The sequence below is a fragment of the Caproiciproducens galactitolivorans genome, from assembly GCF_004768785.1.
GTDB lineage: Bacteria > Bacillota > Clostridia > Oscillospirales > Acutalibacteraceae > Caproiciproducens > Caproiciproducens galactitolivorans.
This window is the reverse complement of record NZ_SRMQ01000002.1, coordinates 56,397-114,067: the sequence shown is the minus strand read 5'-3', so window position 1 is coordinate 114,067 and position 57,671 is coordinate 56,397. Positions and strand designations below refer to the sequence as shown.

General features: G+C 45.7%; 50 protein-coding genes and 4 pseudogenes (2 of these 54 cut by a window edge). 24 read left to right on the top strand and 30 right to left on the bottom strand.

Annotated elements, in window-relative coordinates:
* A protein-coding gene (locus CAGA_RS03095; protein ID WP_135657622.1) for an EpsG family protein crosses the window boundary here: on the top strand, positions 1-27 show its end. The gene continues 1,170 nt to the left of window position 1, outside the view; the window shows 27 of its 1,197 coding nt (coding positions 1,171-1,197); the start codon falls outside the window, past its left edge; the stop codon is at positions 25-27.
* Between the two features lie 86 nt (positions 28-113).
* On the opposite strand, the gene CAGA_RS03090 is transcribed toward CAGA_RS03095, so the two are convergent.
* The 6 genes from CAGA_RS03090 to CAGA_RS03065 form a co-directional block, all read right to left on the bottom strand.
* Entirely contained in the window at positions 114-371 is a 258-nt protein-coding gene (locus CAGA_RS03090) for an HPr family phosphocarrier protein (protein ID WP_135657620.1), read from the bottom strand.
* A gap of 13 nt (positions 372-384) precedes the next feature.
* Positions 385-663 carry an HPr family phosphocarrier protein gene (locus tag CAGA_RS03085; RefSeq protein WP_135657618.1) on the bottom strand — a complete coding sequence of 93 codons (279 nt, stop codon included), beginning with the start codon at positions 661-663 and terminating at the stop codon, positions 385-387.
* A 57-nt stretch (positions 664-720) separates the two neighbouring features.
* Complete coding sequence (locus CAGA_RS03080; protein WP_135657616.1) at positions 721-1,194, bottom strand: PTS sugar transporter subunit IIA; 474 nt, start codon at positions 1,192-1,194, stop codon at positions 721-723.
* A 167-nt stretch (positions 1,195-1,361) separates the two neighbouring features.
* Complete coding sequence (locus tag CAGA_RS03075; RefSeq protein WP_135657614.1) at positions 1,362-2,879, bottom strand: PTS transporter subunit EIIC; 1,518 nt, start codon at positions 2,877-2,879, stop codon at positions 1,362-1,364.
* Between the two features lie 13 nt (positions 2,880-2,892).
* Entirely contained in the window at positions 2,893-3,561 is a 669-nt protein-coding gene (locus CAGA_RS03070; RefSeq protein WP_135657612.1) for an N-acetylmannosamine-6-phosphate 2-epimerase, read from the bottom strand.
* 153 nt (positions 3,562-3,714) lie between these two features.
* A complete protein-coding gene (locus CAGA_RS03065; RefSeq protein ID WP_167875141.1) occupies positions 3,715-4,560 on the bottom strand; it encodes a PRD domain-containing protein in 846 nt (281 codons plus the stop codon).
* Positions 4,561-4,857: 297 nt separating this feature from the next.
* On the opposite strand from CAGA_RS03065, the gene CAGA_RS03060 reads away from it, so the two are divergent.
* The 6 genes from CAGA_RS03060 to CAGA_RS03035 all read left to right on the top strand — a co-directional run bounded on the left by CAGA_RS03060 (position 4,858) and on the right by CAGA_RS03035 (position 12,523).
* The gene (locus CAGA_RS03060) at positions 4,858-6,060 is read left to right on the top strand and encodes an ROK family protein (RefSeq protein ID WP_135657603.1); all 1,203 of its coding nucleotides are present in this window, start codon (positions 4,858-4,860) and stop codon (positions 6,058-6,060) included.
* A 214-nt stretch (positions 6,061-6,274) separates the two neighbouring features.
* A complete protein-coding gene (locus CAGA_RS03055) occupies positions 6,275-7,390 on the top strand; it encodes a substrate-binding domain-containing protein (RefSeq protein ID WP_167875140.1) in 1,116 nt (371 codons plus the stop codon).
* A gap of 76 nt (positions 7,391-7,466) precedes the next feature.
* Positions 7,467-8,957 (top strand): sugar ABC transporter ATP-binding protein, encoded by a 1,491-nt coding sequence (locus CAGA_RS03050; protein ID WP_135657599.1) that lies wholly within the window; start codon positions 7,467-7,469, stop codon positions 8,955-8,957.
* A gap of 3 nt (positions 8,958-8,960) precedes the next feature.
* Entirely contained in the window at positions 8,961-9,932 is a 972-nt protein-coding gene (locus CAGA_RS03045; RefSeq protein WP_135657597.1) for an ABC transporter permease, read from the top strand.
* A 27-nt stretch (positions 9,933-9,959) separates the two neighbouring features.
* The gene (gene xylB, locus CAGA_RS03040; RefSeq protein WP_135657595.1) at positions 9,960-11,456 is read left to right on the top strand and encodes a xylulokinase; all 1,497 of its coding nucleotides are present in this window, start codon (positions 9,960-9,962) and stop codon (positions 11,454-11,456) included.
* Positions 11,457-11,473: 17 nt separating this feature from the next.
* Positions 11,474-12,523: an NAD(P)-dependent alcohol dehydrogenase gene (locus tag CAGA_RS03035; protein ID WP_135657592.1), complete on the top strand. Its 1,050-nt coding sequence runs from the start codon at positions 11,474-11,476 to the stop codon at positions 12,521-12,523.
* A gap of 76 nt (positions 12,524-12,599) precedes the next feature.
* On the opposite strand, the gene CAGA_RS03030 is transcribed toward CAGA_RS03035, so the two are convergent.
* The 3 genes from CAGA_RS03030 to CAGA_RS03020 all read right to left on the bottom strand — a co-directional run bounded on the left by CAGA_RS03030 (position 12,600) and on the right by CAGA_RS03020 (position 17,886).
* Positions 12,600-15,263: a translation factor GTPase family protein gene (locus tag CAGA_RS03030; protein WP_135657590.1), complete on the bottom strand. Its 2,664-nt coding sequence runs from the start codon at positions 15,261-15,263 to the stop codon at positions 12,600-12,602.
* Between the two features lie 148 nt (positions 15,264-15,411).
* Entirely contained in the window at positions 15,412-17,571 is a 2,160-nt protein-coding gene (feoB, locus tag CAGA_RS03025; RefSeq protein WP_135657588.1) for a ferrous iron transport protein B, read from the bottom strand.
* Between the two features lie 78 nt (positions 17,572-17,649).
* Entirely contained in the window at positions 17,650-17,886 is a 237-nt protein-coding gene (locus CAGA_RS03020; RefSeq protein ID WP_135657586.1) for a FeoA family protein, read from the bottom strand.
* Between the two features lie 471 nt (positions 17,887-18,357).
* On the opposite strand from CAGA_RS03020, the gene CAGA_RS12950 reads away from it, so the two are divergent.
* From CAGA_RS12950 to CAGA_RS03000, 5 genes are all read left to right on the top strand, one after another.
* Positions 18,358-18,795 carry a transposase gene (locus CAGA_RS12950; RefSeq protein ID WP_135657584.1) on the top strand — a complete coding sequence of 146 codons (438 nt, stop codon included), beginning with the start codon at positions 18,358-18,360 and terminating at the stop codon, positions 18,793-18,795.
* The gene (locus CAGA_RS12590) at positions 18,785-18,955 is read left to right on the top strand and encodes a hypothetical protein (RefSeq protein WP_167875139.1); all 171 of its coding nucleotides are present in this window, start codon (positions 18,785-18,787) and stop codon (positions 18,953-18,955) included. The genes CAGA_RS12950 and CAGA_RS12590 overlap by 11 nt, the downstream gene beginning before the upstream one ends.
* 192 nt (positions 18,956-19,147) lie before the next feature.
* A complete protein-coding gene (locus CAGA_RS03010; protein ID WP_330566953.1) occupies positions 19,148-19,555 on the top strand; it encodes a DUF134 domain-containing protein in 408 nt (135 codons plus the stop codon).
* On the top strand, positions 19,552-20,388 hold the full coding sequence (locus CAGA_RS03005; RefSeq protein ID WP_135657582.1) for an Mrp/NBP35 family ATP-binding protein: 837 nt from the start codon (positions 19,552-19,554) through the stop codon (positions 20,386-20,388). Before CAGA_RS03010 ends, CAGA_RS03005 begins: the two co-directional genes overlap by 4 nt.
* Position 20,389: 1 nt before the next feature.
* Positions 20,390-20,785, top strand: a complete 396-nt coding sequence (locus tag CAGA_RS03000; RefSeq protein ID WP_135657580.1) for a NifB/NifX family molybdenum-iron cluster-binding protein — start codon at positions 20,390-20,392, stop codon at positions 20,783-20,785.
* 613 nt (positions 20,786-21,398) lie between these two features.
* Here the strand turns inward: CAGA_RS03000 and CAGA_RS02995 are convergent.
* The 4 genes and pseudogenes from CAGA_RS02995 to CAGA_RS02980 all read right to left on the bottom strand — a co-directional run bounded on the left by CAGA_RS02995 (position 21,399) and on the right by CAGA_RS02980 (position 27,896).
* Positions 21,399-22,640: pseudogene (locus CAGA_RS02995) on the bottom strand (IS256 family transposase).
* 89 nt (positions 22,641-22,729) lie between these two features.
* Positions 22,730-24,805, bottom strand: coding sequence for a site-specific DNA-methyltransferase (locus CAGA_RS02990; protein ID WP_135657578.1), 2,076 nt, complete (start codon positions 24,803-24,805; stop codon positions 22,730-22,732).
* The gene (locus CAGA_RS02985; RefSeq protein ID WP_279221992.1) at positions 24,806-27,598 is read right to left on the bottom strand and encodes a DEAD/DEAH box helicase family protein; all 2,793 of its coding nucleotides are present in this window, start codon (positions 27,596-27,598) and stop codon (positions 24,806-24,808) included.
* A 127-nt stretch (positions 27,599-27,725) separates the two neighbouring features.
* Entirely contained in the window at positions 27,726-27,896 is a 171-nt protein-coding gene (locus CAGA_RS02980) for a helix-turn-helix domain-containing protein (RefSeq protein WP_135657574.1), read from the bottom strand.
* 359 nt (positions 27,897-28,255) lie between these two features.
* Between CAGA_RS02980 and CAGA_RS02975 the strand changes: the two genes are divergently transcribed.
* Positions 28,256-28,537 (top strand): transposase, encoded by a 282-nt coding sequence (locus CAGA_RS02975; protein ID WP_135657572.1) that lies wholly within the window; start codon positions 28,256-28,258, stop codon positions 28,535-28,537.
* 258 nt (positions 28,538-28,795) lie between these two features.
* On the opposite strand, the gene CAGA_RS02970 is transcribed toward CAGA_RS02975, so the two are convergent.
* From CAGA_RS02970 to CAGA_RS02930, 10 genes are all read right to left on the bottom strand, one after another.
* Positions 28,796-29,704: a GIY-YIG nuclease family protein gene (locus CAGA_RS02970; protein ID WP_135657570.1), complete on the bottom strand. Its 909-nt coding sequence runs from the start codon at positions 29,702-29,704 to the stop codon at positions 28,796-28,798.
* Between the two features lie 35 nt (positions 29,705-29,739).
* Positions 29,740-30,642 (bottom strand): hypothetical protein, encoded by a 903-nt coding sequence (locus CAGA_RS12750; protein ID WP_207669539.1) that lies wholly within the window; start codon positions 30,640-30,642, stop codon positions 29,740-29,742.
* Between the two features lie 53 nt (positions 30,643-30,695).
* Positions 30,696-32,351 (bottom strand): DEAD/DEAH box helicase, encoded by a 1,656-nt coding sequence (locus CAGA_RS12745; protein ID WP_207669538.1) that lies wholly within the window; start codon positions 32,349-32,351, stop codon positions 30,696-30,698.
* 13 nt (positions 32,352-32,364) lie between these two features.
* Positions 32,365-32,826 carry a Hachiman antiphage defense system protein HamA gene (locus CAGA_RS02960; protein WP_135657569.1) on the bottom strand — a complete coding sequence of 154 codons (462 nt, stop codon included), beginning with the start codon at positions 32,824-32,826 and terminating at the stop codon, positions 32,365-32,367.
* A gap of 67 nt (positions 32,827-32,893) precedes the next feature.
* On the bottom strand, positions 32,894-33,208 hold the full coding sequence (locus CAGA_RS02955) for a hypothetical protein (RefSeq protein ID WP_135657567.1): 315 nt from the start codon (positions 33,206-33,208) through the stop codon (positions 32,894-32,896).
* A gap of 79 nt (positions 33,209-33,287) precedes the next feature.
* Entirely contained in the window at positions 33,288-36,260 is a 2,973-nt protein-coding gene (locus tag CAGA_RS02950; RefSeq protein ID WP_135657565.1) for a type I restriction endonuclease subunit R, read from the bottom strand.
* Between the two features lie 3 nt (positions 36,261-36,263).
* On the bottom strand, positions 36,264-37,622 hold the full coding sequence (locus tag CAGA_RS02945) for a restriction endonuclease subunit S (RefSeq protein WP_135657563.1): 1,359 nt from the start codon (positions 37,620-37,622) through the stop codon (positions 36,264-36,266).
* Positions 37,619-39,628 (bottom strand): type I restriction-modification system subunit M, encoded by a 2,010-nt coding sequence (locus CAGA_RS02940; protein WP_135657562.1) that lies wholly within the window; start codon positions 39,626-39,628, stop codon positions 37,619-37,621. Before CAGA_RS02940 ends, CAGA_RS02945 begins: the two co-directional genes overlap by 4 nt.
* A gap of 95 nt (positions 39,629-39,723) precedes the next feature.
* On the bottom strand, positions 39,724-39,924 hold the full coding sequence (locus tag CAGA_RS02935; RefSeq protein WP_135657560.1) for a helix-turn-helix domain-containing protein: 201 nt from the start codon (positions 39,922-39,924) through the stop codon (positions 39,724-39,726).
* 23 nt (positions 39,925-39,947) lie between these two features.
* The gene (locus CAGA_RS02930) at positions 39,948-40,775 is read right to left on the bottom strand and encodes an NBR1-Ig-like domain-containing protein (RefSeq protein ID WP_135657558.1); all 828 of its coding nucleotides are present in this window, start codon (positions 40,773-40,775) and stop codon (positions 39,948-39,950) included.
* Positions 40,776-41,220: 445 nt separating this feature from the next.
* Here CAGA_RS02930 and CAGA_RS02925 point away from each other — a divergent pair, with 445 nt between their 5' ends.
* From CAGA_RS02925 to CAGA_RS02885, 9 genes and pseudogenes are all read left to right on the top strand, one after another.
* Positions 41,221-41,670 carry an RNA polymerase sigma factor gene (locus CAGA_RS02925; RefSeq protein ID WP_135657556.1) on the top strand — a complete coding sequence of 150 codons (450 nt, stop codon included), beginning with the start codon at positions 41,221-41,223 and terminating at the stop codon, positions 41,668-41,670.
* Positions 41,671-41,996: 326 nt separating this feature from the next.
* Positions 41,997-42,428, top strand: a pseudogene (locus CAGA_RS02920) (DUF2800 domain-containing protein); the annotation flags it as partial.
* 13 nt (positions 42,429-42,441) lie between these two features.
* Complete coding sequence (locus CAGA_RS02915; protein WP_135657554.1) at positions 42,442-43,017, top strand: DUF2815 family protein; 576 nt, start codon at positions 42,442-42,444, stop codon at positions 43,015-43,017.
* Between the two features lie 14 nt (positions 43,018-43,031).
* Positions 43,032-43,247, top strand: coding sequence for a hypothetical protein (locus CAGA_RS02910; RefSeq protein ID WP_135657553.1), 216 nt, complete (start codon positions 43,032-43,034; stop codon positions 43,245-43,247).
* A gap of 66 nt (positions 43,248-43,313) precedes the next feature.
* Positions 43,314-43,764, top strand: a pseudogene (locus CAGA_RS02905) (hypothetical protein); the annotation flags it as partial.
* Between the two features lie 84 nt (positions 43,765-43,848).
* The gene (locus CAGA_RS02900; protein ID WP_330566952.1) at positions 43,849-44,169 is read left to right on the top strand and encodes a recombinase; all 321 of its coding nucleotides are present in this window, start codon (positions 43,849-43,851) and stop codon (positions 44,167-44,169) included.
* Positions 44,156-44,557, top strand: a pseudogene (locus CAGA_RS02895) (recombinase family protein); the annotation flags it as partial. The gene CAGA_RS02900 and the pseudogene CAGA_RS02895, both read left to right, overlap by 14 nt.
* A 248-nt stretch (positions 44,558-44,805) precedes the next feature.
* Positions 44,806-46,740, top strand: coding sequence for an HsdM family class I SAM-dependent methyltransferase (locus tag CAGA_RS02890; protein ID WP_135657549.1), 1,935 nt, complete (start codon positions 44,806-44,808; stop codon positions 46,738-46,740).
* Positions 46,740-47,795: a restriction endonuclease subunit S gene (locus CAGA_RS02885; RefSeq protein WP_135657547.1), complete on the top strand. Its 1,056-nt coding sequence runs from the start codon at positions 46,740-46,742 to the stop codon at positions 47,793-47,795. Before CAGA_RS02890 ends, CAGA_RS02885 begins: the two co-directional genes overlap by 1 nt.
* On the opposite strand, the gene CAGA_RS02880 is transcribed toward CAGA_RS02885, so the two are convergent.
* From CAGA_RS02880 to CAGA_RS02850, 6 genes are all read right to left on the bottom strand, one after another.
* Positions 47,796-48,113 (bottom strand): phage head closure protein, encoded by a 318-nt coding sequence (locus CAGA_RS02880; RefSeq protein ID WP_167875138.1) that lies wholly within the window; start codon positions 48,111-48,113, stop codon positions 47,796-47,798.
* Positions 48,114-48,126: 13 nt separating this feature from the next.
* Entirely contained in the window at positions 48,127-48,471 is a 345-nt protein-coding gene (locus tag CAGA_RS02875) for a terminase TerL endonuclease subunit (protein ID WP_279221991.1), read from the bottom strand.
* 45 nt (positions 48,472-48,516) lie between these two features.
* Positions 48,517-49,661, bottom strand: a protein-coding gene (locus CAGA_RS02870) for an IS3 family transposase (RefSeq protein WP_135657541.1) whose coding sequence is annotated in 2 segments (ribosomal slippage) — positions 48,517-49,421 and positions 49,421-49,661 — 1,146 coding nt in all. Because the reading frame shifts where the segments join, the coding sequence is not laid out codon by codon here.
* Between the two features lie 688 nt (positions 49,662-50,349).
* Entirely contained in the window at positions 50,350-51,516 is a 1,167-nt protein-coding gene (rlmD, locus tag CAGA_RS02860; protein WP_243112923.1) for a 23S rRNA (uracil(1939)-C(5))-methyltransferase RlmD, read from the bottom strand.
* Positions 51,517-51,578: 62 nt separating this feature from the next.
* A complete protein-coding gene (locus CAGA_RS02855; protein ID WP_243112933.1) occupies positions 51,579-52,898 on the bottom strand; it encodes a sensor histidine kinase in 1,320 nt (439 codons plus the stop codon).
* Complete coding sequence (locus tag CAGA_RS02850; protein ID WP_135657535.1) at positions 52,898-53,611, bottom strand: LytR/AlgR family response regulator transcription factor; 714 nt, start codon at positions 53,609-53,611, stop codon at positions 52,898-52,900. Before CAGA_RS02850 ends, CAGA_RS02855 begins: the two co-directional genes overlap by 1 nt.
* A gap of 291 nt (positions 53,612-53,902) precedes the next feature.
* Between CAGA_RS02850 and CAGA_RS02845 the strand changes: the two genes are divergently transcribed.
* Positions 53,903-55,345, top strand: coding sequence for an APC family permease (locus CAGA_RS02845; protein ID WP_407932299.1), 1,443 nt, complete (start codon positions 53,903-53,905; stop codon positions 55,343-55,345).
* 49 nt (positions 55,346-55,394) lie between these two features.
* Positions 55,395-56,639, top strand: coding sequence for a metal-dependent hydrolase family protein (locus tag CAGA_RS02840; protein ID WP_135657531.1), 1,245 nt, complete (start codon positions 55,395-55,397; stop codon positions 56,637-56,639).
* A gap of 109 nt (positions 56,640-56,748) precedes the next feature.
* Here the strand turns inward: CAGA_RS02840 and CAGA_RS02835 are convergent, their stop codons facing one another.
* A protein-coding gene (locus CAGA_RS02835; RefSeq protein WP_135657529.1) for a TolC family protein crosses the window boundary here: on the bottom strand, positions 56,749-57,671 show its 3' portion. The gene runs 100 nt beyond the window's last position; the window shows 923 of its 1,023 coding nt (coding positions 101-1,023); its start codon lies beyond the right edge, outside the window — the gene reads right to left on this strand; the stop codon is at positions 56,749-56,751.

The window sequence follows — 57,671 nt, the reverse complement described above, 5'->3', positions numbered from 1 at the left end:
TATGTAACATTTTTAACGAAGAAATAAACCGTACAAACAATTACAGCCCCGGCTCATACGAGCCGGGGCTGTTCACTTTAAGGGAATTGCGTATATCGTGTTACATCCGTCGATTAAAAATTTTCTTCGCAAAACGATTTCAGCTTGGCGCAGTCCGCTTCCTCATCCGGGCCTTCAATTTGGAATGCAATTTCATCCCGGACGGCAACGCCAAGGGCCATAACGGAAAACAGGCGCTTTGCATCTGCGGATTTTTCGCCCTTTACTATTCGGATATCCGAGCTGCAGGCTTTGGCGCACTGCGTCAAAAGGCCTGCCGGGCGGGCGTGAAGCCCGTTTTCATCTTTCACGGTATAGAAAAACTGCTGCATAAAAATCTCCTGTCTAAAAACTTCTTTCCCCTGAGGATGCCTCATCAAAGCCTTGGATTGCTTTTTCGATTTCTTTTTCAATCTTTTCGCTGTTTTTTCCGCAGGCGATCACGTTCACAAAATCCCCGTATTCTGCTTCCAACGCCATTACTGCGAAAATATTTTTTGCGTTACAGCGTTCATGTCCCTTTTCCAAAAATACTTCTCCGGGGTACGCTTGTGCAATACTGGTAACCAGGCCCGCCGGCCTTGCATGCAAGCCGTTTCGATCCGTAATCTTAACCCGTATCATTCCGTTCCCCTCCCAGCTTTTTTATTCTTGAAGATCGAGAAATAGGAATCTATCACCCTACTTTAGCTTCACTTTCATAATGGTGCCTGAAGAATCGGTTGTTCCTTTTACAATCTTCAAGGATGCCACCTTTTCCATATTTGTAATCACAACCGGGGTTATGCTTTCCTTTTTCTGCTCACACAGATAGGATAAATCCACTTCCATAACGGGTTCCCCCATTTTCACAGGCATGCCTTCCTCTTTCAGCCTTTTAAAACCGGTTCCCTTCAGTTTGACGGTATCCAAACCGATATGGACCAATATTTCAAGGCCGTCGTCACTCAGAATGCAAAAAGCATGGTTGGTATCGATAATCTGAATAATTTTTCCGTTGCAAGGCGAACAAATCCGATTTCCCTGCGGAATAACGGCACAGCCGTCCCCAAGTGTTTTTCCCGAAAAGACCGGGTCATTCACTTCATTAAGGTCCACGACTTTTCCGTTTACCGGCGACCCGATCAGAACTTGTTTATTGAATAAATGTAACATTGTGATATCCTCCATTATTGTCAACCCAACGTAATGGGATCGTTGGTAAATTCAAAAAGCCGCCCGGCTTTTCGCAGCGCATTAGAAACAACTGACGAAGTGAGAGGGGGATTTCAGCGTGGATTTGATTCACGCTGAAAAGGATCCCGTGCATGCCGAAATTGCTCTTATGAGTCTATACCCAAAATGTCCACAATATAATTTTTCAAGATAACCGCTTTTGTTCCGAACACGGCCTGAATCCCGTCCCCGATTACCAAAACATCGGTTGCGCCAAGCTCTTTCAGCTTTTCCTTATCCACTTTTTCAATGTCTTTTACGGACACGCGCAGGCGTGTAATGCAGGCGTCCACTTCTTCCATATTTTCTTTTCCGCCAAAAGCTGCGATTACGTCCATTGCCTTATCATGAATCGAGGTCTTTGTGGAAGCGACCGCATTGGAAACGGATACCGAAGCGGCTCCTTCATCCTCATCGGAACGGCCGGGCGTCATAATATTGAACTTCGTGATAAAGAAACGGAAGCTGAAGTAATACAGCAGCGCCCAGAAGATACCCACGATCACAACCGACACCCAGTTTGTTCTTCCGTTCCCCTGCAGGATTCCAAACAGGGTGAAATCAATAAAGCCTCCGGAGAATGTGTTGCCAATACGGACATTAAGCAAGTCGGCAACCAGAAAGGAAAGGCCATCCAGGAAAGAATGGAACACATAGAGCAGCGGGCTTACGAACAGGAACATGTATTCAATCGGCTCCGTAATTCCGGTAATAAAGGAAGTCAACGCAACGCCGAGGAACAGCCCGCCGTACTTCTTCCTTCTTTCCTTCGGAACGCAGTGGTACATTGCAAGGCAGGAAGCCGGCAAGCCGAACATCATCGTGTCGAAACGGCCCGCAAAGAAACGGGTTCCGTGGGTAAACAGACCCACATGGGTGGGGTCCGCAAGCTGTGCGAAGAAAATCTTCTGCGCGCCCGCAATGGTTTGCCCCGCGACCACTTCCGTGCCGCCCAGTTGCGTATACCAAAACATCGGGTAAATCATATGATGCAAACCGACCGCGCCGCAAAGCCGCATTAAAAAGCCGTAAAGGAATGTACCGAAAACGCCCATAGAGGCGATACCCTGCCCCGCATTTGTAAGCAGGTTCTGAATCGGCGGCCAGATCGCGTAAAACAGCATTCCGATAAAAATCGCCGCGAAGGAGGTAATGATCGGCACAAACCTGGAACCGCCGAAAAATCCCAGAACAGCCGGCAGTTCAATGTTGTGGTATTTATTGTGCAGCGTAACGGCAACCGCCCCTACGACCAGCGCGCCGATTACGCCCGTGTCGATCGCGTTGCCCTTCGGGTTCAGAATCGTCAGCATAACCGATATGGTCGCCGTCATAACCAGATAGCCCACAAGGCCGGCCAAAGCCGCCGTGCCCTTGTCGCTTTTCGCAAGGCCGATGCATAGGCCAATACACAAAAGCAGCGCCAGATTGCCGAATATGGCGCTTCCCGCGCTGTTCATAATTTGAAAGATTGCCTGCGCAACGGGATTGTTCAAAAACGGATACGCCGCGATGGTTGCAGGGTTGCTGAAAGCGCTTCCTATACCAAGGAGCAGGCCCGCCGCCGGTAAAATAGCAATGGGCAGCATAAAAGATTTTCCTATTTTCTGCAATTGTTTAAACATGAATACGCCTCCCTTATCGATTTAATACTTCGGTAAACTTCGCTGTAATATTTTGCGGACGGGTAATCGCTCCGCCGACTACCGCGGAATAAGCCCCGGCTTCAAACACAGCCTTTAAATCCTGGGGTGTATTGATTTTCCCCTCCGCGATCAGCGGGACATGCAAAACAGAGCTTAATTTCCTGATAAGCTCCAGATTCGGTCCCGGCAGATTTTCCGAATAGGGCGTATAGCCGCACAATGTGGTGGATACACAGTCGAAGCCCAATTTTTCCGCATGCAGAACTTCTTCATAGGTAGAGCAGTCTGCCATTGCCAGCCTGCCGTTGTCGTGAATGAGCTTCAGAAGGTCCTCTATTTTCTCCCCGTTCGGCCTGTCACGCAGCGTAGCGTCCAGCGCAATCATTTCGCTGCCGGTTGCGAGGAGTTCTTCCACTTCTTTTCTTGTCGGCGTAATATAAATTTCAGAATCCTTGTAATTTCTCTTCACAATGCCGATCACCGGAAGCCCGGTTACTTTGATAATTTCGTCAATGTCCTCTTTGCTTTGCGCCCGTATTCCTGCGGCGCCTCCCTGCTTTGCCGCGAGCGCCATCCTGCCCATAATAAACGAGCTGTGAAGCGGTTCGTCCTCAAGCGCCTGGCAGGATACGATCAGTTTTCCTTTTACTTTCTCAAGCATATTAGCCCTCCTTTATTTTAATCAAGCTCCCCTTTTAATCACCGATAACCGCTCACTTCTTTCTGTATTAATTGGAATAAAAAAGGCATAAACCCATACATTTCTGTAAAGTTTATGCCTGATTCAACAGTAACATAAAAGGAAATTCAGTTTTCATTGCCCCGTAGTTCTGCATATGCGGTCTATGTGAATGGCCAGATAGCCCAGTTCCCCGTCCGGCAGGGTAAAGCCGGCTTCCTTTTTTACAAGCTCCCCCACCTGTTTTGCCAAAGCATAGGACTTTTTCAGGCTCTTTTTAATCGTGGGAAGAAGCGGGTTGTCAACCGGAATCTTTTTTTCGACACGATCCAGACTGGAACGGAAATGGCTGATCAGCCGGATATAGGTAAGATTTTTTTCAAACTGTAACCCCAGGCTTTCTTCAAGCGAAGTAACCATCATTTTCACAATCCTGGTTTTATTAAAGGAATCGGATGCTTTTATATTCAGCTTTGCCGCGTCAAGGTGCAAGGCAATAAAGGCAACCTCGTCGTCGTTGATTTCGATCCCCATCTGTTCCTTGATCAGATCCTTTGCCGCAAGCCCGACCCGAAACTCTTCCGGATACAGATTCTTAATTTCATAGACAAACGGGTTCTGAATCTCAATACCTTTTTTTATCCGTTCGATTGCGAACCCAATATGGTCGGTTAAAACAATCAGCAAATTTTCGTTTAACCGACCCATCCTTTTCTCCGCCAGCAAAGTGATTTCGGAACAAAGCCCGATCAGTTTATCGTCCAAATTCTCAATAAGAGTGAGATAATCGTTCTTCCCTTTTGTATCATAAGCAAGGAAAGATTTTTCAATCTGTTCGGAATCGATCTCAACTTCCATATCGGGTTTCCGTTTAAAACCCAGCCCCTTCCCGATCAGAACCAACTGGGTATCCTTTGATTTCCTGCGGACAAGAATCACATTGTTATTCATCACACGTAAAATACGATATACTTCCGTCATCCTGCCACCACCCCACCATAAACAAAAAAGCATTAACACGGACAAAGAAAATCCGGTTAATGCCTGACGAATCAGTAACACACCTATTATCATATTGCTTTTCGTTTACATATATAAGTTAGCATATTTCTACATTGATGTCAATAACATTTTAAAATTTCTGTGCGGATTGAACACTTATTAAGCCGGTAATATTTATGAGAAACGAAAATCTTTTGTTGACAAGGAATGCATAATATATATAATTAAACTAAGATATTAATTAATTCAATTTATTATATTAGGTTTGGTGAAACAATGAAAAAGAGAAACAAAGGGATCAACCAAGATACCATCCAAGGATTTAACCGGTCGCTTATTATCAGTTTGCTTCGCAAACAAGGCATGTGCTCCCGGGTCCAGTTGGCGAACACAACGGGTTTAAAGCAGGCCACCGTTACGAATATCATTAACGATTTTATCAAATGGGGCTTTGTAAAAGAGGTCGGTTTCCTAAACGGAAGCAAAGGGCGACGCTCCATCGGGATTGCTATTAATACGGACACCTTCCGCGTAATCGGCGTACGGATTGCCCGCAAATACTATTCCGTCGGCCTGTTTGACTTAACAGGGAAAATGCATCAACTGCAACGGGTGGAAACCAATTTGGAAGAGCAGCCGAAGGATATTTTTTCAAATATTAAAAATATGATACAAGAATTCCTGAATCAGAACCGATCCTATACTATTCTTTCTATCGGCGTTGCCATTCCCGGCCCGTTCATTCAAAAAGAGGGGCGCATCGGACTGATGACGGAAGCCGAGGGCTGGAAGCATATTTTAATTAAAAAAGAGCTGGAAGAGCTTTATCATATACCAGTTATATTGGAACACGACGCGAACGCGGGCGTTTACACACAGCAATGGCATTCAAAGGAAGCGTCTGAATGTGAAGTGCTGATCTATGTCGCGGTAGGGCAGGGAATCGGCGCCGGCATTATGATCGATGGCGAGGTAATGAAGGGTTCGCTGGGAACCGCGGGAGAAATCGGTCATACCTGTATTAATTTCAACGGTTTAAAATGCTCCTGCGGTAACACCGGGTGCCTTGAAAAATACTGCTCCTCTATTGCGTTTACAAACGCCGTTAATGAGGCAACAAAGAAAAAATATACTTTTGAACAGATAAAGGAATTGACGAAACAGGGCGACCCCCTCTGCCTGCAGAAGTTTACCGAGGCGTGCGAGTACCTGGGGATCGGCATTGTAAACATCGTCAATAACTTTAACCCAGATATGATTATTTTGGGCGATGAAATGGCACATATCAACCCCAGCCTGATGTACAATACCGTCTGCGAAACCGTGAAAAGCCGGGTAATCCCCGAAGTATGGGAAAATCTTAAAATTGGATTCAGCAACATTAAGAACGATTCCATTCTGCATGGCGCCGCGATTGTTGCGATTAATGAGGTGTTTGAAAACCCCGCCCGTTTTATCGAAGAAAATATTCATCCTTAACGGATTTGCAAAAAACAGATCAATTCTTTAAAGGACCTCTGCACAGCACAGAGGTCCTTATTTTGCTTAAAATCGTATTATTCATCCATTATCAATAAAAATTTTAAGGATTTTCACTTTTCTATTGACATTTAAACACCGGGTGTTATAATAAAACCATAAAATTGATTAATTCATTTAATTGATTTAATCGAAAATGCAGGAGGAGAATTACATGAAAAAACTTTTAGCAGCTATTTTAACAGTCATCATGGCTGGAAGTATGGTAACCGGCTGCGCAAGCAGTTCAACCGCCTCGTCATCCGGGGGCGCTTCCGCACAGCCCACGGCCACATCCCACGCTTCCGGTAAGAAAACGTTCAAGATCGGATTTGCTCAGAAGACGTTGGAAAATGAGTTCCAGACAGCGCTTGCGAATGGCCTTGTAGAAGCAGGCAAAGCAAAGGGATTTGAAGTAACCGTACTCGACGCAAAAAACAAGATTGAAAACGAACAGAAAAACATGGAAACGTTCATCTCCCAGCACTATGACTTGATTTTCATCAATGTTGTTGATACCCAAGCTGCAACCTTAAGCATTGAGGAAGCAACCAACGCGGGCATACCGGTCATTGGAATCGACAGCCATGTTGATAAATCCGCCCCGGTTGTCACGAGCATTTCTGCCCCAGATCGCGCAAACGGAAGAGTTGTCGGTCTGTACGGCGCAAAGCAATACGACAAAGCGACCAAAATTTCTGCAGCCCTATTAAGCGGCAACAAAGGCAACCCCGGCGGGCAGGACAGAAGAGTCGGCCTGTTCTGCGGTTTCCTGGAAGGCCGTATCGGCTGCACAGAGGAAGAAGCATGGAAGCTTGCCGAAGCATTTGAACAGCAATTAACCGACAAGGGCAAAGCTTTCAACGAGAAGGCAAATTTTGAAGTTGTTGCACAGGGCTGGGGCAACTGGACAACCGACGAAGGCCTTCCGGCTATGGAAGATATCCTTGTTGCAAACCCGAACATCAACTGCACGATCGGTGAGAATGACAGCATGCTGATCGGTGCGAAAAAGGCCATTGAAAACGCGGGCAAGCTGAACCAAATTAAGATTTTCGCGGCTGCAGACGGTATGAAGGGTGCACTTGAACTGATTAAGCAGGACAGCGCCTACAAGGCCACCGGCCTGAACAGCCCGACCCTGGTTGCGAAAAAGGGAATTGAAGTCGCAGCGAAACTCTTAGTGGAAGGCGCGGATAAGAAATCCTTTGGCGCTACCGTAAACACCGATCCTGTTTGCATTAACAAAGACAATGTCGGCACCTTCTATGATCCGAATGCTATTTTCTAATCGAATGAATTTTATTGAGTCCACATGTTCTGTCCTGCCCAATTTGGGCAGGACAGTTTGAAAGAGAGGCATAGGAATGGGCAGCGAATATCTGGTCGAGATGGAGAATATTTCAAAGCGTTTCAGCGGAGTAAAGGCTTTGGATAATATGAATTTCAAATTGGGGAAAGGAGAAATTCATGCCCTGATTGGTGAAAACGGCGCGGGAAAATCCACGCTGATGAACATTCTGGCGGGCGCTTTCCCAAGCGATGAAGGCACGATTAAAATTGACGGCAAGATTCGGAAAATCTCCTCTCCGAAAGTCAGCAGGGAACTGGGAATCTCCGTTATCCATCAGGAACTCATGCTGGCTCCGCATCTGACCGTTGCGGAAAACATCTTTATAGACAGGCTCTCTTCCAAGGGAGGAGTTATCAACTGGAAAAAGCTAAAGCAGGACGCAAAGGATATCCTGACCAAGTTGGGCTTCGGTGACATCGACCCGAACGCACGCATTATGGATTTATCCGTAGCGTACCAACAGGTGGTTGAGATCTGCAAATCCTTATCAAGAAATGTAAAAATTTTGGTTCTGGATGAACCGACGGCTGTCCTGACCTTTAATGAAATCCAAAAGCTTTTTGTATTATTAAGGAATATACGGGATCAGGGCATGGGGGTTATTTACATCTCCCACAGGCTGGAGGAAATTTTTGAGCTGTGCGATAAAATCACGGTTATGAAAGACGGCTGTTACATAGGCGATTACGACACAAAAAACATCAGCAAAGACGAGCTGATTGAAAAAATGGTCGGACGGGAATTAACCACGCTTTTCCCCAAGCGCAACGCGGAAATCGGCGATATTGTGCTTGAGGTAAAAAATCTGAACGCCGGCAGAATGGTAAAAAACATCTCTTTTAATATAAGGAAAGGTGAAGTGGTAGGCTTCAGCGGACTTGTCGGCGCCGGAAGAACGGAAACCATGCGCGCAATTTTTGGTGCGGATAAAATAGACAGCGGAACCATTACTTACTTTGGAAAAGAAGTGGTATTCAAGAGTCCCTATGAGGCGGTAAAAAACGGAATCGGCTTTTTGCCGGAAGACCGCAAGCAACAGGGGATCCTGCTTGATATGCCAATTAGAAATAACGTAACCCTGACAGCATTGAAAAAAGTAACAAAGGCCTCTGTTATCCGTCAAAAAGCGGATAAAGGCCTTGCGGAAAGCATTTTGAAGGAAGTCAGCGCAAAGTACCATGCCCTGAGCGACAAGGTTTCCAGCCTGAGCGGCGGGAACCAGCAAAAGGTGGCTTTGTCCAAATGGCTTGCCGCAGATTGCAAGCTCATGATTCTTGACGAGCCCACCAGGGGCGTGGACGTGGGCGCAAAGTCGGAAATCTATAAAATCATCAACGATCTGGCCGAATCCGGTATCGCGGTTATTATGATTTCTTCCGAAATGGAGGAAATTCTCAACATGAGCGACCGGGTCTATGTCATGCGTCGGGGCAGCATCACCGGGGAGCTTCCGAAAGAAGATCTCCAGGACGTCAATATCATGAAATTATGTGTGGGGGAATAAGAAATGAAAACCGATGCAAAAAAATACAGCAATTCCATTACGGAATTTATCAAGAAATATAATACCTATTTAATGCTTGCGGTCTGCCTGATTATCTGCATGGTGATATCGCCTGATTTCCTCACTCTCACGAACCTTTTCAATATCAGCAGACAATACGCGGCGCTTACCGTGGTGAGCATGGGCATGCTGCTTGTGATTGCAACCGGAGGAATTGATTTGTCGGTCGGTTCCTATCTCGCCTGCGGAAGCGTTCTGGTGGCGATTTTCATTAACTCCGGCCTTGGGTTGATCCCGGCGATTTTACTGGATGTCGCGCTGGGGCTGGTCTGCGGAACGCTTTCCGGCGTTTTGGTTGCCAAATTCAAAATGCCGGCTTTCATCGTAACCATGGCGATGATGACGATTATCCGGGGTGCTGCGTTTATTCTTTCAAACGGCTCCCCCATCCGCACCCCCTCCAACACCATCAGCCAGCTTGGGCAGAATACCGTCGCCCATATTATCCCGCTGCTTCTTGTATTGGCGCTGGTTGTCGTAGCCATTTTTGCTTTCGTTATTAACCGCACCTCCTTCGGGCGGATTGTTTTGGCAACCGGCAGCAATGAAAACTGTGTGCGCCTTTCCGGTATACGTGTGAATTACTACTTAATCGCTGTTTACGCGATTTCCGGCCTGTGTGCTACGCTCGGCGGCGTAATGGCCGCTTCCAGAACCGGTATCGGCACCCCGCTTTATGGCGAAGGCCTTGAGCTAGACGCCATCGCCGCCTGTGTCATCGGTGGCGCCAGCCTTTCCGGCGGTACGGGCTCTGCGGTGAAAACCGTAGTCGGTGTTCTGGTTCTTGCCTTAATCGGAAATATTATGAACCTCCTCTCCGTCCCGTCTTATCCGCAGGATGTTATTAAAGGCCTGATTATCATTGCATCCGTGCTTCTTCAGATCTTTACATCTTCAAAAAAGGAAACAGCTTAAAACAACCCATCATTAAAGGAGAAAACCATGAAGACAATTCTAGGAATCGATCTGGGGACCTCCAGTATAAAGGCCATGCTGCTGGATATCGATAACGGAGTACTCGACGTGGCTGCGCAAAGCTATACGGTAAGCATACCCCATGCAAATTACGCCGAACAGGCCCCCGAAATGTGGTGGGACGCTGCGGTAACCATATTTAAAAAGCTGAAAGAACAGCACGGTGAAGCGTTTGATTCCATTGCTGCGGTCGGCTTTTCCGGACAAATGCACGGGCTGGTGATAACCGACGAACACGGGATCCCGCTTCGGCCGGCTATCATTTGGTTGGATCAGCGCTCGGAAAAGCAGCTAGAGGAAATGAACCAAAAACTAAGGCTGGAGGAAATGGCACAGATTTTCCATAACCGCGCATTTACCGGTTTTGCTTTTCCCTCTTTGCTCTGGGTGAAAGAGAATGAGCCCGACATTTTCCGGAAAACCTATAAACTACTGCATCCCAAGGATTATATCCGGCTGAAAATGACCGGGAATTTCGGAACGGATACGTCGGACGCGTCCGCCTCACTTGCCTTTGACGTTGGCAAAAGGGACTGGGCATGGGATATCCTCAAGCGCTTCGAACTTCCGGAATCTATTTTCCCAGCGTGCCATGAGGCGACGGAAATTGCCGGATATATTACGGAAGAATGCGCGAAGGAAACCGGGCTTCGGGCGGGTATCCCCGTTATTTACGGTTCCGGCGACCAGCCGGCGCAGAGCATTGGAAATGGCGCGGTCCGGGAGGGCCTGATCATTTCCAACATTGGAACTGGCGGGCAGATTTCCACCTACTCGAAAAAGGACGTATATGATTCCGGGCTGCGCACACACACCTTCTGCCATTCCATTGACAAGGCCTACACGGTTTACGGAGCAGCTCTGTGCAGCGGTATGTCCCTAAACTGGCTGAAAAACAAAGTGCTGCACATAAAGGATTACAAGCTGATGAGCAATATGGCAGGAGAAATTGATTCCGGCAGCGACGGGCTAATTTATCTCCCCTATCTATCCGGTGAACGAACACCGCATATGAATCCGAAAGCCCGGGGAATGTTTTTCGGCCTGCAACTCCGCCACGATAACCGGCACATAATCCGCTCTGTTATGGAGGGAGTCGCTTTCAGCCTAAAAGACTCTCTGCAAATCTTTGACGAAATCGGAATCAAGGGCAACCGTATCATTGCTTCGGGAGGCGGAGCCTCCAGCGATGTGTGGCTTCAGATACAGGCGGATATTTTTGAAAAGGAAGTCCATGTAAGCTGCGTAAAGGAGCAGGCTTGTCTTGGCGCATGCATTATGGCCGGGGCAGGAACCGGCATCTTCGGCAGCATACAGGAAGCCTGCAACCGGTATATTACATTCGATAGCAAGGTCTATTATCCCAATATGAGCAAAATGGTTAAATACCGAACTTCCTACGAAATATATCAGGAATTATACAGCAGAACAAAGGATTTATTTGAAGCGGAAGTCGGAAAATAAATAATGGAGGTATCAATATGGAAGGGAAAATGAAAGTTGCAGTCATGAACGGGGTCGGAAAAATGGGCTTCGTCGAAAGAGACATCCCTGTTCCGAAGGACAACGAAGTACTGATAAAGCTGGAATATGTCGGCGTATGCGGCTCGGACCTTCATTTTTATGAAATGGGCTGTATCGGTGACATCAAGGTAAATCCCCCGTTTGTGCTGGGGCATGAGCCGGGAGGCGTTGTTGTAGAAGTCGGCAAGGATGTTACCCATTTGAAGGTCGGGGACCGTGTGGCGCTGGAACCCGGAAAAACCTGCGGCCACTGTGAATTTTGCAAATCCGGCCGGTACAATCTCTGCCCCGATGTGGAATTCTTCGCCACCCCGCCGTTTGACGGCGTATTTCAGGAGTATGTCGCACACGAAGCGGAACTGTGCTTTAAGCTGCCGGAGAACGTAAGCACGATGGAAGGAGCGCTGATCGAGCCGTTGGCCGTTGGATTTCATGCCGCGCGGCAGGGCGGCGCCCACATGGGCCAGACCGCCGTGGTACTCGGTTCCGGATGTATCGGTCTGGTTTCCATGATGGCGCTAAAAGCGCTGGGCGTATCTAGGGTTTACGTTTCGGACGTTATGCAAAAACGTCTGGACAAGGCGATGGAGCTAGGCGCAACGGGCGTGATCAACGCCGCCAAAGAGGATACCGTAAAAAAAGTGCTGGAATTGACCGGCGGCAAGGGCGCCGATGTAATTATTGAGACCGCGGGCACGGAAACCACTTCGCAACAGGCTGTTTTCATGGCGAAAAAAGGTGCGAATGTTGTTCTGGTAGGATACGGAAAAACAGGCTATATCAATATGCCGATGAGCCTTGCTCTTGACAAGGAACTGACCTTTAAGACCGTTTTCCGCTATCGCAACATTTATCCCATGGCAATTGAAGCGGTTGCAAGCGGTAAAATAAATTTGAACGGAATCGTAACCAATATCTTTGATTTTGACGACATTCAGAACGCAATGGATTCAAGCGTGAAGGACAAAGCAAATATTGTAAAATCTGTCATCCGGATCGCGAAATAAAGAAAGCAACAATCTTCTCATAAATCCCTTAAAACAGGCCCCGGAATTCCGAAATTGGAATTTCGGGGCCTGCATTTTATTCTTTCCCACGCTTGAGGCCCGTCCCCTGCGTATTTGCCTTCGGAAGGTTAAACGGCTGTTTTTGCCCTTCCCAACGGTTTGCGGCCAGAATCCGCAAAATCTGCCCTTGGGTGCGTTCAATCTCCGCGCGAAAAGCCTTTGCGGAAAGGCGCAGGGCGCCATGCCCCAAAATAATGAGCTGCTCCGCGCTGTCCGAGGTGGCCACCGTAACGCGGTGCTTATTCCCAATCTCATAGGTAACCTTTTCAATGTACGCGTCCGCCGTTTCCGCTTCCCTTGTAAATACAACATGAATATTGTTGTAGCGGACGACTTTCCCCGTATTATGCGGGACTTTATAAGCGTCAAAAACCAAAATCACATTGCACTTTTTAAAACCCTGATAGTTGCTGAGAATGTCCATCAGAAGATTGCGGGCAGTATCCAAACTGTCCCGGGCCACCTGGCTCAATTCCTCCCATGCAAAAATGATGTTATAACCGTCCACTAATAAATACTCATGGCTGGCAGCCCGGGATTGGGCGGCGTGCTCCTCCGATGGTTGCTCCATTTCCTGCCGCGGCTGCCGGTAAAAATGCCTCTCCTTCACCGGTCCGTACGTCTTTTCAAAGATGGCCTTCAGTTCCTTGTCCTGCTCCAGGGAACCGGTATAGGCCGGCGCGCGCCGCGTGGCGGACGGGGGTTTTTCCGGCTCCTCTTCCGCCGCTTCCGGCTTCAGGAAGCTTTCCACATGCATATGCTTGCGCACTTCATTCCATTTGACCACAACTCCGGCGCCATGGGAACAGAAAACGGAATCCGCCGGGTTTTCCGTGTCCCGCTCGCTGTCGTAGCCGATTGCCGCAATGACTTCTTCCGGATTATGGCAGGGCTCGTATCCTTTCAGCGTGAAGGAGAGCCTTCCCCGCCCCTTCGTATAGGAGGTAAGTTCCAAAGCGTAGCTCCGCATCTCCGCCACCGGGACGGAACCGGTCAGGACCACCTCGTTCCCGATGGTCTCCGGCTGGGCAACATTTCCCGACATCCGCAACAGGTCCGACATCGCCCGTCCCACATAATCAGCGGGAATTTCCAGCCGGAAGTCGTACCATGGCTCCAGCAGGATGCACTCGGCTGACATCAGCCCTTGCCGCACCGCGCGATAGGTCGCCTGCCGGAAATCGCCGCCCTCGGTGTGTTTTTCGTGCGCTTTCCCCGCCACAAGCGTAATCTTCATATCCGTAATCGGGGAACCGGTCAGCACGCCAAGGTGCGTCCGTTCCTGCAAATGGGTTAGGACAAGGCGCTGCCAGTTCCGGTCGAGCATGTCCTCGCTGCAAACGGTATCAAACTGAAGCCCGCTTCCCCGTTCGCCCGGTTCCATCAGAAGGTGAACCTCCGCATAGTGGCGGAGCGGCTCAAAATGCCCCACCCCCTCCACCGGCGCCGCAATCGTTTCGCGGTAGACAATGTTTCCGGGGCCGAATTCCACCTCCAGGCCGAAGCGCTCTGAAATCAGCCGCTTCAAAATTTCAAGCTGCACCTCTCCCATAATCTGAAGATGGATTTCCCGCAGGTGCTCGTTCCAAAAAATACGGAGCTGGGGATCTTCTTCCGCAAGCTGGCTCAGCTTCAAAAGCGCGGCGTTCGTGTCGCATCCGTCGGGCAAAAGCACCTGATAGGTCAAAACCGATTCCAGTACCGGTTTTTCCGAAGCATATTCAATTCCCAGCCCCTCGCCCGAATACGTCCTGCTCAACCCGGTCACCGCGCAAACCGTACCGGAGGGAGCTTCGTCTGCGGTCACGTACTTCGCACCGGAATAAATGCGGATCTGGTCGACCTTCTCCTCCCAGACTTCCTCCTCCGGAAGGCCCTCCCGCCGGTTGGTCAGCAGCATTTTTACCTTCAGGCTTCCGCCGGTAATTTTCATATAGGTAAGCCGGTTCCCCTGCGGGTCACGTGCAATTTTAAAGACCTTCGCGCCAAACGCAGGCGGATAATCCGGACAGCGTGTGTAGCGTTCAAGCCCCTGCAGAAAAGCGTTCACCCCGTCGAGCTTCAGCGCGGAACCAAAATAGCAGGGAAACAGCCTGCGCCGCGCGATCAGGGAGGCAACCTCGTTGTCCGTCACCTCGCCCTGCTCCAAATAACCGGTCAGCACATCCTCGTCACACATGGCCACGTTTTCCCAAAAGGAATCCCCCGTCGCGCCGAAGTCCACACAGCCGTCATGGAATCTCTGTTTTAGATTTTCCAGCAAAGCGGCCCGGTCAGCGCCGGCTAAATCCATTTTATTGATAAACAGGAAAACCGGGATACCGTGCCGCCCCAGCAGTTTCCACAGCGTCAGAGTATGCCCCTGTATGCCCTCCGTTCCGCTGATGACCAGAATGGCGTAGTCCAGCACCTGCAGAGTCCGCTCCATTTCGCTGGAAAAGTCTACATGGCCCGGCGTGTCCAGCAGCGTGACTTCCATCTCCCCCAGCGTGAGCAGTGCCTGCTTGGAAAAAATCGTAATGCCCCGCTCGCGCTCCAGGGCATTGGTGTCCAGGAACGAATCCTGATGATCGACCCGCCCCAGCTTTTTCAGGCGCCCGCTCCGATAGAGCAGCCCTTCCGACAGGGTGGTTTTTCCCGCGTCCACGTGGGCTAATATCCCAACAACCAGCTTTTTCATACTTTTTCCACCAAATAACAAATTCATTTGCCGGTTTTACCCGGCAGATTTAATATACCATGATCCGGCGGAGGACGCAATCGCGCGCATCCACTTCATCCGTACCGAAAGCACAAAAACTTGCGCATAAACAGCCCGTTCCTCCGATTCAAGCTAACCCAAAAAACCGGGCGGTATTCGCCACGCAAAAACATACGACCAATCCGGTAACCGTAGGAAGCGCGAAGGCCAGCAAGGTCCATTTCATGCTCTGCGTTTCCTTTTTTATCGTCAGGCATGTTGTGCCGCAGGGCCAGTGCATCAAAGAAAACAGCATTACACAGACAGCCGTAAGCCAGGTCCACCCGTGGTCGATAAGCAGGGTGTGCAATTGCGCCAAGCTTTCATAATCCGTTAAAGCGCCGGTCGCCATATAGCTCATAATAATAATGGGAACCACAATTTCATTGGCGGGAAAACCCAGGATAAAAGCCATGAGGATATAGCCATCCAGCCCGATCAACCGCGCAAACGGATCAAGGAAATCCGCGCATAGCGCAAGAATGCTGGAATCACCCGCTTTCAGATTCGCCATCAGCCAGATAACCAGCCCGGCCGGCGCCGCAACCGCCGCCGCCCGGCGAAGGACAAAGAGCGTACGGTCAAAGATGGAGCGCACGATTACCTTTCCGATCTGCGGTTTGCGGTACGGCGGAAGCTCCAAATGGAAGGAGGACGGCAGCCCTTTCAGAATCGTCTTCGACAACAGTTTTGAAATGAGCAAAGTCATGACTACGCCCAAAACAATGACCATGGTCAACATCAGCGTTGAAACCAACGATTGAAAAGTACCTGCGGCCCCGCCCGCAAAAAACATGGTGATTACTGCGATGAGCGTTGGGAACCGCCCGTTACACGGAACAAAATTATTGGTAAGGATTGCGATTAGGCGCTCGCGGGGAGAATCAATAATCCGGCAGCCAATCACGCCGCAGGCGTTACACCCAAATCCCATACACATACTTAGTGACTGTTTGCCATGCGCGCACGCTTTCCGGAAAAAATTATCCAGATTGAAAGCAACGCGCGGTAAGTATCCCAAATCCTCCAGCAAGGTAAAAAGCGGAAAGAAAATAGCCATTGGCGGCAGCATAACGGAAACCACCCATGCCAGCGTCCGGTAGCAGCCGTCTATAAGCAGTCCCTTTACCCAAAGCGGTGCATTGGCCGCTGTGAAAATCTGGGACAACCGGTCTTCCACCCAAAACAGGCCATTTGCGATCAGCTCCGACGGATAATTCGCCCCTGTGATCGTCAGCCAGAATATGCCGCAAAGCAAGAGCAGCATAATCGGGATGCCCGTTAATTTTGAAGTAAGTATTTTATCAATTTTCCGGTCGCGGGCGGCATATTCCTGCCGTTCATAAACAACTGCGCTCCGGCCGATTTCTTCGCAGGTCTGTACGATTTTCGTAACGATTTTGTCCCGGAACATCTCGCGCGGGATCCCGCTTTCATCGAGCGATTCCCATGCCTTTTCCAGGCATTCCGTTATTTCCCGATTGGCGAGGATATCGTATTGAAGATGTTTTTTCAATGCGTTTAGAATGCCGGAATCCCCATCCAAAAGCTTTAAAGCCACCCAACGGCTGTTTAATTTCCCCTGCAAAGCCTTTTGCACGGCAGGTTCCAGAATGGAAACGGCCTTCTCAATTTCCTCGCCATAGGTGATAACAAGCGGATGCGGTTCGCTTTTTTGCGAAGTCAGGGCGGAAACCGCCTCCATTAAGCTGTTCAGCCCTTTCCCGCTCCGCGCGCTTGTGCCGACGACCGGTATCCCCAATTTCTCGGACACCACATCCAACCGGATTCTTATTTTCTTCCTTTTCGCCTCATCCAGCAAATTTACACAAAGTACGACATTTTTTGAAATCTCCATTGTTTGAAGCACCAGATTCAAATTGCGCTCCAGACAGGTTGCGTCCGCCACAACAACCGTTGCGTCCGGTTCCCCGAAGCAGATAAAATCGCGGGCGATCTCCTCTTCCTCCGAATTCGCCATTAAGGAATACGTCCCCGGTATGTCGACTAAAATATAATTTTTTCCGCCGTAATAATATTTTCCCTGCGCATTTGCAACTGTCTTGCCGGGCCAGTTCCCCGTGTGCTGGTTCAGGCCCGTCAACTGGTTAAATACCGTACTTTTCCCTACATTTGGGTTTCCTGCCAAAGCAATGACTCTATCTTCCTCGCTGTCCTTTTCAATTTGCAGAATTCCGTCGCAGCACTTCAGGACCCCCGTACCGGTCGAATCACCCGATAACCCCATGATCGCCACCTCAACTGTAAAATAAAATATAGAAGGAGGGCTTTTCAGCGTTTTCTTACTGAAACAGCCCTCTTTTATTTATGCGCTCACCATAATTTTTGACGAGACATCCGACCTTAACGCGATAACGGCGCCCCGTATCAGATAGGCGACCGGATTCCCGGACGGGCTGGTATATAGCGGTTCTATTTCTGTCCCGCTGATGACGCCAAGGTCGAGCATACGGCGCCTGAGCGCGCCGTTCGACCGTATCGATGTAACGCTCGCCCTTGTTCCAATGGGTAAGCGGTCTAATGATATTTCCTTGTTTTCCAAAAGAACGGCCTCCCTATTTGCCTTTATAAATCTTTCTTTAAGCTAAGATATGTTGTTTCTGCTAACATTGTTCCTTCTTTATAAGCGATTTTCGTCTCTTCCTTATTCGTAACACCTTTCGTCTTCCACTCTCGGCGGCGTTCACTACCGCCCCATTGAAAAACGGATGGAAAGTGGTGGTATTCGTTTTGAGGTGTGGATATGCCGCGAAAAGGATTGGCCAAAAAAGGGATCATAAAGGCTGCAATCGAACTGATTGAAAAAAAGGATGCTTAAACAAGCTGTTTTTTGACGCCATTAATCGGGTGATGGTGGCAACCGGCCACATGATGAGGGGTGGAACAATTGTTGACGCAACAATTATCAACGCTCCCAGTTCGACGAAGAATACAGAAAACGCTCGCGATCCGGAGATGCACCAAACGAAGAAAGGCAATGAATGGCAGTTCGGCATGAAATGTCACGCCGGGTTTGGATGCGGGCAGCGGGCTGGTTCACACCATTGAGGTAACGGCTGCAAATGTGCATGATGTGGTCGTTGCGCCGAAACTCATCCGGGATGATGATTTCGTTGTTTACGGCAATTCCGGATATCTCGGCATACAGAATCGACCGGAGATTCAGGAAAATGCGCATTTAGCCGCCATCGACTATCGTATCAACCACAGACCGCACAGTTTTCCACAGGTTTCTGACCATGCGCTGGACTGGGAGCGTATGATCGAACATCGCAAATCTTCTGTACGTTGCAAAGTGGAACATGATTTCCGCATTATCAAATGTCAGTTTGGGTATCAAAAGCCCCGGTACCGCAGATTGAAAAAGAATGAAAACCGGCTGTATGCCATGTTTGCCTGCGCCAATCTGTATGCTCTCGCACTAGCCGGGCGAAGTCTACGTGAAACCTGACAAGGGCATAGTGCGCCTTTTTGACGGGCGCACAAGAGAAAATGAAGTTGAAACGGCGGAAAAACACCATTTTTGGGGGAAATTCAGCAAACTTGGCTCAGACCTGAGTGAAATTGAAGATATTGGCCATTTATTCAGAGGTTCCTTAGGGAACCTCTGAATAACCAACATCTTCCGATATCTCAAAATTAAATCAGAGATTCCCTAACTTAACAATACGAAATTCTTTATCACAATGCACACCTCTTGCGGTATACATTTTAAACGTAAAAAAGTCTCTTAAAAATTTCAGCACAAACTTAAAACAATTATTGACATATGCCATAAACAGCAGTATTATTTATTATAGTTAATGGCATATGCCAATTATAGTTTTTTGCAGGGGATGATGATCATACCAAGACCTAAAAAATGTCGGCGTGTCTGCTGTATGCCCAGTAACCGAAACTTCGGCCCACTAGGAAACGGGAACACCGAAAGAAAGCTTGTCGTAATGACAGTGGATGAATTTGAAGCAATAAGGCTTATTGATTTGGAACAACTTAGTCAAGAAGAATGTGCCGAACGCATGAATGTCGCCCGGACGACTGCTCAAGCAATTTACAACAGCGCTCGTATGAAGTTAGCAGAAGTCCTTGTTAACGGTTTGGAATTATCTATCAATGGCGGTGATTATGTCCTCTGCGATGGAAAACACTCCAGCTGTGGATGTGGTCACTGTCATAAAAGAAGATGTCATTTGGGAGATGATGAAAAGTGAGTGAAGAATGCACACATGAATGCTCGACCTGCGGGAGCAGTTGCTCAGAAAGAACACAGGAACAAACGAATTTCAGGGAAAAACCTCATGAATTATCAAATATCAAGAAGGTTATTGGCGTTGTTAGCGGTAAGGGCGGAGTTGGAAAATCCCTTGTCACCTCTATGTTGGCAGTACTTACAAAGCGGAGCAATTATCAAACTGCCATACTTGATGCTGATATTACAGGCCCTTCTATCCCCAAGTCATTTGGGCTTCACGAAAAAGCCTCAGGTAGCGAACTTGGGTTATATCCAGTGAAAACAAAGACCGGCATATCCGTAATGTCCTTAAACCTTCTTACAGAGAATGAAACAGACCCTGTTATTTGGCGTGGACCTATTATCGCCGGAACAGTAAAGCAATTTTGGACAGATGTGATATGGGGTGATGTAGACTATATGTTCATAGATATGCCGCCCGGAACTGGCGATGTACCTCTAACTGTTTTCCAGTCTATCCCGGTGGACGGTCTCATTATTGTCGCTTCACCCCAGGAATTGGTAGGCATGATTGTTGAGAAGGCGGTAAATATGGCGCAGATGATGCATATTCCGGTACTTGCTCTGGTTGAGAATATGAGCTATGTAACCTGTCCGGACTGTGGTAAGGAGTACTACGTATTTGGTGAGAGCCATATTGATGCCATCGCCAAAAAATTCGGAATAAGTACAATTGCTAAGCTGCCCATTGACCCGAAACTGGCAGCTGCATGTGACTCGGGAATGATCGAGTTGTTCGACGGAAACTGGCTTAACAATATAATGAAACTATTAGAAAGCGAGGAAATGTAACATGAGAATAGCGGTAGCGTATGAAAACGGGCAGGTGTTCCAGCACTTCGGACACACCGAAAGATTTAAGGTCTATGATGTTGAAAACGGTAAGGTTTCAGTATCCACGACCGTCAACACAAATGGCAGCGGCCACGGCGCACTTGCTGATATTCTTAAAAAGATAGGTGTGGATACACTTATCTGCGGTGGTATTGGTGGAGGAGCAAAGAGAGCACTAGCTGAAGCTGGTATTGAACTCTACGGCGGGGTATCTGGCGATGCAGATAAAGCCGTTGAACAATTCCTTTCGGGAGAATTGGAATTTGATTCAGAAGCGACCTGCGACCATCACGGCGAACACAATGGAGACAACTGCGGCGAACAGGGATGCGGAGAGCATCATTGTGGAAACTAAAAAAGAATTCTATTAACAAAAAAAGAAGCTCGACTGAGGCAATTCTTGGTGAGCTTCTTTTTTATCTTCATAATCAAATATAAAAACTTCTCTTTCTAAAAACAAACTAATTTATGACAACATCCAACCTGACCACACAACCTCTAACCTGATCACTTAACTATCAAATATGGCCTTTATGGACTTATTCCCGTGAAGTGAAAATTTCTCGTTTTCGGCTTGTGGGTTTCATAACCAGATGTGCTAAAAGTATTGATTTATAAGGCTTTTTCACACACTCACTCTTTTGCCCTTGACATCAATACTACACACTCAACATGTGTCGGGGTAAAGGTGTGAGAACGGATGGGTATCTATTTTTTACAACTACAAATTATAATTCTCGTAAATACATTTATAGATTAATAAACATTATAGATACCCTCTACCGTTAAAATGGGAGTATCCCAAATTCTGTGTAAAGTTCAAACTCAGGTATAAAATGGAGCAAAAATAAGATGTGGCGGAAGCGGCTTCGTCCGATGCCGCCATATTTGCAATATAACAGCAGGCACAGAGGAAGTCAAGGGCGGCGAAGCCGTTTATTTATCCTTGACTTCCGGTGTGAATGATGTTAATCCGGCATCCGATCGGCGAAGAACACAGCTAGCTGTGCATGAATGATACACCAGTCCTGCCGCTTGCCAGTCCACTTTTTCGTGATGTCTACCATTGCCAGGTACAGCATTTTCAGCAGACTGTCATCCGTTGGGAAAACCGACTTTGCTTTTGTTACCTTGCGGAGCTGTCGGTTGAAGCCCTCAATGGCGTTCGTCGTGTAAATCAGTCGGCGTACTTCCTGATGGTACTTGAAATAGGTGCTGAGGTTCGGCCAGCTTTCCTTCCAGGAGGCGGAAATCTTCGGATACTTCTTGTCCCAGTGCTCGGAGAAAATGTTCAGTGCATCCAGAGCGGATGGCTCATCTATGGTGGTATAAACTGCCTTCAGGTCGGCCATCAGTGCTTTTAGGTCTTTGTAGGAGACATATTTTGTGGAGTTGCGAATTTGGTGAATCACACAGTTCTGAATTTCCGTTTTCGGAAATACTGCCTCAATGGCCTCAGAAAAACCGGACAGGTTATCCGTGCAGGCAATGAAGATATCCTCTACTCCGCGGTTGCGCAGGCTGTTGAGCACGGTGGTCTAGAATTTGGCGCTCTCGTTTTCGCCGACCCACCACATGCCCAGAACATCTTTATGCCCGTCCAGACTGACGCCGATGGCGATGTAAACAGCCTTCTTCACAATTTGCCCCTCGCTGCGAACGTGATAGTGGATGGCATCCAAAAAGACTACCGCATAGACGTTTTCCAGCGGGCGCTGCTGCCATTCCTTTGCAATGGGCAGGATCTTGTCCGTGATCCGGCTGACGGTGGTGTCGGAGACCTCTACGCCGTAGATATCCCGGATATGGGCTTCAATATCACCGGTAGTCATTCCTTTAGCGTACATGGACAGAATCTTTTCCTCAATGTCCTGGCTGACGCTGGTCTGGTTCTTTTTCAGGAGCTGTGGTTCGAACTGCCCGTCCCTGTCACGGGGCACGGCAACATCCACATTGCCGAAACTGGTTCGTAAGGTCTTGCTGCTGTGCCCGTTCCGGCTGTTTGACGTTTCTTTGTTCCTGTAATCATACTTGCTGTAGCCGAGTTTCTCGTCCAGTTCCGCGTCAAGGCCGTTTTCCATAAATTCGGCAATGGTTTCCTTGAACAGGTTCTGAATGTCTTCCATGCTGCTAATGTTGCTTGTTTGCAGCAATTCCCGAATCTTGGCACGGCGCTCGATCTCTTCCGGACTGCGGTCTTTCTTTGACATGTGTAAAACCTCCATTGTGGTGCTTCCATTTTACACCTTAATGAAGGTTTACACAAAGTTCGGGATGGTCTCGTTAAAATTGTCTCAGTTTACACTGACAATTCCCATATCGTTTCATCGCCGCAGATGTTGCGGATTTTAAGTCGCAGAGGTTTTTTCTCACACTTGATAGTCCCGTCCCAGAAGTCCTTTGTCTTGGTTCCATTGACTGTCACATAGCCAAGCTTGTCGATTTTAATCTCACTGTCACTGTGCCAAACGCCATCCTGATTAGTACAGTCAAGAGAGATGTACTCAATCAACTCAAGCCCTGTTTCGCTAATCAAAATAGGTGTAAATTTCTTCTTGCGAGGTTTAATGTCCTCATCATCTTCATTGTAATTATAGTCTTCCGAATCTGTTTCATCTGAAGCGCTTAATGTGTTTGCATAACCTTTTTGATTATACTCGTCTATTTTGCGACTGACCCTGTCGCTTTGAAAATTTGTTATTTCAACTTTATATTCTGGAATAAGCGATTCTTGCACTTTTGATACTTTAAATTCCGCGTAATCCTCAAAAACCGCGTCGTCCAATACATCTTTCAAGTCACGCAGCTCAATTTCAATATTAACGTCTTCATCATCTTCAATAAACTTTTGGATTTCCTCCAGATTATCAATATCCACATAATAAACAATTACTTTTTTGACGTTAGACGGAAGCTCGGGAATTGCTTCATGCATAATGCGAAACATCATCACCTTATCCAGCAGTTTCGAACTGCTGTCCATCAGGTTTGGCACATACACAGGCACCAGCCCCAGCTTGCTGTCGGATACGGCTCCTTCCCAAAAGCTGTCGAGACTATCTTCGTTTTTCAGTCCCGGTATCAGTTTTTTAAGATTATCCATGGTTTGCACCGGATTGCGGTAAAGAGATACTCCGTCCTTAATTTCATAAATATCAAATTCCGCTTTGTCTGCCGCAAGCCTGTCGCGCGTCACCTGAATGGAATTAATGCCGATATCGCAATGGATAAAACAGCGTCCAAGCTTGTTTGCGACCGCCGCTGTAACGCCGCTGCCGCCAAAAAAGTCGGCTACAAGCATACCTTCATTGGAAGAAGCTTTAATAATACGTTCGAGAAGAGCTTCTGGCTTTTGAGTAGCATAGTCTAATCTCTCTGCTGCAACCGGATTAATTACATAAATATCAGTCCATAAGTTCTGAATCGGGCTTCCTTCCCATTCATCAAGAAATTGTTTCCTTTGTATTCTTTGGTTTTTATCTTCTGGAAAATATAAGCGCCCCTCTTTTTCATATTGTTCCATTGTTTCTTTTGATAGGGACCAACCGTTTGCAGGAGGTTTATAACCTTTATACTCGTAGATCAAAGACGGGCTGTATGATGGGCTGATAATGGGGCTTAATCTATATCGCCTTCCATTTTCATCCACATACTTAAATCTTTTCAAGTATTCCTCTTGCCCCTCTTTACTTAATGGAGGGTTAAAATAATACTCATTACTTTTTGTGTAGAAAAATACGGAATCCGTTACTACTCCGTATTGCCTTGTTTGGCCTAAATTCCCCTGTTTTCGCTTCCATATTATTTCAGTTCTAAAATTATCCTCTCCAAAAATTTCATCTAATAAAACTTTAACGTAGTGCCCTATATGATAATCCAAATGCACATATATGGAAGCCGTTTCGCTCATTACTCTTTTAATTGCCATCAGGTTTTCATACATCCAATTGAGATACTTTTCCTTATCCCAAACGTCTCCGTACATTTTTTCTTCAAAAGCTTTTAGTTCTTCTATGTCCATCTCCTGCTCGGCGCGGGCGATCGCTTCCGCAACCTTCGGGTTGCGGCGGATATACACCTTTTTGGCATAGTCCGCGCCGCTTGCAAAAGGCGGGTCTATGTATACAAGGTCTACTTCAATTCCCTGCTCTTTCAAATATGCGCAGGCCGATACGCATTCCCCGCGGATCACCATGTTCCCGTTCGGGTTTTCTCCAACTGTTTCAACTTTTTTCAGTTCATACAAAGGCATCCCGCGTTCAAGCCTTTTCTTTACATCTCCCGCGCCTTTATATTTCAGCATTCTCTTAAAATTATCCAATATAGCCTGTCCTTCTATGGGATCAGGATAATACGGAACATACCTGATTGCCATTTACGCTTCCTCCTCAAAAAAATCCTCAATTGCGCTTACCGTCCTTGTAATGAGTTCGGATTCCGGCAAGCTGTCCTCCAAATACAGGTATTTAAATCTCGGATAACCGGCCTGATTTTCATTGATTTCTATAAATTCTTTTTCAACAAAAGCTCTCTTTGACTGGAAAACCTCGTCTTTGGCATATAAGCCTCCCTTGGTTTCCACAATTATAGCTTTGTTAATTTTCCCGTCCTTGCGTTTGATAATTAAAAAATCCGGCGTATACATGCCGATATACCGTTTGTGGCCGCCACTTCCTTTATAACAGCGGATCTTGAATTCCGTCAAAGCTTTATCACCGTTATAATATATCTCAAGCTTTCGTTTCTTTGCCGAAGCTAGTGTAAGTACCTGCTCCAATAAAACCTTTTCAAAATTGCTGTCCGTTTTATAGGGCAGGTAGTGGAACGAACGGTCTTTTTCAGGGTGGGAACTGTATTTCGCCTTTAGCTGTTGAAGAATATCCATGTTCCCCGTTTCCTCGGCAAGCTGCATCATCTGCACGGCCTTTTTATCCGGTTTTAGCTGTCCTTTGTCTTCCAGAATGATTTTTTCCGTTACATCTTGCGGCGGGTAATAGCTGTCCGGTTCGAAGGTAAACACCGGGGATAACAGATTCTCAATCTTCAGAAGACGAGAGTCCTGCGGAACAACTTCTTCCGTTGTTTGCAAATCGCGCTTTTCACAAAACAGCCTGCGTATATTTTGATTTATCGTCCTAATATTAAAAGCGGAACTGAAATAGCGGACGCCGTTTTTCAGTAAAGTAATTTCATTAAATACACGGCGCAAAAACTCATCATATTCTCTCAATGCCGAAACAGGCAGCATACCAAAGCTTTCCCTGCTAATATCATACAGCCAGTGGTTATAATTTGCAGGGTCCGTCGCCACCTCTTTTTTGACATCCGTATCCAAAAGCCTTTGCTCAAAATCCTGAATTTTTATTATAGCAGATAGTTTGCTTTCAGGAGTAATAACATCTGAAAGCTCCGGATTAAATATTTTGGGGTTTTCCTCAATAATGCTGTCATAATGTACTTTAAGCTGGTAATAGTCCATTTTCGGGAGCTTCAAATATTCCATCCGGCTGTAACGCTTAATCTCTGTATCAGCTTTATTTGCCCCTTGCGCAAATTCTTTAATGGAAATATGATGCTGCTGCTCAAGCTGCATGTTGAGCTTTTCGGCGTTGAATTGATTAAGCCATATCAATGCCGATTCATGCTTTCCCTTTTCAACCTGGCGCAAGCATCTGCAGGAGGTTTGCAGCACCATATTAGTGGGACAATCTCCTTTTTGCGACAAAATAACCCCAGTCAGGCTGCGGCAGTCCCAGCCTTCCTTTCCTATATGCACAAGAAGTACTATGCGTATTTTAGAAAACGGCTTGTCCAAGGCTTCAAATTCAAGCTTGCTTTCGGCAAGTATAGGATGATTTTTATTTCCCTGATGGAACTTCAATATGGTTTCTTTTGGATCAAGCCCATAATCTTCCGCAACCCTTGCTACGCAAGGGAAAACCTCTTCTTCCAGATAATCGATGGCGCTTTTGCAGTTCCCTTTGCCGCAGTATATGCCCAGTTTGGCGGTTAAACTCTCCTCATAAATTTTATCCTTATATGTATTCAAAAAATCCCTTACCCCGTTTTCAATAATTTGAAGGCTGTATTCCTGATTTGAGATTTTTACGACCGGACGTTTTAAGAAATTATCAATCCCCTGAATTAATGGGTAATAATATACCGTATTGGCAATTTCGATGCTTTTTATATTTAACCTTTCCGATATCGCAACAGGATAAGCCTTTTCCAAATACGGAGTTCCAGAAAACCCAATAACGGAATTGATTGTACAGTTCTTTTTTATCCAGTCATTTACTACTGCTCTCAATTTAATCTCGTCTGTTGAAGCATGATGCACTTCGTCAATAAAAATTGACATATTTGGGATTTTCCCGATCAGATTTCTGAGTTCATTGGCCTGCCTATCCTTTTCATCATCGCTTTGTTCAAATAAACTGATTTGTCCATCCTTTACTTCAACGCGGTCTAAAATAACTTTTTCCGCATTGGTTATGGCAACTAAACCCATCAGTTGATCAAAAGGCTGATGAGCGGCAATTTTCTGTACGTTTGGATTTTTTGTTTTATTGCTTCTTTTCTCCGCTTTATTCTGATCAAGGATCTCAAATTTAATCATCCGCTTGATTTCACTGGCGGCCGGATCGGGAAGAACCCACAAAGGATTAAACTTTTGGATCGTTTTTAGACTTGGCACCACAGAACTTTTCAATCCCGATGGTGCAAATATTATAAAATTATGCGCAAATGCATTATTATCAGGCTCATTTGCTGCGAAATACAAATCCAAATATATAAACGCTGCCATTAAGTAGGTTTTTCCTGCTCCCATCGGCAAACTGAAAAGGTAATCTGTGTAAGATACATCATAAAATATCGTTTTAAATATATCGACAAAGTTTATATTTGCAGCATCAGTGATAATTGCCTTTTCCAGTTTTTCAGAAACCTGCTCGCCTTTTTCATTTTTTAAGGTAGAATATTCATACAAAGCAAGCGCCGCCGGATTGGATTGCAATGTTTTCCTTACAGAAGCCGTAACTTCTAAATCATCAACGTTTACAGTGTTAAAATAGCCTTCGGAAAACAATTCCCACAGGGGTCTGCTCCCGCAGGCTATCTTTAAGAACAAATATGTCTTAATTGCATCAATCTGCACATCTCGCATTTCACCTTTATTAATTATGTAGGATATCAATTCGTTAACGGTACACTCTGAAGAGGAGTACCACATATCCCTCTTTCTCTGAATCATCTTATAAAACATTATCGTTTTCTCTCCTCAGCTTTTGCTTTTATTTTCTTCTGAGCCTTGCATCTTCCGGTTTCTCCGCGTCTTTCGGTATAGTCCAGGCCCAACCCAGACGCACAGCGCCTTTTATCCGGCCCTGCTCGCATAAGACCTGCACCCTGCGCGGGGATATATTCCATTTTTCAGCAGCCTGTTTAGCTGTTATATAATCCATTCGCTAATACCTCACAGAGTAATATTGTATACGAAGAAACGAATAAAGGCAATAGATCCTCTGGTAGCGTAATATAGCATTTGCCTCCAAAAATATAAGCCTTTTTAATCAGCAAAAGTAAAAAGGCTATTCAAACATTACAATTTATTAATCTCATATTTCAGATTTTCAATTTTATAAACATCTACACCTATGCATTTGAAATAGTCAGGATAAAATATTGCTAAATTAAACCCCTTGCCGTTCATTGTGCTATTATACTCAATTCCTGCATATTTACCGCCATTGTAATGGTATACTGAACTTGTAACACTTCTGCCCAATAGATTACAATATCTATTAGAAAAGAGGAGTATATCATGCAAACAATTACAGAAGAAACCAAGAAAAAAGTTGTAAAACTACATATTCAGGATGGCCGCACAATTTCAAGCCTCGCTGCTGAATATGGAATCTGTCACGCTACCGTTTCAAACTGGGTTCGCGCTTACCGTGAAGAATGCCAAACAAATGATGCCGCAAAATCAGAGTACAAATTAATGCAGGAAAATCGGAAACTTCGTCAGGAGCTTGCAGAAGCAAAGAAAGAAAACGACTTTTTAAAAAAAGCAGCGGCATTCTTTGCGAAGGAAATCGATTAGTGGCATATCGATTCATTGAAAAACATCACAAGAATTTTGGAACACGTTGGCTGTTAAAACGAATGGGGATATTTCCAAACGCATACTACAATTACTTGAAACAAAACAAAGTGGCTTATCGTGCGAAAAGAAGCGAGATTTTGGGATACTCCCGTAAATTGCTCGTTGAAATCCATTTGCCATAGTTTTTTAAGTCCCCTTTTTGCTTAGTGAGTCCCACCCGTAGAGGTATCAAAGCTCTAAAAAGTATATTTCATTTTACAATTCTTCTGCTTCACTCGTTTCAACGGCTTTTAACGTCTTGCCTTCAGCAGTTTTCCAAGCAGTATATCCATTAGAACTTGCACCCGTTACAAACATCGAAGCAGCAGATGGTGATGAAAAAAGCACATCTTCTAAAAGCGTATAATTTTCGTCAACTTTGGCCTTCTCTCGAGCCTTTTTTGCTACCCCTGAGCAGGTTTTTTCATTAATTTTAGAATTGATAACACTGCCGCGTAAAACTATATATCCTTCACTTGAGCGCTTACATTTTGCTTTTACTGTCATTCCGGTGTTCTGCATCTTTTGTTCCATAAAAAACTCAAGGTTGTCATCGGTCTCTACACACTCTGTATTATGGGGTGTTCGATTTTGAACTAATGGCTCGAATACTAAATGTCCAAGCACACCCATCACAATTTTTGCATACTCCACATACTCTTCAAGTTCACTCTCTTTTTCTTCTGTAACATTTCCAGCATTAGGTTCATTTCCGTTCTTAGCTTCATAACGATTAGCGTTTACGGCAAGGGAAAAGAATCGATTTTCAAGCCAGCTAATCTCGGTTGCACCAAAAATGTTGTTTGAAGTCGTGAAAGCTACTGCTTCATACCAATCTTCAAGACCTTGCTTCGGGGAGGCGTGATGTTCTTTTAAACGGTTCAAAATACCTTCTCCATTTTTTCGAGTCCCTGACTGACCAACATAAACTAAAGGCCTGTCACCATCACCTTTGCTGAAGAGGAAATATACCCCACTCTGCTTAAGATAGTCAATATTCTTACAGTCTACAAGCTTAATCCGTGGGATCTTGTAAGCAACCCCTGTCCAATTAGCAAGCGTACACTTAATGCGACCGTTTGGAGTACCGTCCATAAGAAAATAGTTCATATTCTTTCCAGCCATAACATGCGCCACCTCCGAATTTATCTTCTGGCTAGTTAATCCACGAATAAATCTGGATTATTGATGCTCATATCCTCAACCTCTGAAACCACACTGAAATTTCCACAGTTGAGGATATTCTTTTTTATTTTAACAGGCTTACTATCATCTAATCCAACCACATACTCACTCCGGTGTTTCCGTATAAAAAGAGCTGTCTCACGAGAAAATCCGTTCCGCTGAAGAAATATGGTCAACTTGTTTGTCGTACCATATTCAACAAATTCATACCAGTCGTTGTTCATTTCTCCCTCGATACCGTGAATCCGCTTGTATGCTTCTGAAAATCTCAAAAAATAATTTGCGAAACTGAACAGCACAACACTTTCAATCGCCTGAAGTGTTTCTGACATGACGATGTTTCTATGCATCATTGATTGGTGATTATAAGGAATTAACTGACCATCAATTCGTACTTTATAGTCGAAGCTGTTTTGTGCATAGGTAAGGGATTTATCGATAATCATCCCAAAGCCATTACCACTAACCCAATATCGGAGAATCACAGCATACCAACTTAGGCGATTTTTATTACCAATAGTTTCAGCACTTTCACATTTGCCCCAACTAAAAATCTCATATAACTTTTCAAGGAAGGCCTGTGGTTCACCTAGTTTTGTGTGATCATCTCCATCAATGGCCGGGTACTCTAAACCCCACGCGATGTTGGCAGATAGGCTTTTAGTTTGATCAACAGATGTATTAATATCGTCGTCTGGTTTTATCTCATCTTTTTCAAATGCTGCTTTAATTTTAATTTCATCTTCCAGTGTCAAAAATTCATTAAACTCCCGCCTTACAATGCTATTTCTACCTCTCATGATGTCACTTAGCAAAATTAAGCAAAACTTCCGTGTTAAATCAAAGGAGTCCTGCGATTGACCTTGCTCCTTTTCCAAATTAGTATGTCCTTGCAACAGGCAAGCCACAATTTGCTTCTTTTGCTTTGGCTTTAATTCAGTGATAAGAGAGAGTTTCTGTTCCGGTACTTTTTTTCAAGTAACTCAACAAAATCTTTGATCTGAAGGTTTTCCTCAAGACGAACTAAAAACACATTACCATAAAGATTATAATTTATGCGTCCAACGCGACCGACAAGATTTCTAAAATCAACTGCGGTCATTTTTGTTTGTCCGCGTTCTTTTCTGTAAGTAGTGATAAATAAATTATCAGCAGGCAGATTAACACCTTCAACAAGTGTACTGGTGCAAAACATTGCGACGATTTTCCTGTCGCGAAATAGCTTTTCTATTTTCATGCGAATAGAAGCTGGCAAATATCCAATATGGTAGGCAATGCCTTTCTTAATTAACTTTGCAAGAAAATACTCTTTATGTACTTGATTTTCAATCTCCTTTGATAGGGAATCAAGTTCACTGTCATTTTTATCTTCTTCATACGCCGCATAATCAATTGCTGCTTGAATGGCTTTGTCCTTCGAGTTGAAATAGACAATGCTCTGAACACCTTTCCCCAAATGAGTAATTATATTGCTTAATGGTACTTTTATTGTAGCCTTGCTGATTTCCATTAGCCGAATACTGCGATCATTAAACAGATATATGCCTCCATCAACACAGTCAATAAGATATTTAACCTGGCTGACAGGTGAAAAACTTGTTGCCAGTTTATAATCGGTTAAATCTGCTGCTTCTAGAGCCTCAGGTACCAACTTAAGATAGACTTCAGGGTTTGGAATATTAGGTGACGCAAAAATGATATGTGGTTTTCTTTTTCGTTCAGCTAACATATCTATGTTTTTATAATAAAATGTACTGCGCTTGTCCTTAGAAGTGATTTTATGGGCTTCGTCAATAAACAAGTAGTCGATATCTTTGTCCTTATGTCGAATTAGAAGGTAGAGCAGCCGTTCAGGTGTAAGAACATAGATGAAGTTGTGTTCTTCCTCCAGCGCCAATGCTCCGGCTGATGTAACAACACGATAATTCTTTTCTTTAAGAAGTGAACCAAGGTCGTTGATTATTTTGCTCGAGACTTCATTAATGAGTGCCTTGGTAGGGACAATCAATGCATAATTAAACTTCATGCCGTCCTGCACTAGTTTCTTGATAAACATCCGCATAATAAAGGACTTTCCCATAGAGGTAGGTCCTGAATAACTGAAGTATGGATCTATCAGACGGTCGTAGATCTTCCGCTGTGGACGAAAAAACAGCTTTTCAGGCTCGGCAGGAATGGAAACCAGTTCTTTGCTATATTCCTCATAGAAACATTCAAGAAGATTACGGCGCAAGGATACCGTTGTTGTTTTTTTCTTCTCAGCGGTTTCAAGTCCTTGAAAATTTCCTGTGTTAGAAAGAACAGAATTAAGGTAAATATCAATTTCTGGGTTATTAGGTTCTGTCTCCTTTAAAAGTGCAACTATTTCTTGCGCCCAAGTCATATGGCTATCATCAGGCGATTTCGATAATATGTCAGCAAAACGTAGGGCATCTGAAATATTTACAGGCTTGCGCTCACTTCTAATTTGAAAAAGGTGCAACGAATAGTTGTATAAGATATTTTCATACAATTCATTAAGGTAGGGATTCTTGTCAATATCATTAAAAATGGTATCCCCTAAAGAAACGATGTTTTTCTCAATCATTTTACACCCCTCCCTAAAGCTCGAGAAGAGATTTCATAATCTCTTTCTTCTCTCCATCCGCTTCATTAAATGGCAAGAAATAGAAATAAAAGGAATGACATTCCATTCTTGCGGCCTTGTTTTTTTCAATGATATGGGAAACATGAGCTTGAATATCTTTACGCATCTTTTTTGCCACTAGTTCGCGAAATTCTGCAGATGGACGGTTTTTATCTATTCCCAATGAATACCCGATAAACACACCAAATGCAGTGTCATGTGTAACAGTTTGTCCTTTACGTGGTAAGATAATATCCTTAAGTTGTTCAGCAACCTCGGGTGCGAACTCCTTATCAAACGCTGTGCTTTCTACAAGCCGGATTTCACGTGAAGTGTCATTTTTTATCGCTTCAAGCGTGATAAAAGCATCGTCGATCGCGTCCTTTGGGTCACCTACGATGCGAGACTTCCCAAACACCATCTGAAAAGATGGCATTCCTACGTCGGGCTGTAGTAAATTAACACAGCTGACGCCTGTTTTTCAGTGTTCCTTCAGCTGGGTATCAAATTTGCTGAACACTTTCGGTGCATCGAGTATTGCAACGGTCTCGCAGCAGTTCGACAGCTTTCAAGCCTATGAGAGTTATTTCATCATCACTCATAAACTTTTTTATGCGTTCTCGCGAGTATATGTACTGCCCTATATTTTTTAATAAAAACTTTTTAAGGGCGTCGAAAGAGAATTCATTATCAACTACGCTCAGATGAAACAAGCGCAATTGATAAGGGTTTTTCAAGCCCAGCTTTTCGTCATGTAACACTTCTGAAAATATGCCGTCAAAACCAGCATCCTTTAGTGTCTTTTGCACTATTGCCATTTGCGCAAGTCCTCCTTTACGTTTACTAGTGATTTAGAGTTCTCCATATTTCAAAGAGGTTAGCGATTTGATTGTAATTCTATACAGTCGTATTTCCGGGTATCTGATACGGTTTCCCCTCTGGATTATATGTAAGGTTAAACACCATATCAGACAACCATTTTTTGAAGGACGGGTTGTCTTGGAACTGCTTGAACAGCTCCATATTGTCCGCCATGATAGAGAAAATAACCTGCTGTAGCGCCCGTTCACTCTCAGTACGCGCTTCCTGTTTATCGGAATTCTTCATGGCATTCTGATATCGCTTATCCTTTGAAACCATTGCAGGTATTTCAAGAATCTGTCTTCGGACATTGTCAGCATCCTTCCAGTCGATGTTTCCAAACATATCATTGAAAGCCGAAAGTATGGAGGAAAGTAAATCCATTTCAGGGTCGACAATATGTCCGATTTTACCAGTAGGAACCGGAGGCACCTCTGAGTCCTCGTCCTCCAACTTGATTGACATCACTTCACGCGCTTCCAGACGGTAACTATCCAAATCAATGGCATCAAGAATACCCTGTGAAAGATCGTCTTCTCGTGGTGCGGGCAGCTTCGGAATCAGCAGATTCAAGAAGATAGATAGCTTTTCCCAGTCGGCATTGCCGTATGGCAAAATGGCTCCAAGGAATCCATATGTACGCACAAAAGATTTTGCAGCGCTCTTGAACTTGATCTGGTCGTCTGTTTGGAGTTCTTTATAAACCGCAGCACAGGCGTCCAAAATCGGGTCAAGTCTGTCGCGCTCGGCTCCGCTCAGATACAAATCGACCAGTTTTTCAACATGTTCCGCAGAATAAACCTGATATCCCTCCATAAGCGCGATGATGTCATACAGCTTGTTGGGGTCGGTCTCTCCAGAAAGAATGGTAGTTCGGTAATAGCGTGAAAACGCTTCTTCAATAATGGATGTTTTGTTCGCAAAGTCCAATACAAAAGTATCGTATTTTTTAGGACAGGCACGGTTCAGCCGTGATAATGTCTGAACAGCCTTGATGTCATAGAGCATCTTGTCCACATACATCGTATGAAGCAACGGCTCGTCAAAACCGGTCTGGAACATATCGGCCACAATCAGAAGGCGATATGGGTCCTTTTTGAATGTCTTCGGAATTGAGGCGTCCGGAAAGCCATTCATTGCAGACGAAGTTAACGCCGGTTCCTGACCTTGATACTTGTGTTCGCCAGAAAATGCAATAATCGACTTGTATGGGCTATGGCGCGCAGCTAAGCACTTGTTGATTGCATAGTAATATTCAATGCAGCGCGGAATACTGGCCGTAACAACCATAGCACGGGCTTGTCCACCGATTTTGCCCTTGGCGATAACCTGTTCGTGGAAGTGGTCTACCATCATTTGTGCTTTCTGAGAAATAGTATAGCTGTCGCTTTCGACAAATGAACGCAACTTCTTCTGTGCTCGCTTTTTATCAAACATCGGGTCATCCTCGACAGTTTTCATCAGTCGGTAATAACTGTCTATAGGTGTGTAATATTTAAGAACATCAAGGATAAATCCTTCCTGGATTGCCTGCTTCATCGTATAGACATGGAACGGCCGATGTTTGATTTTATCCCCGTCTTGATAGGGTATGCCAAACGTCTCAAGCGTCTTATTCTTTGGTGTAGCAGTAAAGGCAAAGTAGCTGGCATTCTGCAGCAGCTTGCGGCCCTCCATCATGGCATTGATTTTGTCTTCGTTGTCCATATCATCGTTTGAAGCAAGGCCAGAGAGTGCAAGGTTCATCTGCGCTGAGTTTCGTCCGCTTTGCCCGGAGTGGGCTTCGTCAATAAGGACAGCAAAACGGCTATCTTTATGATCGGCACCAATGTCAGGCACCACATACGGAAACTTCTCGATAGTGGTAACAATGATGCGTTTGCCCTCCTTTATGGCCTGACGGAGATCGCCGGAATGCTCAGCCCATGCTACGGTGTTTTTCACCTGCATAAACTGCTTGATGGTGTCGCGGATCTGCTTGTCCAGAATGCGGCGGTCAGTAACTACAAGAACGGAGTCAATCATTGGATGACCATCTTTTTCAAGCCCAATCAATTGGTGTGCCAACCATGCTATAGAATTTGACTTGCCGCTGCCCGCGCTGTGCTGGATAAGGTAGCATTTACCTATGCCATTGTGCTTAACGTCGGCAAGAAGGTTTTCAACCACATCAAGCTGATGATAGCGCGGAAATATCTGCTTTACGGATTTTTTCTTTGTTTCCGGGTCTACCTCTTCAACCACCTGCGCATAATTTTCAATAATTCGGCAGAGCTTATTTTTTGAGAGAATATCCTTCCATAGATAGTCGGTCATAATGCCATCAGGGTTAGGCGGATTGCCCGCTCCATCGTTATAGCCTTTATCGAAAGGCAGGAACCAGCTGCTTTTTCCGTCCAACTTTGTGCAAAACTTCACGCGGGCATCATCCACAGCAAAATGGACCATGCAGCGCTTGAACTGGAACAGCAGCTCGCGCGGGTCGCGGTCATTTTTATATTGTTCCACCGCATCGCCTACGGTCTGCTTTGTCAGCTGGTTCTTCAACTCAAAGGTAATAACCGGCAGGCCATTTATAAAGACGCACATATCCAGCGCCAGCCGCGTTGCGTCTAAAGAATACTGCAATTGTCTGGTAACGCTGAATATGTTCTTCTCATGCATGAGTTTGGCCTTGGCGTTATTTTCCGTCGGCGTCAGATAAAACATGATGAGGTCTACCGGGTATATCTTGATACCGTTGCGCAGCACATCAATAATGCCGCGCTTAGAAAGCTCGCCCTGCAGTCGGTTCAGGAACTGCTTCTTTTTAAGGTCGGCCTTGAATACGCCCAGCTTTTCCATGGCATCCGGCTGCGTGTCCTGCAGAAAGCGAAACAGTCGCGTTTCGTCGATAGCATATTCACGGTTATAATCTGCGTTTGTGCCCTGCTCATAGCCATTATGGTTCACAAGCCAGTCGACAATCAATGCCTCCAAGCCGTTTTCCTTTGTGTTGGTAAAAGCCATTACTCATTCCTCCTGTTCCTCCGCTTCTTCGTCCGTGCCGTCCGTTTCGTCGGACTCCTCGTCGGCTTCTTCTTCCACATACTCATATTCCGGGATTTCAATGCCACGGACATCAATCTGGCCAGTGACAACATCGGAAATAAGCTTTGTTCTGTATTCTTCTAACAGATCTACTTCCTGTGTTAATTGCGCTATTGCTGCATCATATTTAGCGCAAGCCTTAGGAATATACTCAACAATAGCTTTCTGTTCATTCTCTGGTGGCACAATGAATGGAATTTCTTTCATTTTGGGAATAGATAAATCCCATTGGCCAACTCTAATACCATCAGACGCCTGAGCAAAGAAATTCACATACACCTTGCTTCGGATAGCATAATGGAAATACTCAAGATTTTCAAAATCAACATCGAAAACATAATATGCTGGGCTTATAATACCTGTATAATCCGAAATGCCATATGAACCTTGCCACGCTTTCATTTTATTCATAGCAAGCTGACCTTTTTTCACCATCTTATATCCACTTAAATCATCTGGGATAAAATTGTGATTACTTTCCTTATCCTCAACGTTACGAACAATAACACCTTGTTCTCGCACCACAGATAAAAGCGGCAACTCCGGATGATTCTTTTCACTAAAAGGATGTAGAATCTGACGCAATTTTGTGGTTTTCCAATGAGCTGGAATATCTCCTAACCAATCAACGCCACTGAACTTCATTGGGACATTTGGGTTCAAGCCGTGTGTAACAGCTTCATTTACTACTGTCTTCTTGAGCTCTGCGATGCGAGAAATCTCTTTTTTCTTCACCGCAATTAGCTTGTTTATTTTTGAAACCTTCCAATCCAAATAGCGAACAATCTGGTCTTGCTCGAGACGAGGTGGAACGGGAATTTGATGATTTTTAAGTTTATTATAATCAATATTTTGTCCCTCACGTATTCCTGTAACGCAAAGTTGAAGTAATTCTATGAATAGTCTTGATTTCGCTAGATACCTGAAATAACTGGGCATAATTATATCTTTAGGTATCATAATCGTATATGCCGGACTAATTATCCCTTGATAATATGCATATTCTATTCCACCCTGAAATGAACGTAGACTTATGACAAAATCTCCGACTCTAACCAATTTCAACAGGTGTAAGTCTTTCATCGCTTCAACAGTACGATTGCCATATATGTGTTTGGGAACAACGCCCATATTTTGTGAAGCAACTAGTAACTGCTCATCCGGGTAACCTTTTTCCGAACGCTCTGAAAAAAGATACTTTATCTTTCTTGAGTGCCAATGTATCGGAATTGACGAAAGCCATAATTCCGATAACGGTTTGTATGATTCGTATTTCTTCATCCCTCAAGCCCCCCGATGATTTCTGCCATCATGCCGTCTGTTTCTTTTTCCAGGGTTTTGAGGTCAGAAAGAATATCCTTCAAAGAACGCAGCTCAACCGGCTTGTAGAAATATTTCGTAAAGCTTATCTCATAGCCAATCTGTGTTTTCTTATCATCCACCCATGCGTCGGGTGCATACGGAAGCACTTCGTTTTTCATAAAGGCTTCGATGCCACCGTCATAGGTAAACGGCACGATTTCCGTGTCGCGCAGGTCGGTATCCGGCTCTCCCTCAACCGGCTGCGCAGACCGATCTTTTTCGGTGATATAGGGGCGCACCTTTTTAAGCAGTGCCGCCTTCAGCTTTGTAGCCTTGGCGAACGCCTCCCAATTATCTAAGGGAGTATCCTTCGGCAATCTATCGATGGCCCGTTCGTAATCGGCACGTTCATCTGCATTCTTGAAAACAGAATCCGGAATATGTCTTTCCAGGAATACTCTCAAGCGGAGTGGTCTTTCTACCGTAATGGCCCAATAGCCAAACTCCTCGTTGTTGAAAATACGGCTTACTTCGCTTTCTTCCATCTCCATGAAAATGCGTAGAATCTCCGTGCGGATTTCCTCCGAAAATTCACAGTTCTTTTTGCCCATGTTTTTGCGAAGTGGGGATTTCATGGTCGTGGCGTCGATCAATTGAATTTTCCCCTTACGGCGTTCCTCTTTTTTGTTGGATAAAACCCAAATATATGTACCGATGCCTGTGTTATAAAACATATTTTCCGGCAAGGCGATGATGGCCTCAACAAGGTCGCTTTCAATTAGATATCTGCGCGCATTGCTCTCGCCGCTCCCGGCATCGCCTGTAAAGAGCGAGGAACCGTTATGCACCTCGGCAATACGGCTGCCGAGCGACGTGTCCTTCTTCATCTTTGCCACATTGTTCAGCAAAAACAGGAGCTGACCGTCGCTTGTGCGTGGAATCATGACGAGCTGCTCGCCGTTTTCAAGGTAAACATTAAAACGTGTATCCAGAATATCTTTTTTACCGCCCATCTTCTCGGCGTCGGTTTTCCAGCTCTTACCGTAAGGCGGATTAGAGAGCATAAAGTCAAACTGTCTGGTTGCGTTCTGGTCATTTGATAATGTTGAACCAAAACCGATATGCTCAGCTTGATCCCCATCGCCTTTCAGCAGCATATCCGCTTTTGCTATAGCATAAGTTTCGGGATTGATTTCTTGTCCAAAAAGATGAATAGACACCTGTTTGCCGGTTTGTTCTGCAAGCGTCATAAGCCGTTCCTGTGCAACGGTCAGCATACCGCCTGTACCGCAAGCTCCATCATAGCAGGAATAGGTGGCGTCCATAATCTGATCGGCAATCGGTGCAAAAACAAGATCGGCCATAAGCTCAACAACATCACGGGGAGTCCAGTGCTCTCCGGCTTCCTCATTGTTTTCCTCGTTGAACTTGCGGATAAGCTCCTCAAAAACAGTACCCATTCCGTGATTATCCAGCGCAGGCAGGCGGATTTCCTCTTTTGTATCGTCCTTGTAAACCGGCTCCGGGCTCAGGTTAATAGTCGGAGAAATAAACTTTTCAATAACCGCGCCGAGTATGTCGGCGTCGGTCATAGTGTCTATCTGATTACGGAACTTGAATTTCTCGAGAATTTCCTGCACGTTAGGTGAAAAGCCGTCGAGATATGCTTCAAAATCAGTCTTCAAAGTCTGTTTCTTTGCACGGCTGGTGAGGTCGCGCAGACGGAACGGCGATGCATTGCAGAATGCCTGTCCTGCAGCGTTACATAACGCTGGCCATTGGTTAGTAATACCGGCGGCATCCAGTGTTTTCTTCATATCAAGCACTGATTGCTTGGTACCCTCAAGCATTGCATCAAGACGGCGGATAACCGTCATCGGCAGAATAACATCGCGGTATTTGCCGCGTACATATATATCACGGAGGCAGTCGTCGGCAATGCCCCATATAAAGCTTACTATTGAATTGTGCACCTGATTGTCCATAGTATTTCACCCTATCCTTTTCGCTTTTATAATGGCAATTGTGGCTATAATACCACACGCAAATTTTATATTTTGGTCTGTCCCATAAAACGGACTTATTCTGCATTCCTGTCGTCAGCGCCGCCCGAACGAATCCAGTCGTCAACCTCGGACAGTTTGAATTTCCAAAGCCTACCCACCTTATAGGCGGGCATATTCCTTTTTGCGATCCATTGCAGAATAGTTTCGCGGCCTACGCCAAGATACTCCTGTACTTCCTTTAAAGTAGACCATTTTTCAATGTTTTTATCGCTCACGTTATTAACCTCCAAATGAGTGTCTATTTTATTTCGAACTTGGATTCGATAGTAACGTTGAATAACCTTTTGTTATTTGGGAAGCAATCGTTACCCTCGCTATCCTGCATCTCCCACAAACAATCATAATGTCCTTCAAAACCACGAGTGTCAAAGCTCGTGGTTATTTTTATATCTTTACCTGGAGCTACATCTGGTATCTCGATGTAGTTTGTTTCGGTTCTCGGTCTTACATCGGCATGGTTAACAAAAACTAGTTTTCGGCCACGCCATGTTTGATTACCGGTGTTGCGGATTACCCATGTGTGGTCAAATTGTTCATAACACTTCTTTGAATATATCCGCATCGGTAGAAATTCGAGAACATAAGCGCCATCACCGGGATACAACGGAGCCAAAGACTGTGGCTTTTCATCAGCTGGCTCAATGAGGAGTCTTTGATATTCCATTGCCACGATATCATCAACATCGCTATCATAACTTTTTATGAGGTTACGGAACTGAAGCGCAAGAGCCCGAGAAAAGGTATCTCTCGCTGGTTCGAGTGAAACCGGTATTGCAAATGCTGTCATCGCTTGTCTAACCTTATCATCCTTCAAATGCTTTTCAAATAGACCAACCAACGCGTCCAACTGAATATTTGCTGGAAATGAATCCTTGAGATTTTGTGTCAGCGGCTTCGAACCATTGTACAGTTTCTTCTGATATTCCTTGTCAGCAGTGATTGATGCAGAGAAATAAGAACTCCCACCAGCTACAAACAACTTGCTCACAAATAAACCTTGGCTGGATATCTGCTGACAATAAGGATATATGTTTTTGCAATACTGGGAGAAGTTGATTGTAATCACCTCCGAGAAAGTCCCTTAATTAGTCCCTTTAGTCCCCTTAAAGGCCAATTTTTAGTCCCTTTGCACCCTGCTATTCTTATTACAGATGGCAGGGCGTTGCTTATCTGTGTTTCCAATGTGAGATATTGACTTTCATATTATATCGCATCTTTATGTAAAAATCCACTCTTGCCGACCAAGATGTTTATAAAAAGTCATAAACTCACTATTCAAGGCTAAAAATACGTTCTTGTCATTTGAAATCACCTCTAAGTGCATCTACTGATCACGGATGGTTCAGCGTAGCAAGGTGAACAAACGAATAACGAACAGCTGACTACTGAACAGGAAGCTGCAATCCGAAACGGAGAAATCTGTGATGGACTGCGGTCTGGCTCTTATTGCCTTTTTCAGCTGAGCAGCGAATTCCTCCGTTTCGAGACAACGAAAAACGGAGGAATTATTAATGTCAACCAAAGTAAACCAGAGCCAAACCCGTGTCTATAAGATCTACCTGCCCCATGAAAAGAAGTGGGTCGAAGTTACCGAAACACAGTACTACGCCTACTACCGCGACATCTGGGCTACAAGAAAACGCGCCCACGCACATCGCCAGTACATGTGCCCAAAGGACAAGCACTGGATGTGCGACGGCGAGGAGTTCTCCATGCTGGACAAGCTCGCCGATCCAAGCGACAGCATCGAAGATGTCGTTACCGACCAGATCATGTTGGACATGCTATTACAGCGTCTCGCAGAGATCATGCCGGAAGCCCGTCATATTGGCGACCTGCGTATGGCCGGAATGTCCGGTGCAGAGATTGCTGACAAAATTGGTATCCCGCGTACCACATTTCTTTCCCGCCTAAAGAAGGCCAAAGAACTCCTGCAGCGCGAATACCCGGACCTATTCTAAATCCTACATCTCCGGCCGTCCCATAAAACGGTCGGAGATATTTTTTCAAAATATTTTCGTTTTCTTCGTCAAAACGACCTCCTCCCCTCCAGTGGGTAGTGGAAAGAGCAAAAACGAAAACCGCTCCTTCCAAGGAGGTGAACGAGATGTATGGAACCGATACCCGGACCCGCGCTGTAGACGGAGAGCTCATAGAAGTTTTGACCGCAATTAGTGTAGTATCCAAACGTCTGGCAAGAAAACTGACGATACTTGCCGATCAGAGTCAACACATGGAAGGAGGAAAAGGAGATGAGCAAAATGAGCGAAATGGCTGCGTCTATCGAAGAACTGAAGCGAATCTTGCTCTGGCGCAGTATGAGTTCAAGCTTCCGCCGCTCCTCACAGATGAGGACATCGAGGATATTCTCTCTAAGGTAGATGAGCTTGTATCCTGGGCATCTGATATCAAGGATTACGCTCTGCAGCAGGCAATCAGCGGCAAAAAATGGGCCGGCTGGAAGCTGGTCGAGGGCCGTTCCAACAGGAAATACGTTAACGACGCGGTTGTCGCCGATGTCGTCGAGCACGCAAGCTTCGACCCGTATGAGCGCAAGGTGCTCGGTGTCACAGCCATGCAGAAACTGCTCGGAAAATCCCGCTTTGATGAACTCTTAAGCCCCTACATTGAAAAGCCGCAAGGCAAACCCACTCTTGTGCCGGAGAACGATAAACGCCCGGCAATGTCAACGGCAGCAGCCGATTTTAATGAAAATTAAGGAGGACAATCATATGCCTAACAATACGAACAAGGTCAACAACCCCATGAAAGTTATCACTGGTCCCGATACCCGCTGGTCCTATGCCAACGTCTGGGAGCCGAAATCCATCAACGGCGGCACTCCGAAGTACAGTGTCAGCCTCATTATACCAAAGTCCGACACCAAGGCCGTCGCCAAGCTGAAGGCTGCCATCGAAGCTGCTTATCGCGAAGGTGAGTCCAAGCTCAAGGGAAACGGCAAGACAGTGCCGCCTCTGGCCGCAATTAAAAACCCGCTTCGTGACGGTGACGTCGAGCGCCCTGATGATCCGGCTTATGCTAACGCTTACTTCATCAATGCCAACTCCACGACAGCACCCGGTATCGTGGACGCTGATCGCAACCCTGTCATCACCCGCTCTGAGGTGTACTCCGGAGTGTACGGCCGCGCCAGCATCAATTTCTATGCTTTCAACAGCAATGGCAACAAGGGTATTGCCTGCGGTCTCAATAACCTGCAGCTCATCCGCGCCGGCGAGCCTCTTGGCGGCAAGACAAGCGCAGAGAACGACTTCGCGTCCGAGAACGACGACGATTTTCTGAACTAAGGAGGAACTCGACTATGGAAACTACAACGATTCTCTGCATTCTTCTTCTCAGCCTTTACCTTGCTCTGGCGGTTTTTTGGATCATCCGTTCCATCCTTGATATTGTCGAAGATCGTAAGCGTGAAAAGCGCAACGCTCAGTGGGAAGCTGAAAGGCTCCAGCTTGAAAAGCAACGCGACGCCCGCGATGAGGAGTATCATCAAAAGCGCATGGAGCAGCTAAACAAGTAAGACCCGGCTCGTGGGTGGTGGGAGCAATCCTGCCACCCATTTGGCCAATTGAAAGGAACGGTGTAAATGAAAACACTCTCTATTGATATCGAAACCTACAGCAGCGCACCGCTCTCCAAATGCGGCGTTTATAAATATGTAGAGGCTCCTGACTTCGAGATTCTTCTGTTCAGTTATAGTGTTGACGGTGGTCCTGTTCAGGTCATTGACCTTGCCTGCGGAGAGAAGCTCCCACATGAAATCACGATTGCACTAACTGACGATACTGTAACAAAATGGGCCTTCAATGCCAATTTCGAACGTATCTGCCTCTCCCGCTTCCTTGGGCTACCGACCGGTGAATATCTCAAACCGTCGCAGTGGCGCTGCTCAATGGTATGGGCGGCAACAATGGGATTGCCGTTGTCGCTGGAAGGTGTAGGTGCAGTTCTTGGGCTTGAAAAGCAGAAGCTCACCGAGGAACCTCATTAAATATTTCTGCCAGCCCTGCATCCCCACGAAATCCAATGGTGGCCGCAGGTAGAATGGAAAAGCCATAATTGACAAAGAGGCTGCAGAGCAAATAAAAGTATTATTTCAATCCTACCTGAGCGGCGATTCATTGGCAATAGCCGCCAAGAAAGCGGGCATTAAAGGCTTCCATTCGGGCATCGGCAGGATTCTCCGCAACAAACGATATCTCGGTGATGAGTTTTATCCGGCGATCATTGACAAAGACATTTTCAACACTGCCGAGGCAGAACGAATTATGCGGTCGGAAATGCTCGGCCGTAATCGAAAGCCAAAGCAAGAAAAAGAGGCCATCTATCCTACTGTCTTCCGAATGAAAGAAGGAACAGAGGAATTCGACGACCCCTTCGCGCAGGCGGAATACGCCTACAGTTTAATTGAAACGGAGGTGAACAAGAATGGCAGCAAGTAAAAGCGTCATTGTGATTCCGGCAAGGAAGCACGTGCTAAAAAGCCAAGATGAAGAAAAGCCAAAGCTCCGCGTTGCAGCTTACTGCCGTGTATCCACGGACAGTGATGAGCAGGCCACCAGTTATGAAACACAGATTGAACATTACACCGCCTACATACAAGGTCACCCTGACTGGGTACTGGCGGGAATTTTTGCGGATGACGGCATCCCGGGCACCAACACCAAGAAGCGCGAGGAATTCAACCGCATGATTAACGAATGTATGGCTGGTAATATCGATATGATCATCACCAAGTCCATCAGCCGATTTGCCAGAAACACGCTGGACTGCCTGAAATATATCCGCCAGCTGAAGGACAAGAACATTCCGGTCTATTTTGAGAAGGAATAAATAAAGCAGGCTAAAAACCCAGTAAAATCAAGGTTTTTAGCCTGTTTAATGCTTGTTTTGCCGCTTGTTTGTCGCTTAAATCTGCTAAATAATACTTGAAGAAAGTAAGCAACTAATTAAAATTGTTACACTTTATCCATTGTATTCATTTCGATTTTAAGTATAATAAATTATGGGTTTTTATGTCCGCGCATTTTTTGCACGCCCGGATATATCCCAAAATATTTGATATGGGGCGCTGCATTATGGCAAAAAAAGAAGCAAATTTTGATTTATTTATACATGACTTGCTGAAAGAAGCAGGAATACGAGCAGATACGCAAGGTAGTAATATTCTTGAAATTGATAATGCCTTGAAAACCGCTTCAAAACATCAAACAGGAAAAACAGGTTTCCCGGAATATGTAGCGGTCGTACGCGACTTTGTTCTTGTTATGGAAGATAAGGCTGACAGAACAAATTTGTGCTTAATGGAAAACGGTCAGATTTCTCAATCCGTTGCCGCCACAACTGATTATGCCGTAAATGGTGCTTTGTTCTATGCAAAAAAGATTATTGAGCAGACTTCATTTAAAAAAGTTTTTGCTTTTGGAAATGCAGGCGACAAAAAGCACCATATTCTACGCCCACTTTTTGTTGATGAACACGGCTATAAAGAATTGCCTGACGTGCAAACATTTGAAAACTTTTCTGAAAGCAATATAGAAGAATATTATAAACGCATTGTTTTAGAGGAAATTCCGCCGGAAGATATTGAACTTGGCGACATTCTGAAAAAAGCAAAAGAACTTCACGAATATCTGCGAAATTATGGCGGCTTGGGGGAAGATGAAAAGCCGCTTGTCGTATCCGCTATTCTTCTTGCTTTGCGTGAACAAAAATACGGTTTCAATCTTGACCAGTTAACTGGGGACACGGTGAAAACTGACGGTGCAAAGCTCTATGAGCAATTGGAAAATAACTTAAAAAGAGCGAATGTTGCGCCAGAAGTAAAAAAAGAACGTGTCCTTAATCAATTTACGCTTATAAAAGACCGTCCGCAACTGAATTCTGTGCGTGATGACATGGAAACTGATTCTGACGGGAAAAGGCTCGCAAAAACGCCATTGAAGTTTTTTGCAGAATACATAAATAGAAATATTTTTAAGGCAATTATTTCCAATTCTCCAGAAGATTATTTAGGGCGTTTTTACGGTGAATTTGTTTCTTATTCCGGCGGCGACGGACAGGCTTTGGGCGTTGTGCTCACACCACGCCATATTACTGAACTGTTTTGCGAATTGGTAGATTTAAAGCCGACGGACGTTTTATTTGACCCTTGCTGCGGCACGGGCGGTTTTTTAATTTCAGGAATGCACAAAATGTTGCAAGCTGCAAGCAGCGAACAACAGCGCAAGGATATAAAGAAAAAGCAAATACATGGCATTGAAATTCGTGACGATATGTTTTCTATTGCCACAACAAACATGATTTTGCGCGGCGATGGACAAAGCAATTTAATTTGTGACGACTTTTTCAAACAGAAACCCGGTGACATTCAGTTAAAAGGTGTTACCGTCGGAATGATGAACCCGCCCTATTCGCAAGCAAAGAGCAAAGAAACCGCGCATCTGTCCGAACTTTGCTTTGTACGCCATTTGCTGAATTGCGTAACGGTCGGCGGTCGAGTTGCCGTTATCGTTCCTGTTTCCGCTATGATTGGCAAAACAAAGGAAGATAAAGCTGTTAAGGAAGAAATACTGAAAAACCACACATTAGAGGGTGTTATTAGTCTGAATAAAGATACTTTTTACCGTGTCGGAACGGTTCCTTGCATAGCCGTTTTCACGGCTGGAGAACCACACCCGGCAAAGAAACTGTCAAAGTTTATTAACTTTGAGGACGACGGATTTGAAGTAAAAAAACATCTTGGTTTGGTAGAAACTGAACGTGCAAAAGACAGGCGACAATATCTGCTCGATTGTTGGCGTGGTAAAATTACCGATTGTCCATCAAATTTCATGGTAGAAACCATGGTTGAAGATAGCGACGAATGGTTGCATTCATTCTATTATTACAATGATGAAATACCCACTGAACAGGATTTTCTAAACAGTATTGCCGACTATTTGACGTTTGAATTTAATATGATTACCCACGGGCGCGGGTATCTGTTCAACACAAAGGACGGTGAACAATAATGCTTTCATTGAATGATAGAGAATGGAAAACATTTCAGTTGACAGATATTTTTTCTATTAAATCCACTTCAAGCAGTATAGACAAAATAAAGCTGAAACGTATTGCAGGACATTATCCATATATAACTCGTACTGATACTAACAATGGAATAAACGACTTCGTTTGTAAACAAGAGGGATATCAACTCGACGGGGGCAATTGTATTACTATTGGATTAGATACCCAGACAGCATTTTATCAAGATAATGCTTTTTATACTGGCCAAAACATTCAGGTTCTAAGAAATTCTAAAATAAACAGGTATAATGCAAAGTTTATTTTACCAATATTAAAAAATACACTTTCAGTTTTTAATTGGGGGGGAAATGGCGCAACGCTAACTCGACTAAAAAGAAGTAAAATTCTTCTCCCCATTACTGACAAAGGCGAACCCGATTACACTTTTATGGAACAGTATATAAAAGAGCGGGAGCGGCAAATCATACAAAATTACATTGATTATATCGGCAAAAATATTCAAATAGGGGGGGCGCTTCCACCACTTAATCAAAAAGAATGGCGAGAATTCCGTATATGTGATATATTTACCATTGGCGCGGGTAAGCGCTTAACAAGAGCCGATATGCTAAGTGGTAACAAGCCTTTTATCGGTGCAACAGATAATAACAATGGTATTACAGAATTCGTATCAAACACCAATGTATCAGAAGATAGCAACGTTTTAGGTGTAAATTATAATGGTAGTGTCGTTGAAAATTTTTATCATCCATATACTTGTATTTTTTCTGACGATGTAAAGCGCTTTAAACTAAAAAATGGACAAGGCAATGCGTATATATATTTATTTTTAAAAACAATGATATTACAGCAAAAGAATAAGTATACATACGGATATAAGTTTAATGAAAAGAGAATGCATAGGCAGTTTTTACTACTCCCCATTGATGAAAGCGGCTTGCCTGATTGGATCTATATGGAAGAATATGCTAAGCAAATTTATTATAAAATCCGTCTTGAATATTTGCAACAAAAGGCTTTGACAATTACCGCATAATTACCTACCACGCTTTTTACAATACAGCGTTAAATCCTGCTTGTACCCCTCAAACGTGTCCACGCGGGTAATATCGTACAAAACGCCCTTGTAGCGTATAACATGAGCGGTCGTGATGTCGCCGCGCCAGTTAATCACAAATTGGACTTCCTCGGTAGCCTGTACACTCATGGCGGCGTAAACCTCTTTGCCGGAAAGCTGCCGGAAGTACGCCCACATGGGCGGGGCTATCGGTGTTAAGGTTTCTATGGAATAGCCGTCCGGGTCTTTTGTATGCGTGACGGCTAAAACCTCTATTTTCTTATCTTTCAGCTTCAATGCGCATTCCCCTTTAAATTGCATTCGTAAATTCGTTGTAATGCTCATACAGCCCGACATAACAATCAAGTAAAGCCGCCGTCCCGTCAATCCGTTGCCGGGGCGATTGATTTTTTATGGGTACAATGTTCCCGTTGCGGTCGGTCTGAATGCCTGTGTTCGTCAGGCACCATTTCAAAACCGGGTTGTTGTTGTATATGACTTTATGCGCCTGTAAGTCTGCGCCTAACATCTGCATAGGCAGCGACAGAGTTTTTGCCCCCTGTATGCACCAGACCATATTAAAGCCCTGCAGTGTCATTTCCTCGACAAAGTACCGCGCCGAATAGCTGTCATAGTAAACCCATGCCGGGAACAGTTCGTATTGTAATGGTCAAGCAATTTTGTAACACCACTGTCTAAATTAAGCCAATCCATACCTTGCTTCATATGGCGTTCGATAATCGTTGTATGAGAGTGGACGAACCTGATTGTACCAAACATATGCATATTCTGAAATAGCATGTGTCAATTCTTCATCGGTTCGAAAGTTGAATCGATTTATCAATTCCGCCTTAAAAGTATTGTAATAACGTTCCATCGGAGCGTTGTCGTAAGGGCACCCTGCAGCGCTCATGCTCTGCGTGATGCCGTGCTTCTGACAATAACTGATGAATTGAATAGAAGAAAATTGGCTACCCTGGTCGGAATGTAATATCAGATTCTCAGGTTTCTTCTTCTGTGAATGAAGGGCTTTTTCAAGAGTCATGATTGCTAAATCGCTCGTAATCCATTTGCCAGTTTCACTTGCAATCACACTGCGGTCATACAAATCAATGATGGTGCAGTTGTAGCGCATGAAACCGTTGGTAAGAAAAACATATGTAAAGTCTGTACACCAGACCTGATTGGCTTTGTCTGCCACAAAGTTTCGTTTCAAGAGATTTGGAAAGATTGTGTGAGCATGTCCCTTTTTGTACCCAGGGCGTTTACGGCGGCAGACACACTGTAGATGAAGTTCTTTGTTCATATATTTGTGAACTGTAGTTTTGCTCAAAAATATCTGCTTTCTTGCAAGGAAGACACGCATGCTCCTATGTCCAAGAATTCCACCAAATTCATGATAGATATCCTTGATTTCACGGAAAATCTCGCTTCTTTTCGCACGATAAGCCACTTTGTTTTGTTTCAAGTAATTGTAGTATGCGTTTGGAAATATCCCCATTCGTTTTAACAGCCAACGTGTTCCAAAATTCTTGTGATGTTTTTCAATGAATCGATATGCCACTAATCGATTTCCTTCGCAAAGAATGCCGCTGCTTTTTTTAAAAAGTCGTTTTCTTTCTTTGCTTCTGCAAGCTCCTGACGAAGTTTCCGATTTTCCTGCATTAATTTGTACTCTGATTTTGCGGCATCATTTGTTTGGCATTCTTCACGGTAAGCGCGAACCCAGTTTGAAACGGTAGCGTGACAGATTCCATATTCAGCAGCGAGGCTTGAAATTGTGCGGCCATCCTGAATATGTAGTTTTACAACTTTTTTCTTGGTTTCTTCTGTAATTGTTTGCATGATATACTCCTCTTTTCTAATAGATATTGTAATCTATTGGGCAGAAGTGTTACAAGTTCAGTATACCATTACAATTTTATTTAAAAATGTTTCCTCATCACCTAAATACTCTTCTATTGGCCCAAATTCGTCATAGTCATAAGCAAATTTCTCATATAAATCTCTCATTAAGAAATCTCCTTTCTATAAAGCAGCTCTCACTTTTTTACATCTGTACATCCAACCTGACCACACAACCTCAAAAAATTCCGAAAAAACATCTAAATCGTCCACTCACAAAGGTTGACATCTAACCTGTACACTCGCGGGGCTATGACATCTAACCTGACCACTTAACTATCAAATAAGGCCTTTATGGACTTATTTCCGTATAGTGAAAAAATCATGTTTTCAATCAATGGGTTTCATACCCATATGTGTGAAAAGCATTGATTTATAAGGCTTTTTCACACTATCACTCTTTCGCCCTTGACATCAATACGCACGTTTCAACGTGAGTGGTCGATATGGATGTCACTCGTAATTTTCCACATAAAACAGGTGCTACATGCTGGCATAATAAGGCAAAATGTATATATTTCTGTGTGCTTAATATAGCGTTATCAATACTACTGTCTCAACCTATGCGTTTGTGGAAACATATCGACCGCTTCTATATATTGTGTTTTTATACCGTGATTTCTTTTTCTCATACTACATCTCGTGACATCAATACTACCGTCTCCACGTGATTCGTATACGGAAACATATCCACCGGCTGGATGGCTTCAACGCGGTAGCCGCATTTTGTCAGATACAGCAAATCGCGCTCCTGTGTCTCGGGATTGCAGGAAATGTAAACAACTTTTTTGGGGCTGAGCGTCACAAGCGAGGACAAAAAGGTTTCGTCGCTTCCGGCGCGCGGCGGATCCATGAAGACTACGTCCGCGGTTTCCTTTTCCATTGCCATTTCCAGCATGAATTCACCTGCGTCCGCGCAGGTAAAGTAAGCGTTTCGAATTATATTTCGCTTCGCGTTCGCGATCGCGTCGCGGACCGCATCTTTATTGTTCTCCACACCTATGACGCGCCCCGCCTGCCGGCTGGCGATCAACCCGATGGTTCCGATTCCGCAGTAAGCGTCGATCACGGTTTCCTTCCCGGTAAGCCGCGCAAGCTCCATGGCTTTGCCGTAAAGGGCCTCGGTCTGCACCGGATTGATCTGATAAAAGGATTTGGCGGAAATGCGGAATACGCAGCCGCAAAGGGTATCCTCTATGGTTCCCGGCCCGTACAAGACCTTTTCGTTCTCGCCCAGGACCAGGCTGGTAAAATGGTTGTTTACATTCAAAAGAACCGTTGTAATTTCGGGATGCTTTTTCAAAAGCGCCTTGACAAAATTGTTTTTCGATGGGAATACCGGCGTTCCCGCGACAAGGACAACCATTATCTGCCCGCTTGAAAACCCGCGCTTTACAAGCACATGGCGCAGAAATCCGCGGCGGGTCATTTCGTCGTAGGGCTGGAGCTTAAACCCGGGCATCAGGTCCCGAATGGTGCCGATGATCTCATCCGCCTTTTCATCCTCCGTCAGGCAACTGTTGACCGGCACAATCCGGTGCGTGCTGGACTGATATACGCCCGAAATAATCTTTCCCTTTCTGTCCGTACCAAACGCCGCCTGCACTTTGTTGCGGTAATGGTACGGATTTTCCATGCCTAAAATCGGGCTGACCGCATGGAATTTTCCAAGAAGCTTCTCCACCCGATTCTGTTTCCATTGAAGTTGCCGGGCATACGTCATATTCTGAAGCTGGCAGCCCCCACACTTGCGATAAAGCGGACATGGGGCTGTTTTTTCCGTTAAATCTGTCACTGTGTTAACTCCCATCGTATTTTCTGTTATGAAAAGCCTGCCATTTTATTATGAACAAAAACTCAGGATTCCTGCTGTGCCAAATTCAACATAACCGACACGGTAAAGGTTCGGCTGTCATGCTGTATGGAGCAGGTACCGTGATATTTTTCCGCTACCTTCTGCACGTTGGAAAGCCCGATGCCGCAGATTCCTCCGCCCGTTTTCACGGAGCGGTAGACATCGTTTTCCTTGCGCACATAGCCGTTATAGGTATTGGATATTCTGATAAACAGGCAGTCTGCTTTTATCCTCGCATCGATGGACAAATCTTTCTTGACCGACGGGTCATCGATCCTTTCAAGCGCTTCCATCGCGTTGTCCAGGAGATTCCCGAACAGGATACATAAATCCACGTTTTCAATGGGCAGCGACGGCGGCAGAAAAACGGATACCGAGGGCGCCACCCCCATTTCCTCAATTTTGGCCAGCTTCTGGGCGATGATAATATCAATAATGACGTTCCCGCTCTGATAAGGCAGCTTTGTATCGCAAATGTCCTGATATACGGAGGAAATGTAGCGTTGCGCCTCCTCGCATTGGCCGAGCTTCAGCATGGAGGAAACGCAGCGCATATGGTTCTTGATATCATGGCGTATTGCGATCACTTCCCGCTGGGAGGCTTCCAGATTCGTATAGTAATCTTCCTGCATTTCCAGCATTTTGCGGAACATCGCGTAGCGTTCGCTTGTTTCGTCCAGAACAACCGTTTTATCCAGCAGGTAAAACACCGCCAGCGCCATGCAGATGAGCAGGACCGCGGCATCACCGTACAACGGAAGGCTGTTCCCATCCAGCGAATGGGTAAAAACCCGGGTTACAATATAGAGCACGCCTGTCGGCGCCAAAAAGACGAAAAGCGTGTAGGGGATAATCTTATTTTCAAGCCGCAGCTTCCGAAAGCGAAGAATAACCGCTACAAAAAGCAGGAAGAACAGGCAGGCTTCAATCTGCGTTTCCGCCCCCAACACCAGGTCGGACGGAAGCGCCGGAAGCGTCTGGTTTTCCAGCTTTCCCAAAATAAAATAAACGGCGAAAAGCTTCCCGGCGTAATTCAGAATCACGAACAAAAAGCAAGTAAGCGCTTTAATCTGAAGGTTCTCTTCAAAATACACAACCGCTAGAATAAAAGTAAAGATCAGGTAGAACGGCGCGGTTGAAAACAGGGGGCAGTTGAGGCTGTACGATATGAACTGAAAAATAAAATAGGACAAAAGGCCGAGCAAATTGTATGTCTGCGTCACCTGCTTCTTCATCGTCAGAAACGCAGCGTAAAGCCGGTTTAAAATGATGGTTTCCGCCAAAGAGAGAAAGCATTCGGTAAGCAGGAGGTTTGGATTCATCAAAGCTGCGCCTCCGTATACTCTAAAAAACTTTGGCGGAATTCTTTTGCTTTATGCTTGCTTAAAGGGACCTGATGCCCGTCATTCATCGTAATGACGTCTTTATAGACATTGCGCACATTTTCCAGATTGATGACGAAGCTCTTGTGCGCCCGGAAAAAATGATACGGCGTCATCTGCTCCGCGATTTCACTTATCTTTCCGGAAAACTCGTACCGCTCCTGCAAGGTAACCAGCGTAATGGTCCTCACCTGTGATTCAAAATAGCAGATGTCATGCAGACGTACCTTGGTAACGCCGCTGTCGCCGGTAAACGTGAAGTAATTTTCATTCAGCTGTTCCGAACGGTCCAGCACCTGGCGGACTTCATTTAGGAAATCCTCTTTCTCCACCGGTTTCAGAAGGTAACGCCGGGCATTCACCTTATACCCGTCCACCGCAAACTTTTCGGTTGCGGTCACAATCAGAATCGGAACCGATTCGTCATACTGCCGGACTTGTTCGGCAGTTTCTATTCCATTAAGCGGTTTCATGAACATATCCAGTATCAGAAGATCGAACCGATGGCCTCGTTCATGCAACGCGATCAGTTCTTCCCCATTCTTCAGCACCGTCGTTTCAACGGGTATATGCTCTTTTTTCAGCTCCGCTAAATAACCCGTTAAAATATCCAAGTCGTACTGACTATCGTCGCACAGGGCGATAAAGAACATTGCGGGTCCTCCTTTTCCATGTTGTTTTAATTATAACAGTTCGGAAAAAAAGAACAAGGCTTGACACTCGATTTTGACAAAAAAACTCCCTATTTTTTAAATTTTATTGATATAAATTTAGAAAAATGGTATCACAAAGATGTCTTTTATAGGTAAATTCACGAAATTATGTTGCTAAATGACAATTCTCTGTGCTATCTTATGTGCAACTTTCTGCACACTAGAAAACCAAGGCATACGGATGTACTGCCATCCGTTTGTTATACAAATTTTATCGAGGAGGATATGCTCATGTCAAAACATTCAGCGGAAAAAACGCCCGCAGGAAATAATGGGATGAAAAAAACACTTTCCTTGTGGAACTTTTTCACCATTGGTTTCGGCGCGATCATCGGAACCGGGTGGGTTCTGCTGGTAGGCGACTGGATGATCATTGGAGGAGGCCCCCTTGCGGCCATTATCGCGTTCGCGGCCGGCGCGGTGTTTCTTTTGCCGATCGGTGCGGTATTCGGCGAACTGACCGCAGCAATCCCAATTTCGGGCGGTATTGTGGAATATGTGGATCGGACCTATGGTTCGAAAGTTTCGTATTATACCGGCTGGCTTCTGGCGCTGGGGAACGGAATCCTCTGCCCATGGGAAGCCATCGCGATTTCCACGCTGGTTTCCGAAAAATTCGGTGAATTCTTTCCGGTTCTCCGCAGCGTAAAGCTTTACACCATTCTCGGCGCAGACGTCTATTTGTTCCCGACCCTGATTTCGCTCTGCTTCGCGGTCTATGTTATCAGCCTGAATTTTAAAGGCGCTTCCTCCGCGGCAAAACTGCAGGCCTTTTTAACCAAAGCGCTACTGGCCGGCATGGTGCTTGCAATGGGGATTTCCCTTTTCAAGGGCGGCCCGCAGAACATCCAGCCGTTTTTCAGCAAGGTAAACGGCCCGGCTTCCAGCACCGATGCGAACAACCTTTTCGCGGGAATCCTCAGCGTTCTCGTAATGACCCCGTTCTTTTACGCCGGATTCGACACCATTCCCCAGCAGGCCGAAGAGGCCGCCGAAGGGCTGGACTGGAATAAATTCGGCAAGATTATCGGCCTTGCGCTGCTTGCTTCCGGCGGATTCTACATGATCTGCATTTATTCCTTCGGCTCCATTATCCCGTGGACCGAATTTGTAAAAAGCTCCGTTCCGGCGCTTGCCTGCCTGAAATCTATCAACATTGTTCTTTATGTAGTCATGCTGTGCATCGCAACCATGGGGCCCATGGGTCCCATGAACTCGTTCTACGGGGCATCGACCCGTATTATGCTTGCCATGGGGCGGAAAGGACAGCTTCCGGAAACTTTTTCCCGGCTTGACCCGAAAAAGGGGACTCCCGTCACAGCCAATATCCTGATGTCTGTTCTGACCCTCGCGGGCCCGTTCCTGGGCAATAAAATGCTTGTCCCGCTGACCAACGTTTCCGCTTTGGCTTTCATCTTTTCCTGCACGATGGTCAGTTTCGCATGCCTGAAAATGCGTAAAACTGAACCGAATTTGAACCGCCCCTACAAAGTGCCCGGCGGAAAGCTTGGGATCGGCGCGGCGTGCGTAGCCGGCTCAATTATCATTGGGCTTTTGGTTGTTCCCGCAAGCCCGGCCGCTTTGAAGCCGGTGGAATGGGCCATTGTTTTCGGATGGCTGGCGGTCGGACTGCTCCTGAGCATCCTGTCCAGCAGGAAAAAGGCCCAGGCTTAAATAGTGTGTGCTATTTCTAACATAGAATCATGATACAGGAGGAATTTTTATGAGTAAAAAGACAGCGTTTACAGGCGGTTTGCTGATCGACGGCACCGGCAGGGAGGCAATAAAAGATTCCCTGGTGCTGATTGACGGCAAAAAAATCGAGTATGCCGGCCCGAAAAAAGAATTCGGCCCGGATTACGAAGTGCGGGATATTTCCGGCAAAACCATTATGCCGGGGCTAATCGACACCCATCTGCATTTTTCCGGCAACCTGACGGACAACGACAGCGACTGGGTGCTTGAAGACCCGATTCAAAAGACCGTCGTCGCCGTTCAGCAGGCGCACGAATGCCTTGAGCACGGCCTGACCACCGTTGGTGAAATTTCCCGTTCCGGATTGCATATCCGCAATATGATCGAAGCGGGCGTTATGACCGGCCCCCGCGTGGTCGCCACCGGTCTTGGCTTTGCACGCACCTGCGGCCATGGCGACAGTCACAAGCTGCCCCTTTGGTATAACGAGCAGTCCCATCCTTGGGCAGAGCGCGTAGACGGCCCGTGGGAACTGCGCAAGGCGGTTCGCAGACGCCTTCGCGAAAACCCGGACGCGATTAAAATCTGGTCGACGGGCGGCGGCATCTGGCGCTGGGATCAGAAGCTGCACCAGCACTACACCCTTGAGGAAATCCAGGCAGTCGTTGACGAATGCAACATGGTCGGCATTCCGGTATGGTCCCACGCAGAAGGCTACGGCGGCGCTCTGGATTCCGCAAAAGCGGGCGTACATCTGATCATTCACGGACAGACCCTCAACGACGAATGTCTGGACATTATGGCGGAAAAGGGCATCTACTTCTGCCCGACCATCCAGTTCCTGAACGAATGGTTCAAATCCTACGCCCCGCCGTATATTCCGGAAGTTCATGACCAATATCCCGGAGACACCGTTGCCGAAAAGGAATTGAACCGTGTTTACGCAAACCTGCGTAAAGCAAAGGAAAAGGGCATCGGCCTGACCATCGGTTCCGACTCCTTCTGCTCCAGCCTGACGCCTTACGGCACCACCGCAATCGGCGAAATGTACTCCTTCGTGGAAAAAGCGCAAATTTCCGAGATGGACACCATCATGGCCGCCACGAAAATCGGCGCGGAAATGCTCAAGGTCGGCGATGTTACCGGTACGCTGGAGGCAGGCAAATTTGCCGATCTTCTGGTAATTAACGGGAACCCGCTGGAGAATATCCGTGCGATCCATGTGGACAACATGGAGGTGATTATGAAGGAAGGCGCGGTGATAAAGGGATAAGCTTTCTGAATTCCATTTCGACCCATACAAACGCCTTTAAGAAAACAGGGTGGAACCGGCAGCTTTCTCCGGTTTCCGCCCTGTTTTCCTTTTTTAATCTGTAAGGGACTTAGCTTTCGCTGATAATGCCATACTGAACGGCCCACTGATATTTCTCGTAAGCCGAAAAAAGGGCTGTCTGCGCCGCTTTTACCTTTGCCCTTTGGGTATCGAGCGGATCCTGCGCATTGATAAGGGAAAGCTGGGAAAGCAACCCGGCGTCATACAGCTTTTTGGAAGCGTCGAAGTTTTTCTGCTCCACTTCCAGCGCCTTCTGTTCCACCGCAAGAAGATTGTTTTTGTCGTTCACCGCGTCATACAGCTTGCGGAACGACGCGGCAAAACTGCCCTTTTCCTCGTCGTAATCCGGATTTTTATAGGCAGAACCGGAGGTGTCCCCCGGGTAAATCGCAAGGGCATCCGCCAGATCGTCTTTAAATTTGATTTTGCTGACGTCGCTCAGCCTAGCAAACGGAAGGGGATGAATATCGAGGGAATGGTTGTAGTTCCTGCCCAGCATGGAGTTGAAACTGCGCTTCAGCGCTTCAAGCTGGGACTGCATGGCCTGAATGTTGGCCTGCAGAGAATCCCCCTGCGCCTTGGTCTGTTCAAGCTCTAGGTCGCTGACATAACCCCCATCGTGCAGCTGCCGGATATTGCTCAGGTTCGCATTGAAGACGGTTTGCTTCCGGAGCATCTCGTTAAGCTGGTCGCGAAGGCTGTTGAAGGATATAAACAGGCTTTTCGCGGCAATTACGGTCACATCGTGCGAAGTGTTCTTGCCGCCCATGGACTGCTGAAGGATGGAAGTGGTGGCGCCGATCTGAATAAGGCTGGCCTTTACAAGGGCAAGCTGGTTGGAAACCGACTGGTATTCCGTGCTCCCCGGCTCCAATGTGCTCAACCGGCTTGTGAGCGTCGCGGCATAGCTACTGAGCGAACTGGACGCGGACTCCAATTCGCTAACCGCGTCGGTGAAATTCACACAGTCCT

Coding starts and splice junctions, on each gene's coding strand:
- CAGA_RS03090 (WP_135657620.1), bottom strand. CDS start 371: ATGCAGCAGTTTTTCTATACCGTGAAAGATGAAAACGGGCTTCACGCC.
- CAGA_RS03085 (WP_135657618.1), bottom strand. CDS start 663: ATGATACGGGTTAAGATTACGGATCGAAACGGCTTGCATGCAAGGCCG.
- CAGA_RS03080 (WP_135657616.1), bottom strand. CDS start 1,194: ATGTTACATTTATTCAATAAACAAGTTCTGATCGGGTCGCCGGTAAAC.
- CAGA_RS03075 (WP_135657614.1), bottom strand. CDS start 2,879: ATGTTTAAACAATTGCAGAAAATAGGAAAATCTTTTATGCTGCCCATT.
- CAGA_RS03070 (WP_135657612.1), bottom strand. CDS start 3,561: ATGCTTGAGAAAGTAAAAGGAAAACTGATCGTATCCTGCCAGGCGCTT.
- CAGA_RS03065 (WP_167875141.1), bottom strand. CDS start 4,560: ATGACGGAAGTATATCGTATTTTACGTGTGATGAATAACAATGTGATT.
- CAGA_RS03060 (WP_135657603.1), top strand. CDS start 4,858: ATGAAAAAGAGAAACAAAGGGATCAACCAAGATACCATCCAAGGATTT.
- CAGA_RS03055 (WP_167875140.1), top strand. CDS start 6,275: ATGAAAAAACTTTTAGCAGCTATTTTAACAGTCATCATGGCTGGAAGT.
- CAGA_RS03050 (WP_135657599.1), top strand. CDS start 7,467: ATGGGCAGCGAATATCTGGTCGAGATGGAGAATATTTCAAAGCGTTTC.
- CAGA_RS03045 (WP_135657597.1), top strand. CDS start 8,961: ATGAAAACCGATGCAAAAAAATACAGCAATTCCATTACGGAATTTATC.
- xylB (WP_135657595.1), top strand. CDS start 9,960: ATGAAGACAATTCTAGGAATCGATCTGGGGACCTCCAGTATAAAGGCC.
- CAGA_RS03035 (WP_135657592.1), top strand. CDS start 11,474: ATGGAAGGGAAAATGAAAGTTGCAGTCATGAACGGGGTCGGAAAAATG.
- CAGA_RS03030 (WP_135657590.1), bottom strand. CDS start 15,263: ATGAAAAAGCTGGTTGTTGGGATATTAGCCCACGTGGACGCGGGAAAA.
- feoB (WP_135657588.1), bottom strand. CDS start 17,571: ATGGGGTTATCGGGTGATTCGACCGGTACGGGGGTCCTGAAGTGCTGC.
- CAGA_RS03010 (WP_330566953.1), top strand. CDS start 19,148: ATGGCATATGCCAATTATAGTTTTTTGCAGGGGATGATGATCATACCA.
- CAGA_RS03000 (WP_135657580.1), top strand. CDS start 20,390: ATGAGAATAGCGGTAGCGTATGAAAACGGGCAGGTGTTCCAGCACTTC.
- CAGA_RS02990 (WP_135657578.1), bottom strand. CDS start 24,805: ATGGCAATCAGGTATGTTCCGTATTATCCTGATCCCATAGAAGGACAG.
- CAGA_RS02985 (WP_279221992.1), bottom strand. CDS start 27,598: ATGCGAGATGTGCAGATTGATGCAATTAAGACATATTTGTTCTTAAAG.
- CAGA_RS02980 (WP_135657574.1), bottom strand. CDS start 27,896: ATGGATTATATAACAGCTAAACAGGCTGCTGAAAAATGGAATATATCC.
- CAGA_RS02975 (WP_135657572.1), top strand. CDS start 28,256: ATGCAAACAATTACAGAAGAAACCAAGAAAAAAGTTGTAAAACTACAT.
- CAGA_RS02970 (WP_135657570.1), bottom strand. CDS start 29,704: ATGGCTGGAAAGAATATGAACTATTTTCTTATGGACGGTACTCCAAAC.
- CAGA_RS12745 (WP_207669538.1), bottom strand. CDS start 32,351: ATGATTGAGAAAAACATCGTTTCTTTAGGGGATACCATTTTTAATGAT.
- CAGA_RS02960 (WP_135657569.1), bottom strand. CDS start 32,826: ATGCCATCTTTTCAGATGGTGTTTGGGAAGTCTCGCATCGTAGGTGAC.
- CAGA_RS02955 (WP_135657567.1), bottom strand. CDS start 33,208: ATGGCAATAGTGCAAAAGACACTAAAGGATGCTGGTTTTGACGGCATA.
- CAGA_RS02950 (WP_135657565.1), bottom strand. CDS start 36,260: ATGGCTTTTACCAACACAAAGGAAAACGGCTTGGAGGCATTGATTGTC.
- CAGA_RS02945 (WP_135657563.1), bottom strand. CDS start 37,622: ATGAAGAAATACGAATCATACAAACCGTTATCGGAATTATGGCTTTCG.
- CAGA_RS02940 (WP_135657562.1), bottom strand. CDS start 39,628: ATGGACAATCAGGTGCACAATTCAATAGTAAGCTTTATATGGGGCATT.
- CAGA_RS02925 (WP_135657556.1), top strand. CDS start 41,221: ATGTCAACCAAAGTAAACCAGAGCCAAACCCGTGTCTATAAGATCTAC.
- CAGA_RS02915 (WP_135657554.1), top strand. CDS start 42,442: ATGCCTAACAATACGAACAAGGTCAACAACCCCATGAAAGTTATCACT.
- CAGA_RS02910 (WP_135657553.1), top strand. CDS start 43,032: ATGGAAACTACAACGATTCTCTGCATTCTTCTTCTCAGCCTTTACCTT.
- CAGA_RS02890 (WP_135657549.1), top strand. CDS start 44,806: ATGGCAAAAAAAGAAGCAAATTTTGATTTATTTATACATGACTTGCTG.
- CAGA_RS02885 (WP_135657547.1), top strand. CDS start 46,740: ATGCTTTCATTGAATGATAGAGAATGGAAAACATTTCAGTTGACAGAT.
- CAGA_RS02855 (WP_243112933.1), bottom strand. CDS start 52,898: ATGAATCCAAACCTCCTGCTTACCGAATGCTTTCTCTCTTTGGCGGAA.
- CAGA_RS02850 (WP_135657535.1), bottom strand. CDS start 53,611: ATGTTCTTTATCGCCCTGTGCGACGATAGTCAGTACGACTTGGATATT.
- CAGA_RS02845 (WP_407932299.1), top strand. CDS start 53,903: ATGTCAAAACATTCAGCGGAAAAAACGCCCGCAGGAAATAATGGGATG.
- CAGA_RS02840 (WP_135657531.1), top strand. CDS start 55,395: ATGAGTAAAAAGACAGCGTTTACAGGCGGTTTGCTGATCGACGGCACC.